Here is a 48,741-nt window from a genome sequence, read left to right as displayed (position 1 = left end):
TTGAAGAGTCTGTTCGAGCTGCCCAGCATTGAGAAGCAGGCACATTTGATTTCGTTGCTGAAGGTTCCAGCGCAAGACCCCGTTGTCGCGTCCGGGCATGCACAGCAGGAGTACATGGAGGAGTTCGACGTATGACCACCAACGAGCTGTTGGCGCTGTTGCGCGAGCACCACATACAATTGCGTGCTAATGCCGGCAACCTGAAAGTGCTGGCGCCCGCGGGGACCTTTACAGATGAGTTTAAGGCGTTAATCCGCGAGCACAAAACGGCACTCTTGAACGCCCTTGCCCGGGACACATCGGCAGAGACAAGAGAACCGGCGCCGCCTGTAAGAGCCCCGCTGTCTTTCGCGCAAAAACGCCTTTGGTTCCTGCAGCAGCTCGAAGGCGGCAGTCTCTACAACATCGGTGGCAATTTCTCAATTCGTGGCGGCCTGGATGTGAACGCGCTCGAGCAGGCGCTGAACGCAATCGTGGCGCGTCACGAAGTGCTGCGCACAGTGTACGGGGAGGAAAAGGGTGAGCCTTACCAGTGTCTGCGTGAGGATGGACAGCTGATACTGGACCGCTTCGATTTGCGCGGGGAAGAGACGCAGCGCGACTCACAATGGCAGGCGATCAGCGCCGAGTACGCGGCCCGAGCGTTCGATCTGTCGCAGGACTTGATGCTGCGCGTGGGACTTGTGCATTACACCGCGGATGAAACGCGCCTGATGATCCAGATGCATCACATCGCTTCCGACGGCTGGTCGTTGTCGATCTTCATCCGTGAACTCAACCGCTTCTACAAAGTCTTCCAGGGAGGCGGCCAGGCGACAGACGCCGGCCTGGACACACTGCCGATACAGTATGCGGACTACGCCAGGCAACAGGATAGCCGTTATCGCAGGGGCGACAGTATCGACGGCTGGGCGTTCTGGCGTGACTATCTGCGCGAACTTCCCGAGGTACATTCCCTGCCACTCGATGCACCGCGGCCAGCGCAGCAATCCTATCGTGGCAAAGCAGTGCGCAGTCGTGTGCCCAAGGAAATTGCCGAGGCTATCGTAGCCCTCAGCAGGGCACAGGGCGCGACCCTGTTCATGGCCTTGCATTCCGCGCTGAATCTGCTGCTGGTGCGCTACACAGGAGAGGAGGATATCGTCCTGGGCACGCCTACAGCCGGTCGCGACGACCAGGACCAGGAAGGTCTGATCGGCTGCTTCATCAATACCCTGGTACTACGCACCCACGTCGATGTCGATCAATCGTTCGCGCAGTTGTTGCAACAGTGCCGCCAGCAGATGCTCGATGCCTACGAGCATCAACATGTGCCATTTGAGTACCTGGTGGAGGAACTCAAGCCCAGTCGCAGCTTGCGATATAACCCGCTGTTCCAGATCATGTTCGCCCTGCACAATCAGGAGCGGTCCTCGTTCTCGTTCGGTGAGGCGCGATTCACACCGTTGTCGCAGGACTCGGGCAGCAGCAAGTTCGACCTGTCGCTGGACGCCATTGAGAGCGAGGACGGGATCGGCCTCATCTGGCGCTATGCCAGTGACATCTTCCGCGCCGAAAGTATCCAGCGGCTGGACCATTGCTTCCACGAGCTGCTTAGCGCCATTGCCGAAGACGCCCGGCGACCAATGTGCCGGCTGTCGATCGTACCGCAGGCTCAAAGAGAGCAGCTACTCGATTTTACCCCCGCAGATAAGACTGTTGCCAAACTTCCGGCCAACCTTGCAGCCGCATTTGAGCATGCAGTGGCGACCTCTCCGGACAGACCGGCACTGCTGTGCGGTAACGAATGCCAGACCTACGTAGAACTGGCCGCGGCGGTGGACCAGTTTGTCGCGGACCTGCGCACCGCGAATATCGGTCACGGCGATCGTGTGGGCGTTCATCTGGAATCGTCACCGGAGTTGATCATTGCCACGCTGGCTCTGTTCAAACTCGGTGCGGTGTACGTGCCGCTGGACCCTGGCTATCCACGCCAACGCCTCGCTTACATGCTTAACGACAGTCGCGCGCGTTTGGTTATCGCACGACGCTCGCATCTGGAGCATCTGGAGGGCATCGCCGAGCGCTTGCTGGTCTGGGGCGAACCGGTGCAGTCGAACGCGGAACAGCCCGAAAGCGGGCAAAGCGAGCCCAACGGCGCTTCACTCGCCTACATTGTCTACACCTCCGGCTCAACTGGAGACCCCAAGGGAGTGATGGTCAGTCACGACAATGTGCTCCACTACCACGCGTCGGCGCAAGGTCTTTATCGTGTGAACGGCGACGATCGAGTCCTGCAATTCTCCTCGCCCTCGTTCGATATCTTTATCGAGGAACTAACCGTGGCGTTATTCGGTGGTGCCACCCTGGTACTGCGCGACCAGAATGTGAGCGAGCAGCGTTCATTCTGGGACGAGATCGCCGCGCAAGGCATCACCGTTGCGTCGTTGCCCACCGCATACTGGCACCTGCTGTGCAGCGAACTCGGCCAACTATCCGGCCGTCCGCAGACCGAGCCACCCCTACGCCTGCTAATCACCGGTGGTGAAAAGATGGCGACGGAGGCCTTGCATCAATGGCGGCAGGTACCGGCACTCGAGCGCGTACGCGTACTCAACACCTACGGGCCCACCGAAGCCACGATTATAGCCACCGCACACGACACTACCGATCATGACGAAGATCGGGGCGAAATCCCAATCGGTATGCCGTTGCCTCACAGCCATTGTGTAATTCGCGATGCGCGTGGCGAACTGGTGCCCCCGGGAGCGATCGGCGAACTGAACATTGCCGGCCGCACCGTTGCCCAGGGCTACCTGGACAAACCCGAGCAGACTGCAGCATCGTTCGGCCAAGTTGCCGATTGCCGCGGCGATATGCACCGAAGCTACCATACTGGAGATTTGGTGCGGGTCAACTGCGACGGCGTGCTGGAGTATGTGGGTCGGCGCGATGACCAGATTAAAATTTCCGGTTACCGTGTCACCACCGGTGAGATTGAACGGCAGGTTTTGACACTGTCCAATCTGTCGATGGCGGTCGTGCTGCTGGATGGCCAGGGCAGCGAGGCGCGCCTGGTTGCGGCACTGGTCCCCGAGGCCGCGGATCCTGAGAACAAAACACTCGACACAGAAGCGCTGACCGACCGCGTGCACCGCCATTTGAAAACAGTGCTACCACATTACATGGTGCCATCCGCCTATAGGGTAATGGACACACTGCCACTGACCGGTAACGGCAAACTGTCGCGCTCGCGACTGCTTGCGCAACCTTTCCGTACGGTGTCATCGTCAACCGCGCAGCCACCCGTGACCGATACCGAGAAAGAACTTGCGGTGCTCTGGTCCAGGCGTCTTCGGGTGGAGTTGACTGCAATTGGCCGCAACACCAGTTTCTTCGAGATAGGCGGTCACTCGCTATTGGCGATTCGCCTGCTCAACGACATCGAGCTAGCCTTCGGCAAGCGCTTCAACGTCAAGCAGATCTTCGAAACACCGGCACTGGGAGAGTTCGCACAGCAGATCGAGGAACAAACTGCACACATGCCTCCCCAAATCGCATCGAACGCCTGCTCGGATGGCGTGGTACCGGCATCATTTGCACAGAAACAACTCTGGTATCTGGAGCAGGTAACCCAGACCCGGGGTAGCTACAATATCCACAGCTTGCGCCGATTCGACCGCGAGCTGGATCTGGCGTGGGCGGAAGAGTCCGTAGCGCGGATCGTACGTCGTCACAGTGCACTGCGTACGCGTTTCGAGGCACGTGATTTCGAACTGTTCCAGATCGTGGTGGACGACGTGCCGTTCAGCCTAGGTGTAGTGGATGCGTTATCGGTGCCGCAGTCACTACGCGGTACCTTTATCCGCCAGACGCTGCAAAGCAAAGCACGGCAACCGTTCGATCTGGACTCTGGTTCGCTGATTCGTATGGATGCAATCGTCGAAGAGCAGGGGACGGCGATGCTGCTCGGCATCCATCACATCGCCGCCGACGGCTGGAGCATCGACGTGTTCTGGCGTGAGTTCGACAAAGAATATGCTGCGCTGGAGGCCGGCACGTCTGCCGAGGCTCTCACCACTCCCATGCAGTATCTCGATTATTCGCTGTGGCAGCATCAGCAATTGCGGAGCGGAGCGCTCAGTACGTCGATTGCCTACTGGAAGCAGCAGCTAACGGAGCTGCCCCAAACGCACAGTCTCCCCACGGATTTTCCCCGCCCGGATCAGCAGAGTTTCGATGGCGCAAGCTATTCCTGGCCGATCAACGATGCCTGCCACGAACGTCTCAACCAGTTGGCAATCCGTTCGGGAACTTCTTTGTTCATGTTGTTCCATGCGGCTCTGTCCGCTCTACTGGCACGTCGCACCGGCAATGCCGACGTGGTGATCTCGACCCCGGCCGCCAATCGCGATCGGCCCGAGGTTGCCAACTTGATAGGCCTGCTGGCAAACCTGGTGGTTCTGCGTACGCAAGTCGTCTCCGATCTGTCGTTTTCTGATTATCTGCAGACGGTGCGACAGGTTAACCTGGAAGCCCAGGAACACCAGGAGGTACCATTCGAGTACCTGGTGGAGGCGCTCAATCCCGAGCGTAGCGCTGCATACAATCCATTGTCACAGATAATGCTGAACGTGGAGCAGGGAGCCTCCGGCTCTGCGCCACTGCTGGAGCCGCGCTTTAGTGAGGACGAGGTCGCGAAGTTCGACCTCAGCCTCGGAGTCACAGCCGACACAAAAGGACTGGTTCTTCAGCTCAACTACTGCAAGGCGTTGTTCAGTACACGCACAATCGTCAGTCTCGCTGAGCAACTCTCTACACTGCTCGAGGACCTGTCGCAACGACCCGATGTTGCGATGAGCGAGCTGAACCTGTTGAGCGAAGATGAGCGTAGTCGATTGATACAGCACGCGGGGCGTGCTTCCTTCGCCGACTCTTCGACACCTGATCGTCTGTATGTGCTGGACGAGGCCACCGGCCTTCTGCCGTATGGTTTCGAGGGCGAACTGTATGTAGGCGGCCCGCGTATCACCGCAGCTGCCAGCTCGGATGGAATAGAACCTGGGCTGCTGGTCCCCTCGATGTTGGCGAGCGACGAATTACTGTTGCGGACCGGCCATCGGGTCCGATTCAACCACGAAGGCAAGTTGGTGGCAGCACAGGAGGGCAGCAGGCACTATTGGTTGACAGAGTTGTACGGTTTGCCGTCGCGCCACGGCTTGCCGATCCTCGACAGCGGGCTTCACGATCGCAGCCGCGAGGCGGCATTACACGAATGGTTGCTGCCCACCGAAACCACCCGAATGCTGCAGACACGGGCGCAAGAACATAATGCCGATCTCAGCGTAGTGCTACAAGCGGGATTAAACCTGTTGGTGTCGCGCTACACGGGCGATGCCGATGTGGCTGTCGGTGTCGCTGGCTCGACGAAGGTGCCACCCGAGTTGGAGGCTCTGTGTGTGACGAGCGATCAGGTATTGATCGTTCGAACCCGGTGCGCAGCGGCCCAGAGTGTGGACGGCTATCTCGCACAGCTTCGCAACGCTTGTCAGGAGGCCTCGCAATACCGCGGTTTCGACCTGGACGAGATCGCCGAAAGGCTCGACACGGCGACGAGCGAACTCTTTAACCCACTGTGCCAGGTTCTGCTGACTTTCGCGAAACCAGCCGGCGAGGACACTGCAAACGGTATGGACCTCGTGCTTCATGCCGTACCTCGGTCAAACGGGCTCGAGCTGACCGTAAGTTATCGCAAAACCTTGTTCCCACGCTGGCTGATCACACAGATGGCCGCTGACCTCACTCGTATCTTCGAGCAGCTGGCCCGCGGTTCAGTCGCGCAGCTGAAGGACTTTGTGTTGTCCGGGTTCGACTCGCAGTCATCTGTTGATACACCTCAAATCGGTACCCCAGACACTGTGCCGCAGTGCCTGCATACTCTGGTCGAGCACCAGGTACAACGTACACCGGATGCCGTGGCGGTGCGCTTTGATGACACCGCGCTGAGCTATGCCGAACTCAATGAGCAGGCCAATCGGCTGTGTCACGCGCTGATCACTCGCGGGGTACAGCCGGGAGCTCTGGTCGGCGTGTGTCTACCACGCAGTCAGGCACTGGTGGTTTCCCTACTGGCCATCCTGAAGGCCGGTGCAGCCTATGTGCCGATGGATCCGGATTATCCTCCTGAGCGCCTGCGCTACATCGCTGCCGATGCACAGTTGACCTGGGTACTGGGTTCGCCCGACACGCGGACGTGCCTGGACGGCATTCAAGTTCAGGTGATCAATGTCGCCGATGTGGGGAGCTTCTCCGACCAGAGTACGGACAATCCGTCGTTATCACTGGATCCGGCCAGCCTGGCCTATCTGATCTATACCTCGGGCACGACTGGCAATCCCAAAGGTGTGATGATCGAACACCGCAGTGCGGCCGAGATGATCGCCTGGGCACACGAGACATACTCGCAGGAACAGTTATCGATTGTGTTGGCCGCGACGTCGATGTGCTTCGACCTGTCGGTGTTCGAGATGTTCGTACCGCTCACTTGTGGCGGCAGTTGTCTGCTGGTCAAGCACATCCTGGACTTGCATGAAGTAGCGACAGCACGCAGTAGCGGCGTGACCCTGATCAACACCGTACCCTCGGCAATCATGCAACTGCTGGAATCCGGCTCGGTGCCCGATTCAGTGCAAGTGGTGAACCTGGCCGGTGAGGCGTTGTTGGGGCATGTGGTGGAGCGGGTGTACTCGCAAACACGGGTGCAGGCGGTCTACAACCTGTACGGCCCCTCGGAGGACACAACGTACTCGACCTATTCGTTGTGTGCCCGCGATGCTGAGCGCGCCCCGGATATCGGCATTCCAATCCGTGGCTGCCAGGCATTCGTCATCGATCGTCAGGGGTTGGTGGCACCGCGCGGTGTGGCCGGCGAACTGTTCATCGGCGGCACCGGCCTGTCGCGTGGTTACTGGCAGCGCCCAGAGCTGACCACAGAGAAATTCGTGGCCGGTAATCGTGTTGGAGTGGCGTTGCCACGCCTGTATCGCACCGGTGACCTGGTACGTTGGAATGAGCACGGCGTACTGGAGTTTATAGGACGCCTCGACCAGCAGGTGAAAGTCAACGGTTTCCGAATCGAACTGGGTGAAATCGAGTCGGCGCTGTCTGACAGCGGGGTGGTCAAGAGTAGCGCGGTGCTGAAGCTGGAGGATGACCGAGGTTCCCGTCTGGGAGCATTCGTCGAATACCTGCCCAGCGTGGCCGGCGGTCGGACGGAACAGGAAGCCCAGGCTCGCGAATATTTACGCGCAACCCTGCCGGGTTTCATGCTGCCGCAGGAATGGATCGCGATCGAGAGCATGCCTTTGAGTGCCAATGGCAAGATCGACCGCAAGGCCGTGCGTGCCGGTTATGCCAACACACCGTCACAACCTGCCCACAACATCGAAGAGGCACGCACACTCGAAGAGCAATGGGTGGTGGATCTATGGAAGCGGTTGCTGAATGTGGAGGAGGTCGGCATCGGCGATAACTTCTTCGCCCTCGGCGGCAAGTCGCTGCTGGCCCTGCAAGCGGTCAATGCCATCAATAAACAGTTCGATTGCCAGCTGACAATGGTCGATTTATTCAAGTACCCGACCATCGGGGAACTGCTGACCAGGGCAGAGCTCTCACAACCTAACGTTATTGATTCACTGGAAGTCGAGCATTTAGACACGGGCATTACTAAGTACCTCGCTTCTTCCGCCCAAACTGGTCTGTGGCTGGTCGACCGTTTCTCTGAAGGCAGCAACCAATATCATGTCCCGTTTAGTCGTGCTACCGATGCAAGCTTCGATGCTGACGTCGCCGAGCGCGCACTGCGCTGGCTGATCGAGCGTCATGAACCCTTGCGCACCACTTTCTATAGTGATGACTACGGCGCACTGCATCAACAGGTGCGACCGATGGAAGATGTGGACTTCATGCTTGAGCGTCGTGTCTCGTCGGCAAGTGACGAACGCCAATGGCGGATTGACGTGACCGCAACGGTCGACGAACAGGCTACGAGGAACTTTGACCTGACACGCGATACCATGCTGCGCGCAGTCCACGTCGCCTGCGAAGGACACGGATGCTTGTTGCTTACCGCACATCATATCTCCATCGACGGCTGGTCAATCAATGTATTCTGGCGGGAGTACCAGGCTGCCTACGATGCTCTCGCTTCTGGCCAACAGCCAGACCTGCCACCATTACCAGTTCGTTACATCGATTACACAGCCTGGCAACAGAGATTCCTGAATAGTGCTGAAGCCGAGGCCAGTCGTACATATTGGGGCCAGCAATTGGCCGAACTTCCGCCTCGTCATGACCTACCCATTCTGGAGGAAGGCAAGCAGCACGACAGCTACGACGGAGAGAGCTACCATTGGCGCCTGTCCGCAGAGACAAGTCGGCAGCTTCAGGGGGTGGCGGTCCTGAATAACGTCAGTATTTTTATGCTGATCCATGCCAGTCTGAACTTGTTGGTATCACGCTACTCAGGTAGTCGCGATGTCGTTATCGGCACGCCGACAGCTAATCGCATGCTCGCCGAGTTTGAGCCGCTTGTAGGCCTTTTTACCAACACCCTGGTAATGCGTACTGATTGCGACGCCCGGCAAACTCTGGCCCAGTACCTGACGCAAGTGCGACAGGTCAATCTGGATGCCTTCGAGCACCAGCATATTCCGTTTGAACAGGTGGTGGAACTACTCAACCCACAGCGCAGCGAGTATTTTTCACCGTTATTCCAGATCATGTTAACGACTGATACGGGCGATGAGCAGGGCAGTGCGCACATTGAGTCAGGCTTCACCGAAGGTACTCAGGAGAAGGTTGATCTGACCTGTCATGTTTCGCCAAAGGACAGCGGGTTCGTTATCAGTATGAACTACCGCAAGGTCCTGTTCCCACGCTGGCTGATCACACAGATGGCCGCTGACCTCACTCGTATCTTCGAGCAGCTGGCCCGCGGTTCAGTCGCGCAGCTGAAGGACTTTGTGTTGTCCGGGTTCGACTCGCAGTCATCTGTTGATACACCTCAAATCGGTACCCCAGACACTGTGCCGCAGTGCCTGCATACTCTGGTCGAGCACCAGGTACAACGTACACCGGATGCCGTGGCGGTGCGCTTTGATGACACCGCGCTGAGCTATGCCGAACTCAATGAGCAGGCCAATCGGCTGTGTCACGCGCTGATCACTCGCGGGGTACAGCCGGGAGCTCTGGTCGGCGTGTGTCTACCACGCAGTCAGGCACTGGTGGTTTCCCTACTGGCCATCCTGAAGGCCGGTGCAGCCTATGTGCCGATGGATCCGGATTATCCTCCTGAGCGCCTGCGCTACATCGCTGCCGATGCACAGTTGACCTGGGTACTGGGTTCGCCCGACACGCGGACGTGCCTGGACGGCATTCAAGTTCAGGTGATCAATGTCGCCGATGTGGGGAGCTTCTCCGACCAGAGTACGGACAATCCGTCGTTATCACTGGATCCGGCCAGCCTGGCCTATCTGATCTATACCTCGGGCACGACTGGCAATCCCAAAGGTGTGATGATCGAACACCGCAGTGCGGCCGAGATGATCGCCTGGGCACACGAGACATACTCGCAGGAACAGTTATCGATTGTGTTGGCCGCGACGTCGATGTGCTTCGACCTGTCGGTGTTCGAGATGTTCGTACCGCTCACTTGTGGCGGCAGTTGTCTGCTGGTCAAGCACATCCTGGACTTGCATGAAGTAGCGACAGCACGCAGTAGCGGCGTGACCCTGATCAACACCGTACCCTCGGCAATCATGCAACTGCTGGAATCCGGCTCGGTGCCCGATTCAGTGCAAGTGGTGAACCTGGCCGGTGAGGCGTTGTTGGGGCATGTGGTGGAGCGGGTGTACTCGCAAACACGGGTGCAGGCGGTCTACAACCTGTACGGCCCCTCGGAGGACACAACGTACTCGACCTATTCGTTGTGTGCCCGCGATGCTGAGCGCGCCCCGGATATCGGCATTCCAATCCGTGGCTGCCAGGCATTCGTCATCGATCGTCAGGGGTTGGTGGCACCGCGCGGTGTGGCCGGCGAACTGTTCATCGGCGGCACCGGCCTGTCGCGTGGTTACTGGCAGCGCCCAGAGCTGACCACAGAGAAATTCGTGGCCGGTAATCGTGTTGGAGTGGCGTTGCCACGCCTGTATCGCACCGGTGACCTGGTACGTTGGAATGAGCACGGCGTACTGGAGTTTATAGGACGCCTCGACCAGCAGGTGAAAGTCAACGGTTTCCGAATCGAACTGGGTGAAATCGAGTCGGCGCTGTCTGACAGCGGGGTGGTCAAGAGTAGCGCGGTGCTGAAGCTGGAGGATGACCGAGGTTCCCGTCTGGGAGCATTCGTCGAATACCTGCCCAGCGTGGCCGGCGGTCGGACGGAACAGGAAGCCCAGGCTCGCGAATATTTACGCGCAACCCTGCCGGGTTTCATGCTGCCGCAGGAATGGATCGCGATCGAGAGCATGCCTTTGAGTGCCAATGGCAAGATCGACCGCAAGGCCGTGCGTGCCGGTTATGCCAACACACCGTCACAACCTGCCCACAACATCGAAGAGGCACGCACACTCGAAGAGCAATGGGTGGTGGATCTATGGAAGCGGTTGCTGAATGTGGAGGAGGTCGGCATCGGCGATAACTTCTTCGCCCTCGGCGGCAAGTCGCTGCTGGCCCTGCAAGCGGTCAATGCCATCAATAAACAGTTCGATTGCCAGCTGACAATGGTCGATTTATTCAAGTACCCGACCATCGGGGAACTGATGGCAAGGGCAGACATCTCCGGCTCGAGCAGCACCCATGGTGCCACCAGCAGACTGGTTCACTTGCAGCAGTCCGAGCCCAACGGTGACCGGGCGAGCACCCGTCTGTTCCTTATCCACCCTCTTGGCGGCGAAGTAATCTGCTACGGCGATCTTATCGACCGTCTCGACCGCTGTTGGGATGTGTACGGCCTACAGATGACCGAACCGCACAGTTTCACGGTCGAGGAGCTCGCGCGGCGCCACATCAAGCTATTGCGCTCCACGCAGCCAAACGGCCCGTATCATGTAGCTGGCTATTCTTTTGGCGGGACCATCGCTTACGAGATGGCCCGCCAGCTACAAGCGACTGGTGAGACCGTCGGCTCGGTGAGCCTGATCGACTCCGCGCTAACACACGAACTCTTTGGCGAAGAGGATGTTGACTTCATCGCACTTGCGGTGATGTTACAGGAACTGGGACCGGACCCGGCTATCTGGGGCGATGTAGGGTCGGTGTACCGTATCCACGGTATCAATCGTGTACTGCAGCAGGTACTGGAAGAAGGCACAACAGCTGGTGTGCTGCCACTGACCCTTAACTTGGACACTCTGCGTGAGCGCTTCAGGGTCTATCGCAGCCACTGGGATGCGAGCCGCCGCTATATGGGAATGTCTTACACAGGCCATGTTCAGTTCCTTGGCGCAACAGTGGATACCATTCCTTGGGAAAAGCGGGGATGGGACCGCCTGGCCCGTGTCGAAGTGGCGCCGCCCCTGCAGTGCGACCACTTCCAGATCCTCAGGCCACCCCAGGTGGAAACGGTGGCCGTATGGTTGATGCGTTCGGTAAACCAAATGGCGCGGCCACTGATTGAGCTCGAAGGGGGCTGAGACGGCCATGAAAAAAAACCTGTTCGAATTGCATCCAAACTGCCCCTGGTCTGTCTCCAATCGTTACATGACCAGTTTGGCAATCGACCGAGAGACAAAAAATTATGGACGGTATCTACATCCCCATTATTGGCGTACTGAGCATCGCTGCGATGTTTGTCACATTTTCCATCCTCAATTCCCGCAATCAGACCGAAGTACAACGTACATTGCGCACTGCTCTGGAGCAGGGTACACCGCTGACTGCCGAGATGGTGGCACAGATGAATACCAATCGCTCTTCGCACAGGATCGACTTGCGACGTGGCATTATCATTATCTCCATCGGTATTGCCGCAGCGGCGGCCGGACTGATCACCGGCGCGATGACAGAATTCGTCACGGTGGCCGTGTTCCCGATCTTCATGGGGTTGGGATTCCTGTTGGTATGGAAACTGGACCAGGGAGAACGCAACGTTTAGCGACGGTGCGTCGCCCGCAACATCGCGAATATTACATGCCCCTGACGACGAGCGATGACCAGAGTGCTGATGCCTACGAGCGATAACGAACTGATAGCACGCTACCTGGCCGGTGATTCAGCTGCGGCCGGGGATCTGGTCAAGCGCTACCAGTCAACTGTCCGGCAATTCCTGCGGCGATTGTCCGCTGGAGATCACGCACTCGCGGATGACATCGCCCAGGAAACATTCATCCGCATGTTAGCCGGGTTAAAAAGCTTTCGTGGCGACTCCAGCCTGGGGACTTGGCTGCACACCGTGGCGTACCGCATATTCCTGCGCCATGTGACTTCCAACTCACGACTGGAGTTCGTTGATCATGACCAGATTCCTGAGGCGATGGCGGTAGCACATACGGCGATGAACGACATTCTGGTGGAGCAGATGATGATGTATCTAAGCCTCAAGGAACGGCTGACGATCACCCTGGCATTCTCGGCCGGCATGACGCATTTCGAGATCGCCGATGTCACTGGCATGCCACTGGGCACTATCAAGTCGCATATCAACCGGGCCAGGAAAAAGCTTGCAACCCTACTGGATACTGAGGAGATGGCCCTATGACAGGACCTAGCCTGGAACAGCTGCTCAGCTATAAGCGACATCTGGAGGGCGATGCTTTCACCCGCAATGTGCTGGATGACGCGTTTCGTCGGCGCAATCTGCGCAGGTGGGTCCTGCTGGGAACCACGTTATCGGCAACAGCGACCACTATCGCCGTGAAACCCGACAAATTCACTTTTCTTTCCAATCTGCAACTGCCGCTACGAGGTGTGGGCGAAGCTGTGACCGCACTTCCCATCGGAGGGCTGATGGCTATGTTGCTGGTATCGCTCCTTGTCATGGGCATGAGCAAAACCATCAACGGTATCTAAAACAAGGAGCACATGAAAGTTATGCACAATTATCCCATTCACCTAAACAAGGTATCCAAGGTTTACGACACCAAGTTCGTCGAGACTCATGCCCTCACCGATATCAGTCTGGAGATAGCAAAAGGGGACTTCATGTCGATATCCGGCCCATCGGGCTGCGGCAAATCGACGTTGCTGTCGATCCTCGGCTTGCTGGATCGGCCAACTTCAGGCCAGTACTTTATCGACGGCGTTGATGTATCATCGCTGGACTACAACGGCAGTGCCGCCATCCGCAACGAGAAGATCGGCTTCGTGTTCCAGTCGTTCAACTTGATCGATGAGCTAGACGTATTCGACAACGTGGCTCTGCCGCTGCGCTACAGCAGCAAGTCCTTTAGCACCAATCAGGTTGAGGATCTGGTCAACACCAGCCTGGAAACCGTGGACATGCTGCATCGCAAACAGCACTTCCCCAATCAGTTGTCCGGGGGACAGCAGCAGCGCGTTGCCATCGCCCGCGCGATCGTGCACCAGCCCAGTATCCTGCTAGTCGATGAGCCCACCGGTAATCTGGATTCCAAGAGTGGTGACGCCGTGATGGAGCTGTTGAAGTCACTCAATGCCAAAGGTGCCACTATCTGCATGGTCACGCACGATCCGGAATATGCAGCCGCAGCCAAGGTCAAGCTAAAGCTGCAAGACGGTAATATCGCTCGGGATATTGCAGCATGAACCGGCTGGCCTTCATACTCCGTTACGCTGTTCACAACATCCTGCGAAAACCCCTATTGTCGGGCTCCATTGTTGCCAGCATGGGAATCAGTATCGGCGCACTACTGAGTATCCTAACGTTGTGTTACCTGTTGATAGTGGAGCCGCTCCCATACCAGCAATCGGACGAACTTTATGTAGTCACGAATCAGTTCGTTGACACGGACGGCGATGTCCAGGGCGAGGCCTACGCCTATCCGGCGCTGCTGTACCAGGACGATAAGCAGGGTGTATTCAGTAACACCGCCACGATGTACTATTCGCAGGACATCATCACTTCCTTGCCCAGCCAGCCGGCAGTCAACAGTACCTATTCCAGTCCTGGCCTGTTCAAGTTACTCGACGTCCCCATGCAGCTAGGTCGACCGTTGGACGACCGCGAAGAACTCAACCGCTTCGCTCCAAGTGCAGTTCTCAGCTATGAGGCCTGGCATGATCAGTTCAGCAGTGACCCGGACATTCTCGAGCGAAAGATCGACATCGATGGCAGGGTCTATAGTATCGTCGGCGTCACCGCCAGAACATTCCACGAGCCACAATTGTCCGAGATTGGTCGAAATACGGACATCTGGCTGCCATGGGATTTTAATCCCAGTGACGACTATCGTCGCACCAGTTGGAGCAGCATCAGTGGCGCGATCTATTGGATGGGTCGTTTGAGTGATGGCACTTCTCCCAGCCAGGCCGAGCAACTGCTTACCGGCCTGGTCGATTCACGTTGGCAGCAGGAGGTGGCCGGTAAGGCATTCTTCAATGGTTGGACCGTGCGCGCCAGGATGACTTCATTGCGCGACTTCATCACCGGCGACAGTACCCATATGGCTGTGTTGCTGCTGATCGGTGTTATTGGTCTCACCATTATCAGCTGCGTTAACATATCCTGCCTGATGATGTCGCGCGCCGCGGAGCAGCAAAAATCCATGGCCATTCAGGCTTCGGTGGGTGCACGCATGCGCCAACTGTTCGCTGGTAAACTGGCCGAAATCGGACTGCTGATCGTCGTATCCACTCTCATCGCCCTCGTCATCGCGGTGCTGGGCTTCAAGGTGCTGCAGACCAACATGGCTACTGTACTACCGCGTGTGGACGAACTAACCCTTAACGGCGTCACCGTGCTGGCAGCGGTACTGATCTGCCTGATGCTGTCTCTGATCTTAACCTGGCTCAGCACCAGTGCCGTCAACTATAACAACCTGGCCGGTATGGTGCAGAGCGGCAGTAAAGGCGGAGGCCTGCATCTGTCCAAGCGCAAACAGCAGATCTTGATTGGCACTCAGGTGGCGATCGCGTCATTCCTGATCTTCTGTAACATCACCCTATCACTGAACGCCAAGCGCATCATTGACACCGATATGGGTTTCAAGGTCGAAGGTGTGGCGCGACTCCTGTTGGATGACACCAGCCAAAGCGACCAGACCAACGAGCAGAAAGCGGCTACGCTGGAAGCGGTGCGAGTCTCACTGGCGTCGCTGCCAGGGAGCGAGGCGATCAGCCAATCGGGTTCACCTCTGGCCAGCTTCTCAAAAATGGCACTGACCAATGCTACCAACGGGAAACCCTATGTACCGCTGCGCAAGTCCATCGACCAGGACTACTTTGGGATGATTCAGCAGCGCCTGGTGTCTGGCCGCAATTTCACCGCGCAGGACATTCGTGCAGGCAGCCGCCGGATGATAATTGACGAGAACTTCGCCAAGGAACTGGGCGGGGACCCGTTACGGACACGCCTCTCCACCGGTACCGGCGAGCCCTATGAAGTAATCGGTGTGGTCACCGGCATCGCGCTCCCTAACGAGGAGGCCGGCATCCCCCGTGTCTACACGCCCATCGGGCTGGACTCCAGCTATTTCCTGCTTAAGACAGACAGCCCGATCGGTCGCGAAACCATTGTCAACCGCTTGAAGGAAACCACTGGCAACCTGATCGTCAACGAGTATGAGCCACTGCGCAACGCCTACCGCCTGGCCTTGTTCAAGCAGGTCGCCACACTATCGATTTCCGCCGCGCTCACTGTACTCATCGTATTGTTGTCGGGCCTGGGTATCTATGGAATCGTCAACAACTCGGTCCGACAGCGTCGGTTCGAGCTGGGTACGCGAATGGCCATTGGAGCCAAGAAGAACCAGTTACTGAAGCTGATCGTACGCCAGAATCTTCTGCCGATCAGCATTGGTGTATTGATACAGCTGGTACTACTGGCCACGGTATACGTTTACAAAATGGAACTGATAGCACCGTATGTCAGTACCGAACTGGTGGCCGTGTTTGCGATCAACTTGGCGATTGTGTTTGTCATCGCGGTCAATGCCTGCTACCTCCCGATGCGGGCACTGTTTTCCCAGTCACCGGCCTTCGTCTTACGCAATGAGTAGGGGAACGGAATGAACCAGAGCGACAATACCGCATTGCAGCAGCAGTATGATAACGAGGCCTTCGTACGGTCTATGCCCCAGGGCGTGGATTATGGCGAGGAAAAGCTGCCATTACATGTACATGCACATACTCCCGGACAAGCTTTGGATAAATGGATCGCGGCACACCGCAATGACGTGGACCGTGCGCTATACCAATTCGGCGCGCTGCTCTTCAGGGGCTTTGGCATCGACTCCGCCGACAAACTGAACCATGTAGCCGTGGCCCATGCAGGTGAGCTGCTGGGCTATATTGAACGCGGTGCGTCGCGGGTGCAATTGGGAGACAAAGTATATTCGTCAACCGAGTACGCTGCCGAAGAATCCATTCCCATGCACCACGAGATGTCCTATTCCCATCACTGGCCCTGCAAGCTTTACTTCTGCAGCGAGTTGGTGGCCGAGGAGGGCGGCTACACACCGTTAGCCGACGACCGCAAGGTGATACAAGCTATTCCAGAGGATATCAAGCGTCGTTTCATCGAAAAAAAAGTGATGTATGTACGCAACTACGGCTTGGGTGTCGATATGGATTGGCGAGAGGCTTTCCAGGTCGAAACCCGGGGCGAAGCAGAAGACTACCTCACCCAGAGTGGCACCAGTTTTGAGTGGCTACCGGACGACGTGCTGCGCACCCGTGCAATACGCCAGACCGTCGCTACACACCCGATTACCGGTGACACAGTATGGTTCAATCATGCTCACCTGTTCCACAGCTCCAACATGCCCGGGGACGTCCGCGAGTTCCTGGTGGAAGAGTTTGGCGAGGAAGGCATGCCGCGCAACGCCTATTACGGCGATGGCACGCCAATTGAAGACTCGGTGGTACAGACCATCCGTGGGATCTACGAAGAGCACTCCGTACGCTTTCCCTGGGAGCAGGGCGACTTATTACTCGTCGACAATTTCCTGCTTACCCACGGCCGTTCACCGTTCAAGGGACCGCGTAAGGTCTGTGTAGCGATGGCTGAACTCTACACCAACAACGACCTTTGATCTGCCAGGGACACGGATATGTTTGACTTGAACCACACCGACGAAATTCGCTTGAAAGGTTGTGAATTGAGTATCTTCGACCAGTTGCAACCCTTGCCATTAGTGGTACAACCCTCGACGGGGCAGGGCGCAGACCTACTGGCACTCGCCGTTGAGCAGAAAGCAAATATCGAACAGTTGCTGACACGACATGGCGCTATCCTGTTTCGTGGCTTTGACATCTCCACACCAGCGACATTCGACGAGTTCATCTCTCGAGTGTCGTCCGACGCACTGTTCTACAGCGAACGATCTTCACCTCGCCATGCGGTGTACAAGAATATCTACACATCCACTGACCATCCCGCGGACAAGGAGATCGTCCAACACTCGGAGCAGTCATACAACAAATCGTTCCCTCGAAAGATTTTCTTTTACTGTGAGCAGCCCTCGTCGGCAGGAGGCGCCACCCCGCTGGCCGATGCGCGCAAAATCTACCGACGCCTCCCAAGCGATATTGTCGCAACCTTCGAGTCGAAGCACTACCGTTACTCGCGTTGCTTCTGGCAGATCATGGGCACTACCTGGCAAACCGCTTTTCAGACAGAGCACAAAGAGCAGGTGGAGGATTACTGCCGCCGCAACGACATCAATGTCGAGTGGCACCAGGATGACGTACTCAAGACACATCAGATCCGCCCCACCACCGCCTACCACCCCTTGAGTGGTGAGGCTTGCTGGTTCAACCACTGTGCCTTCTTCAATGTTCTGTCACTAGATGTGGAAACGCAGGAGATCCTGCAGGAATCGTTCGAGCCGGATGAACTCCCCAACCAGACTTTCTATGGTGATGGGCAGGACATCGCACCGGAGATCATTCGGGAACTACAGCAGGCCTATGCGGCAGAGCGTACTGAATTCTCCTGGCAAAAGGGCGATGTTCTGATGATCGACAATATCCTGGTGACGCACGGTCGTCGAAGCTATCAGGGCGCGCGCTCAATTCTGTGCGGCATGAGCGATATTACACATTGGGCTGACGTCGCGGCCAAACCAGTTGATGACTTGAGTGGATGAAAGAGCCCGCAATGGATCAGAACGTCGCGCACTTTGATACCGACTACTCTCTGTGGGGCATTTTTACCCGATTCAAATGGTCAATCTTGGGTACTTTTTGTCTGGTGGTGATTGAGAACCTAATCCTCATCGCCCAACCGTACCTGATCGGTCGCACGGTCGACGGCCTTATAGCTGGCGACTATAGCAACTTGAAGGTTTACATTTGCGTAGCGCTCGCTCATGTCTGTATAACCACCACACGAATGGGCTACGACGACCGCACTTACGCACGAATTCGGGCGCGCTTGTCCATCGAGACGGTTATACATCAGCAACGCGCTAAAAGTTCGCTGTCGGAGACTTCCGAACGCACGGCCCTGTGCGACGAAATCCTCGGCTTTTTCGAGAGAGGCTTGTTTGTCATAGTCAAGTCATTTGTCGAGATTATCGGCGCAATGGCGATGCTGGCGTATTTCGACTGGCGCATCTGTCTGGCGGCATTTTTCTCCATGGTTGTGAGCCAGCTAATTTGGATCAGTACACGCTCGCGGGTGAAAGCCCTCTTCACACAGCGAAACAACCAGCGTGAAAAGAAGGTACAGGAAATCGAGTCCGGTAACCATCAGCGTATTGCCAACCACTTCAACAGCATCGCGAGGATCAAGGTGAAGCTCTCCGATTACGAGGCGTTCAGCTCTGGCGCCTTTGAACTTATGGGCGTGGCAGTGTTTTGTTTTTCCGCTCTCGTCGCAAATACGATTGACGCAGTAACTGCCGGCATGCTGATAGCCTGCTTTGGTTACGTGAAATCGCTGAATAACGCCACCACACGCCTACCCAATATCTTTCACGCTATCGTTGGCGTCAGCGAGATCGCCGGACGCCTGCAGGCGATGGCGCCCAGGGGCGCTTTACTATCCGGGTACAAGGCGTCCACGCCGACCTCCGTCACGAGCAGTAACGAAGCCCAGTGATATTCAGCAATAGGATTAAGGACATATACGATGGACGTGCAAAAGCCGAAAATCACGACACCGCTCTTGCATTCAAGAGGCAAGCTGATCGGTATTGCAGTCGGTTCCGTTGCAGTGCTGGCAGTGTCTATCGCCTTGATGTCAGGGAATGCTGTCGCGGTCAGCGAGCGGAACCTGCTGATTGACACCGTGAAGAAAGGTAGCCTGGACGTCACCGTCGAGGGCTATGGCGAACTGGTCTCAGACAAACAACAACTGCTCACATCACCATCGCAGGCCACTGTGAAGGAGATCGTGCTAAAGCCTGGCGCTGAAGTTACTGCAGATAGTGTGATCGTACGGTTAGAGGATCCCGACCTGATCAAAGCTTTCCAGACCGCGAAGCAGGAAGTCAATGAGGCCGAGTCGACCTTGCGCCAGCTGAGACTGACTTACCAACGTGAAAAACTTCGGGAGCACAGTGATTTGGCCGAACTGGCTTCGGAACTCGCCATCGCCAAGGTACAGCGTCAAGCTGAAGAGAAGCTAATCAAAAGTGGCATTGTGTCACGCATGACGTTTGAGAAGACTGTACAGAACGAGCGTCGGCTCAAGGAACGTATCGCCCTAAGCAACGCTGGCATTGAACAACTTGAGCAACTTCAGCGCGAATCCCTCGAGATCCAGGAGGACCAGGTCCGGCAGATGAAAGCCAATCTGCAACTTGCACAAGAACAGCTGAACCGCCTGACAGTGAAAGCGGGAATGAGCGGCGTGCTACAGAAGTTGTGGGTGGAAGTAGGGCAGAGTCTGTCGCCGGGCGGAGAGGTCGCATTGGTAGGTAGCGCCACGGAGCTGATCGCTTTGATCCGTGTACCGCAGGGCCAGGCACAGTCGGTGCATCTTGGCAACAGGGCCATCATCGACACCCGTCGTGAGAAGCTCAACGGGAAGGTCACACGCATCGAGCCGATTGTGGCCAACAACACAGTCGAAATCGAGATCGCGCTGCCCAGTATGGTTGGTACCAGCGCTCGGCCCAACCTCAGTGTTGATGGCACCATCATCGGAGACCGTTTGAACGAGGTGCGATACGTGCGCAGGCCTGCGGGGGTCAATGGTACCTCCAAGGCTCGGGTGTACGCTTTGGCAGCGGGATCCAACAAGGCGAATCCCAAAGAAGTGGAGTTCGGCCGCTTGGCGGGTCAGTACATCGAAGTATTGGCGGGGCTGGACGTCGGCGAGCAGCTGATTGTCTCCGACTTGTCTCAGTTGAAATTAGATGGAGAACCGCTGAATGTGGAATCGCGTTGATCTGGAGTGATGTGGGCGACTCGTTATCTTTACAGGCGCCCCATAGGTAGGGATCGAGGCCGGCCCGGCGAAAGAACCGGTACATATTGGGCCACTCGCAAAGTCAGGTAACAGCAAGCGGCCCAATATATCTGCAGACAATGTCCTGCCACAAGCTCACTATGTCCAATACTGTTTAGTATTTGATGTTTTATCTTGAGACCTGTAGCATGGACTCAAAGCAGAAAATCCGGACTTCAGGTATAACTTATGGCTATCCCCAAACCCATTCCGCTGTATCCAACCTATGCCGAGCTCAAGGACTTTACCTTCAGCAACTATCCAGATCTCCGGGACTTCCTGGAATCCGGCGAATTCTGGTGGCTGTCGCACTGGCACTGGGGCCAGGAGTTCCTGAACTACACCGGGCGCAACAAGTCCGAGCACACCTATACGCGCTTTCGCAATGAAACTGAGCGGTTCCTGCTGTGGCTGTTCCTGTTCAAAGGCACGCCGATGGAACGGCTGCGCAAGGCTGACATCCTCGAGTACGCGGATTTCTGCTGGCAGCCGCCGGTTTCCTGGATCTGCCTGGTCAATTGCGACCGGTTCCAGTTCAATAACGGTTATCAGGTGCCCAACAAGGCCTGGGCGCCATACAAGCTCAAGCTGCCTAAAAACAGTGGCTCCGGTGACACGGAGCCGGACAAGAAAAAGTACAGGCCGTCACAGCAGACTCTGACGGCAACCTTCACCGGAATCATTGCTTTCTACAAATACCTGATGAATGAGGAGTACCTCTATGGGAACCCGGCGCAGATTGCCAAGGCGGATTGCCGGCATTTCATTCGCGATGCTCAGGTCAAGGAAGTCCGCCGCCTGACCGGGGATCAGTGGCAATACGTTTTTAAAGTGGCGCTGGATATGGCCGCGGAGGATCCAGTCCACGAGCGCAGTCTGTTTATAATCTGTGCACTGAAAACACTGTTCCTTCGTATATCCGAACTATCGGAACGCAGGAACTGGACACCGGTCATGAGTCATTTCTGGCAAGATTCAGACGGCAACTGGTGGCTCAAGGTTTTCGGGAAAGGGCGCAAGCTGCGGGATATAACCGTTCCTCCCAGCTTTATCGATTACCTCAAGCGCTACCGCACATACCGGGGCCTGAGTCCCCTCCCCTCCGTGGGTGAAAACCAGCCTGTCGTCGAGAAGATTCGCGGCCAGGGGGGGATGACGTCGCGGCAACTTGCCCGTATCGTCCAGCAGGTTTTCGACCGGGCCTACGACACGATGCGACTGGCAGAGGGTGAAGACAACGCACGCAAGCTGAAGGAGGCTTCCACCCACTGGCTGAGACATACCGGCGCCAGCATGGAAGTGGAACGGGGCCGTGCCCTGAAGGATCTTTCCGAGGATCTGGGACATTCGAGTATGGCCACTACCGATACCGTATACGTACAGACAGAGAATCGCGTACGTGCACAGAGTGGCAAGGGCCGGGAAGTCAATTGATTATCTCCTCCGATCCCAGCCCCCTACTCCAGCGTCTCAAAGAATCAGTAGCGTGGCCGGGCCGTACCTTGAGCAATTCATTGCCAGAGACCAACTTCAACGCTGGAACAGATTTATCCGGCTCATTATCCATCCGGCTTCCTTCCGGTATGGCTAAACCCGGGCTGGCCGGCCGAGCGAGTCACAGGATGCTCCTTGAAATACTCCACTGCACGCCTGATATCGTCAAACAAGAGAGAGGCCATGTCCCGGCTTACACCGTGGCGGATCATGATTCGTTGGATGACACAATCCTGGCGGTTGGCAGGGAGTGGATAGGAAGCTATTTGCCAACCACGGATCCTTAGCCGATCGGAGAGATCATAGAGGTTGAAGTCCCAGTCGCCCTCTTTCATCGTATAACTGATCGCCGGAAGCCCACCGTGGCCATTGTAAAAGAGCTCAAATGGTCCCAGCTCAGAGATATTCCTGCCCAACCATTGGGCTGTATCTGCGCAGTATTGCTGGACCTTTTTATACCCCTCGAATCCAAGCCGCATAAAATTGTAGTACTGTGCAACAATCTCACCCCCGGGGCGACTGAAGTTCAGGGCGAAGGTGGGCATGTCGCCACCGAGATAGTCGACCCGGAAGACCAGGTCTTCCGGCAACTCTGCCACATCGCGCCAGACAACCCAGCCCACGCCGAGGGGCGCGAGACCGTATTTGTGGCCCGAAGTATTGATCGACTTGACCCTGGGAATACGGAAATCCCATTTCAGGTCCGGCTGTACAAACGGCGCGACGAAACCGCCGCTGGCCGCGTCCACATGGATGGGTATATCGAGTCCTCGCGCCTCCTGAAGTTTGTCGAGTGCGTCGGCGATGGCTTCCACCGGTTCATAGACACAGGTAAAGGTCACGCCGAGTGTAGCGACAACGCCGATGGTATTCTCGTCGGCATATTCCGAGATCTTGTCCGGGTTCATGCAGACTTCGTCATCATCCAATGGTACTTCCCGCAACTCAACGTCAAAATACCGGGCAAATTTGTGCCAGCAGACCTGTACCGGGCCGCAGATCAGGTTGGGCCTGACATTATCATTGCCGTTTTCCTCGCGCCTCTTGCGCCAGCGCCATTTCAGGGCCAGTCCGCCCAGCATGGCGGCTTCCGACGAGCCGGTGGTGGAACAACCGACGGTGTCCCCCGCTTCAGGTGAGTTCCAGAGTGCGGCAATCATGTGCACGCAGCGGGCCTCAATCTCCGCGGTCTGGGGGTATTCGTCCTTGTCGATCATGTTTTTGTCCAGGCAGTCGGACATCAACTGATGGACTTCGTCCTCTACCCAGGTGGTACAGAATGTGGCCAGATTCTGTCGTGAATTGCCGTCCATGAAAAGTTCGTCCCGTACAAGTTGGTAGCTGGCCCGGGCGGACGACCCGTATTGGGGAAAGACATAGCGCGGCAGGCATTCGGCGGATACATTGCTGGCAAAAATATCCGTGTCTACGCCCCGGCCGGGTTGCCGGAGGCTTTTTTTCCTGTGAAGAGGCATATTGTCAACCGTCAGGTATTGACCCAGAAATATCCGGATCAGGCGGACATGAAAGTAAAGGGGGGCGCTTCTGTAAATAACTTTCCTACATTACCCACCAGACCTTTCTGTGACAGGTCCAGTTTCTGGGGCTTGCTCAAATCCATCTTATCCAGGGAAACCCAGACGATATCGGGGCTGAATGAAGACTCAAACGCATAGATGCGTCTCTGCAGGTCTATCAGTGTTCGCCAGATGGTCATGGATATGTGTGGTCGTGCAGGATCGGCAACACCGAAAGGTTGTGCGGCGTTGCGCATGACACTCAGAAGTGCCGCATAGGCACGCTCCGGTGAGTCGGCGGCGGGAAGCCTTTCCAGATAATAGCTCGCACGAACGAAACGGTCTGCGGCTTCCGTCGTACCGGGTAGGGGCTTCTGCCCACCAAACCCCTGATACTGCGCCAGGTGTGTTAGCTGCTCATCAAAGGGCGGGGAATTGGTCATTACCGTGTAGTCGCGGCTATGATGCACCTTCACCGCACCATCGATATATTCGATGATTGCGGAATCTCCCGTTGCATCGTCCAGCGCCAGGTGGACCGTAGACCAGCGCCCCGAGACTGGATCCGATTGAGGACGTACCTGGAAAGGGTGATCCCCGATGCTGGCAACACACTCGGCAACCGTGGAAAACTGGTCGAGAAAATACTGTGCCCAAAGAGATATCGAAACCCCGGGCACAGAGGTATCCCTGTCTCCAAACTCCGATTCGGCCAGCCAGAGAATATGTGCGGCCAGCCCCTTCTCGTTCAGCCCGTCTACCGTCGCCAGGTCATAGGCTGTGGCCACCAGACTGGCAAATCTGGAGTTCCAGCTCAGCGGATTTGGATCCTTTTCGATGCCCTTGCGTTGCGCCCCGGCGGGGAGTATCCAGAGGTTGGTTCCCAGGCTTTGTGCCCAGTCCATATTGCGGCCGGCAATAATTCCCTGCCCACTATTCAGCCATAGTGTCCGCGTGCACATAGAGTTTTGATCCTTAAAAAATACAGATGACCGGCTTTCTGGAGGTGGGAGTGAAGTTTTCTCCCACCTCTCCGTCAGGTTCGCCAAGCAACGAACACGTCACTATCTGCTCGAAGATGCCTGGACAGTTGACATATCAATCGTCATCATTTCCATACTTCTTCTTCCATTCATCACGATGTTCGGCCTTGAACTTCTCAAGCTTGGCTTTTTGCTCTTCGCTGAGCATCTCCTTGAATTTCTTCTGGTACTTGTGGGCCATCTCCATTCTCTGGACCTGGATCTTGCCCCACTCTGCGCCAAGGCTGTCCAGCTTGGATCTGTCTGCGCCGGATTCCAGCGCTTCCTTGATCTGCTTGTGCAGCTTCTTGCTGTCTTCCTTCAGTTCCTTCCGCTCACCTCGAACCGCCTCACGGTGCTTCTTCAGCTCCTCTCTCTGTTCCTTACTCAGCGCCAGCTTCTCTTCCAGGGTCATCCAGAATTTTTCGAATCTTTCGGAGTGATCGTGTTTCTGGTAGTTGATAGCGGCCGCATCGGCCTGCCCAGGGAGCGCCACCAAGGCGCCTGACAGGCTTAAACAACCAACAAGATATTTCCACGAATTCATAAGAACCTCTGCATCATAGACACTGTTGGTCCCGTTATCCTAGTTAGTGGATTCTGACGTCTCAAGCCGCCGCATATATCTATTTTGAGTGATGGAATCTCTGTCTATGCCATTACGTCAGAATCTGTAGCTGAAGCCGATGGCCGGGCCGCGCAGGGCGGCATCGAATTCATACTCCGATGTGCTGTAGTCTATCTTGACATGCCGGTACCCCAGCATGATGGCCGTACAGTCGTTCATTTCGTAGCCCACGAAAGCCGCCAGATCGACGGTCCGGTCGGAGCGGGCACCGGTCAATGCCATCCCCTCGATATACAAGCGCGGAGTCAGGTCGAGATGCCCGCGAACCCCGAACTGCGCGTCGTGCCAGCTGTCGTCTTCCGAGACCTGCAGGTCTGCAATGGGCGTGTTCACCCTGAGCTTCGTCTCCAGGGACCAGTAGCGGTATCCCGCCAGAACGTCAACAAACCCCGCTGATGACTGCAGCACCCGATAGGTGGCCGTCAGCAGCGCAGTGTACGTCTCGTTATCCACATCGAGATCGACAGGAAATGGTAGAGGCAGGTTCTTGAACGCGCCGTCATCGGTCAGGTCGATATAGAAACCATCCAGCAAAATGCTGAAGCGATCTCGCCGTGCCTCAAACGCGCCCATAAACCCGGCGTCGAGATCGGACCAGAGATCACTGAAACTCTCGTCGACCTCTACAGAGTAAGGCTTGTGGGAGATATCGCCGTCCAGTGCAATACCCCACAGGTAGGGAGCCACATAGAATTCCCACGCGCGCCCATCGGCCTGCACTGGCTTCGCATCGGCTGTCTTCGCACCGAAACAGAACCCAGTCAACAGCACAACGAGATTGGCAACCAGATAGCGGTAAGGGGCATGGTATTTCATCCTGATACTCCATGGCGTGCATAAGACTTTTCAAATAGCCCGCCAAATATAGTCGATATTCAGGAAATGAAGTTTGCCGGCCCGCCCCGACGTTGCAGAACACGCCCCAGGGAGATGGGAAACGCTATTTAAACAGCTTCGGAAAGGTCCGTGGCTGCGAGCGCAGGTACTGGTTCGGTACAGATACAGACGCCCCCAGGTGTGCGGCCGCATGCCAGGGCCAGCGGGGATCGTAGAGAATCCCGCGGGCCAAGGCGACAAGGTCTGCATCTCCGGTCCCGACGATAGCCTCGGCCTGTTCGTAATCGGTAATCAGCCCTACTGCAATCACCGGTATAGATACTGCCTGTTTCACACCGCGAGCCAGGGGCACCTGGTAGCTGGGCCCCACAGGTATGCTCTGTGCCGGATCCAGGCCACCGCTGGATACATGGATCGCCGCACAGCCACGCGCTTCGAGCGCACGGGAAAAGGCGATGGTCTGCTCCAGGTCCCAGCCCCCATCCACCCAGTCTGTGCCCGAAACCCGCACGCTTACCGGTCGATCCGCCGGGAAGGCATCGCGCACCGCATCCATGATTTCCAGCGGGAAGCGCATGCGGTTCTCGAGACTGCCGCCGTACTCGTCATCCCGCTGGTTGGAAAGCGGGGACAGGAACTGGTGCAGCAGGTAGCCGTGTGCGGCGTGAATCTGGATCGCATCAATACCGAGCCGTGCCGAGCGGCTGGCGGATTCTGCAAACGCATCGCGCACTGCGATCATCGCGGATCGATCCATCGCTTCCGGAGGCCGTTCGTCCGGCAGATAGGCTTTGGCCGAGGGCGCTACCGTCTGCCAACCATTCGGATCGCCGGGGGCGATCTGGGCACCGCCGCACCAGGGTACCTCCGTAGAGGCTTTGCGACCCGCGTGGGCCAGCTGGATCGCAATCGGCATGTCCGACCACTGCCGGATCGCTTGCAGGGTACGGCCCATGGCCGCTTCGGTGGCATCGTCCCACAGGCCGACATCCGCATGGCTGATCCGCCCCTCCGGAACCACCGCGGTGGCCTCGATAGTCAGCAGCGCGGCACCGGACGCGGCCAGTTGCCCCAGGTGCATCAGATGCCAATCGGTCATACAGCCATCGACGGCGGAGTACTGGCACATGGGGGCGATCACGATGCGGTTGGCCAGTTCCAACGATCCAACCGACAAGGGCTCAAAGAGTTTCGGGGTGTGCATCAGTTCGTACTACTCGCAAGAAGTGTTCCGAAAGAGAATAGCAACGACGTGCTTGTCATGTCTGCGCCGCTCGCACTTTTTCCTTGATTGCATCGTGCGCCGCTTCCTGCTCACGCAACAGTTTCCGGCGCAGCACCGCCGCCTCAAAACGCTCTTTTTCCACGGCATTGCCGGGTTCCAGCGAAGGTACCGACACCGGCCTGCCATTGTCGTCCAGCGCCACCATCGTAAAGTAACAGCTGTTGGCATGCCGGACCTCCCTTGTGTGAATGTTTTCGGCAACCACGCGTATCCCGACTTCCATGGAAGTATTGCCGGTGTAGTTCACCGAGGCCAGGAAAGTCACCAGCTCCCCGACATTGATCGGCTGCCGGAATACCACCCTGTCCACCGACAGGGTGACCACATAGCGTCCGGCGTAGCGGCTGGCACAGGCGTAGGCGACTTTGTCCAGGTAAGAGAGCAGCTCTCCACCGTGTACTTTGCCGGTAAAGTTGACCATATCCGGCGTCATCAGGACGCTCATGCTCAATTGGTGGTCACGGGTTTCTTGCATAGGGCACTTCCTCAAAAAATAACAGTCCAGCACCTGCTGTCCGGGGGTTGTGTGGATTCGGTCTGCAAGATTGATACCCGATACCCCTTCAGCCGGTATTACAACTTGTCCGAGAGCTCGCGGATCTCCCGGTTGAGAATACGGTCGTTGTCCGAATAGTTGACCGGGATATCGATCAGGTGCACGCCCCCTTCATTGCTGCACTTTTCGATCAGCGGCTGGAGTTCCGAGGTGGCGGCAACGCGATGGCCCCGGGCGCCGTAGGATTCGGCATAGGCGACAAAGTCCGGGTTGCCGAAATCCAGGCCGAAATCGTGGAATTCCATCTGTTTCTGCTTCCAGCGGATCATGCCGTATCCGTCGTCCCGCACCAGCAGGATCACCAGGTCCAGTTTCAGGCGCACCGCGGTTTCCAGTTCCTGCGAGTTCATCATGAAACCGCCATCACCGCAGATTGCCATCACCCTGCGCTGCGGAAACACCAGCTTGGCCGCCATGGCCGATGGAAGCCCGGCGCCCATGGTGGCCAGGGCGTTGTCCAGCAGTACTGAATTGGGGGAGTGTGCGGGATAGTTGCGGGCAAACCAGATCTTGTACATGCCGTTATCGAGGGCGAGGATGCCATCCTCCGGCATCACGTCCCGCACTTCCTTGACCAGGCGTTGCGGGTGCAGCGGAAAACTGTCGTCACCACAGCCCTGGTGAATATGCTGCTGCAGTGCGTCGCGGATCCGGTGTGCATCGGCAAAGCTCCAGTGCCGCTGCGGTTCCAGCCGCTCCTTGAGTTGCCACAGGCTGTTGGCGATATCCCCCACCACTTCGATCTGTGGGAAATAGACCGGGTCCACCTGGGCGGAATTGAAGTTGATATGTACCACCTCGGCGCCGCCGGGGCGCATGAAGAACGGCGGCTTTTCCACCACATCGTGGCCCACGTTGATGATCAGGTCCGCCTGGTCGATGGCGCGGTGCACAAAATCGTGGTCGGACAGCGCGGTGTTGCCGATAAAATGCGGCCCGGACTCGTCGATCACACCCTTGCCCATCTGTGTGGTGACTGCCGGAATGCCCAGTTTCTCGACGAATTCACGCAGCATCTTGGCGGTCAGCTTGCGGTTGCCGCCGGCGCCGATCAGCAACAGGGGCTTTCGCGCGGCGGTAATGGCCTCCGCCGCCTGGTGAATCGCCTTCTCTTCCGCGATGGGCCGGCGGGTATAGCTGGGTTCGAGCACAGGCATGGTGGAGTGCTCGCGGGCGATATCCTCCGGCAACTCCAGGTGGGCGGCGCCCGGCCGCTCTTCCTGCGACTGGCGAAAGGCCTCGCGCACGTGAGCCGGGACATTGTCGCCGCTGATGATGGTGCGGGTGAACTTGGTCAACGGCTGCATCATGTCGACGATATCGATGATCTGGAACTGGCCCTGCTTGGAACTCTTGATCGGCTTCTGGCCAGTGACCATGACCATCGGCATGGCGCCCAGCTGGGCGTAGGCCGCCGCCGTTACCAGGTTGGTGGCGCCGGGGCCGAGGGTCGACAGGCAGACGCCGGCTCTGCCGGTCAGGCGGCCGTAGGTAGCGGCCATAAATCCGGCCGCCTGCTCGTGCCGCGTTACCACCAGGTTGATATTGGACCCGCGCAGGGATTCCAACAGGTCCAGGTTCTCTTCCCCCGGAATTGCGAATACGTGCTCCACCCCTTCCGCTTCCAGTGCGCGAACAAACAGATCAGACGCCTTCATGGTGTCCTCCATTAGTAGTAGTGCTTCCGGTCATTCCGCTGTTTACAGGTATATCATTGCCGCGGCGCGGATGCGAACAGGAGAGCGGCAGGACGGGGCTCGGCAGCGGCGATCGGGATCCCCCCACAGCGCCATTCAACAGTGGGGTCTCCAACACCGAAAAGATATGATGTATCATACTTCTCTGGTGTTCGATTTATATGGAGTTACCCGATGCCCGTCGACAAGAAGCGGCCTTGCCGCTACCTGCTGCCAGCCGGCGTCATCCCCCTGCTGGCCGCCGCGGCCGAAGTCCCGGCCCGGGAGCTGGGGGCCGAACAGATGGAAGAGATCACGGTCGTCTCGCAGCGGCAACCGTACCGCGGCGATGTGCCGCTGGAGTCGCTGCCGCAGTCGGTGCAGACACTGTCCGGCGACCTGTTGGCCGGACAGGGCATCACCGACCTGCAATCGGCGCTGGACCTGGCCGGCAGCGTGGCGCGGCAGAATGACTTGGGCGGACTGCAGACCACTTTTGCGATCCGCGGCTTTGCCGGCGACGAAAGTATGCCCAGCGGCTATCTGGTCAACGGCTTCAGTGCCGGGCGGGGCTTCAGTGGCCGGCGGGATGTTTCCAATATCGAACGCATCGAGATCATGAAGGGTCCGGGTTCGGCGCTGTACGGGCGCAGCGAGCCGGGCGGCACCATCAACCTGGTCACCAAAAAGCCGCAGTTTGACACCGAGGGTTACCTGCAGGCATCGGCCGGAAGCTACGACAGCAAGCGACTGGAGGGCGACTATACCGGGGCACTGGGCGACAACCTGGCCTTCCGGGTCAACGGTGCCTTCGAGGATTCCGACAGCTATCGCAACACCCAACCGCGCAAGTACGCCCTGACCCCTTCCCTGTTGTTCAACCTGTCCGAGCGCACCTCGCTGACCTATGAACTGGAGCTGGCGAAACAGCAGGCGCTGTTCGATCGCGGCATCGTCGCGATCGAGGGCGATCCGGATGTGCTGCCGGTCACCCGCTTTCTCGGCGACCCGCAAAACGGCCCCTCGGAAATACGTGCGACCGGTCACCAGCTGGTGATCCAGCACGAACTGCACAACGGCTGGATGCTGCTCGCCGGGCTCGGCTACCGGGACTCGTCCCTGGAAAGTTACTCCGCCGATGCGGAACTTTCCGATGGCCGACAGCTGCTGCTGACCGACGGATCCACGCTGAGTCGGCAGCGCCGTTCCCGGGACTATACCGCCGAGGATCTGTCGGGCCGGCTGGAGCTGACCGGGACCTTCGACACCGGCCCCCTCAACCACCACCTGCTGCTGGGTACCGACGCCTACGAATTCGAGCTGGACTTTGCCCTGGGCCGCTGGCGCGTCGACTATGGCTCCATGGACCCGACCTACGCCATCGATATCTTCAACCCGGCGTACGAGGGGGTACGCCCGCAACCGGCGCCGCAGATCGACCAGTTACAGGTGCAGCGCACCCGCGGCCTCTATGTGCAGGACCAGATCGACCTGACCGAGCAGTGGAAGGTGTTGCTGGGTGTACGCTTCGACGACTTCGACCAGAGCATCGACGACCATCTGAGCGGTGTGCGCAGCACCATGTCACAGACCGCCACCAGCCCCCGCGCCGGGCTGGTCTACGAGGCGACGCCGGCGCTGTCGCTCTACGCGAGTTTCTCCGAGGGATTCCGTCCCAATACCGGCTCCGACTACTACGGTACGGCCTTTGACCCGGAGGAGAGCAGCTCCCGTGAAGCGGGTATCAAGGTATCGAGCGAGGACGGCCGCACGACCGGTACCCTCGCCTTCTTCCGCGCGGAGAAATCCAATGTGCTCACCGCCGACCCCGCCAATCCCGGCTTTTCCGCCGCGCTGGGCCGGGCACAGAGCCGCGGCGTGGAAATCGATCTGGCCGCGGAGCTCGCCCGCGAATTACAGCTGGTATTATCCTATGCCTACACAGAGGCGGAGACCAGCAACGATGTGGTCAACCTGGACTGGGGCATGGAAATTCCGGCCGGTAGCCGCCTGATCAATATTCCCGAACACAGCGGCAGCCTGTCGCTCTCGCGGAATTTCACCCTCGCCGGTGCACCGGCTTCCGTGGGCCTGGGTATCCAGTACGTGGACGAGCGCCTCGGTGAAACCATTGATCCGGACTATATCTTACCAGCCTATACGCTGGTGAATCTGTCCGGTTCTTACTCGCCCACGGCAGAGCTGGAACTGTTTGCCCATGTCGACAACCTGTTTGACGAGCGCCACTACGTGAGCTCCTATCACAAGCTGTGGACCATGCCGGGCGCGCCCCGGATCTATAACCTCGGTATCCGCTACAACCTGTAGGCCCCAAGGAGTCACAACCCCATGGCAGTTGTATCCATGCCTCCTGAATCCGCGGGCGACGCAACCGCAATCACGGGCAAATCCCGTATCGCCTCCATCGATATCATGCGCGGCCTGGTGATTGTGCTGATGCTGATCGACCATGTGCGGGAACGCTTCTACCTGCATATGCAGGTGTCCGACCCGATGGATGTGGCCAGCACCTCGCCGGCGCTTTTCTTTACCCGCCTGTCGGCACATCTGTGTGCCCCGACATTTGTATTCCTGACCGGTCTGTCCGCGTGGCTGTACGCACACCCGAGCCGTGGCGGCGTACGCTCGCCGGGTGCCTTCCTGTTCAAGCGCGGCCTGTTCCTGGTATTGCTGGAAGTGACGCTGGTCAACTTCTCCTGGGCCGGCAGCTTCGGAACCTTCTGGCTGCAGGTGATCTGGGTGATCGGGCTGAGCATGATCGCCCTGTCGCTGCTGGTAAAACTGCCGCGCTGGCTGATCGGCGCTATCGGCTTCGCCATCGTGTTTGGCCACAACCTGCTGACACCAATCACCTTTCAGCCCGGCGAGTTCGGTTACGGTCTCTGGACCATACTGCACGACCGCGGTTTCCTGCTGGACACAGAGGCGCTGCGCATCAAGATCAGCTATCCGCTGCTGCCGTGGATAGGTGTGATTGCGCTGGGCTATTTCTCTGGCCCGCTTTACGCGCGCACCATGGATTCGTTTGCGCGCCGCAAAACGCTGATTGCGCTGGGGCTGGGCTGCCTGGCGCTGCTGCTGCTTTTGCGCGGCTTCAATCTCTACGGGGAGGCCCTGCCCTGGGTTTCCGGAGAAACGGCGCTGCAGACCGCAATGTCTTTGCTCAATTTCACCAAGTACCCGCCGTCGCTGGATTTCCTGCTGCTCACCCTGGGCGTTGCCTTTCTCCTGCTGGCCTGGTTTGAAAACCGCAAAAATGCCGTACTGGACGCACTGGAAGTGTTCGGCTCGGCGCCGATGTTCTTCTACATCCTGCACCTCTATGTGCTGTTGATCACCTACCGCATCATTCTCACTGTCGCAGGCCCCAATCACGGCGACCTGTTCGGTGTCGACCATATCTGGTGGATCTGGATTATCTCTGCCGTACTTACGGTGGCCCTCTACTTCCCCACCAGGGCGTTCGCACGATTCAAACACCGTACGAATTTGTGGTGGGTCAAATACTTCTGATTACCAGGCCATCTATCAGGAGGGGGGGATTTCGGGGAATCGTTCAACGGCTGTTTTATTTTGTATGGATACGTTATATCGTTTCAACCAAATCAACTTTCTGGAACTTTTCGCGAAGGGAAAATGAATGAAAAAAATCCGCAAGCTGATACTCACCACTGCGCCGGTTGTATCCGGTGTACTTTTTACCCACGCCGCTGTTCTTGCTCAAGAGCAAAGCGAAGATTCCGGGCCGGAAGATGAAACATCGAAGCTGGAGCATATCCAGGTCTCGGGGCAATCGTATCGCGGACTGGATGACGACTCGCCGTTGCCGGTGACGGTTCTCGCCGGCGATGAACTGGTCCAACGGCGCCAGGGCACCCTGGGTGAAACCCTGAATGCCCTACCAGGTGTTCATCTTGACAATTTCGGGGCGGGGGCATCGCGCCCTGTCATTCGCGGGCAGACAGTACCTCGCATTGAAGTCCTGACGGACGGCGCGAACGTCTTTGACGCGTCCTCTGTCTCACCGGACCACACCATTGTTACCGATCCATTGCTGCTCGATGCGATCGAAGTTTTAAGGGGGCCGGCGGCCACCCGCTACGGCGGCAGTGCTCTCAACGGTGCGATCAACCTGATCGACAGCAAAATACCGCGCGCGTTGCCGAAAGATGGAATCACCGGTGCGGCGGAAGTGCGCCTTGGATCTGGCGATGAAGAACAGACCGCCGTTGGGCGGGTAACCGCCGGGCTAGGCTCTTTCGCTTTCCACGCCGAAGGTTCCAGCCGATCCAGTGAGGACTACAAGGTTCCCGGTGAATTCGGCGCGGATGAACTCCAGGATTCCTTTGCCGACAGTTCAAATTTCAGCCTGGGTACCTCATGGATCACGGACAGGGGATATGTCGGCGCGGCCTATACACGGCAGGATGCCGAACACGGCCTGCCAGGGCACAGCCACGTGAATGGTGTGTGCCATACTCACGGGCTCGATCTGCATTGCGAGGCCCACGGCAGCTATGAAGACCCATTCGGCTCGTCGGACGATCACACAGCCTATATCGACCTGCGCAGCGAACGTGTCGACATCCGCGCGGACTACAGCGACCTGCTGCCCGGGTTCGACCATGTACGGTTCCGCGGCTCCTATACCGACTATGTGCATGACGAGATCGACGGCCCCAGCCGGTTCTCCCGTTATACCAACGAAGTATGGGACGGGCGCCTCGAACTGACCCACAAGCCGCTGCTGGGATTCACCGGTACGTTCGGCGTCCAGTACACCGACGGCACCTTTGGCGGCATCAATGTCAGTGACCTGCACGAACCGTTCCCCGACAACGCCTATGGCCTGGACGGGGTTGCCGATTATGTCACCGAAAATACCGCTGTCTTCCTGAGTGAACGACGCTCTTTTGGATCAGTCGATCTCGAGTTCGCCGCGCGCAAGGATTGGCGCGAGATCAGCGTGACCCCGCCTCCCTTCCGCGCCACCCTGTCACCCGAATATGAGGCGCTCTTCACCGAGTGGTACGGAGCAGAATGGCGGCAGGTACTTGAGGAGGATTACGTCGGAAGTTTCCGCGAAAGAAATCCCGGTGCGAAACACAATCCTTTCTCCGCCTCGCTGGGCGCTACCTGGAATATCACCGATGGTTACGCGACGGTGCTCTCCCTCGGCCATACGGAGCGCGCGCCTGGTGTTCGGGAACTCTACGCTCGCGGCAATAATCTCGCGACCAACAGCTACGAACTGGGACTTGCATCCAGCAACCCAATTCTCGAAGAGGATGGCATTTCCGCGGAGAGTGTTCTTGAAACTGCCGACTCAATCGATCTTACGTTCCGTAAAACAGGTGGTTCGCTCGAGTTCGAGGTTGGCCTGTTTTACCAGGACATTGAAGACTATATCTTCGCACGGCTGATCGAGATCGAAACAGAGACCGGCACACCGCACAATTTCCTTATCTATACACCAGCCGACGCCTCGTTCACCGGTATCGATGGGCAGGTCAGCTACCGCTTCTCACCGGAATCCCGTATCACCCTCTTCGGCGACTATGTCGATACCGACTTGAAAAGCGAGGACGACAACCTCCCCCGCATTCCGCCGGGGCGACTTGGCGTGCGCTATGACTGGACTTCGGGTCCGCTGTCGGCGAACGTGGAGTACTACCGCACATCGAGCCAGGACCATATAGCGTCGTACGAGACTCCCACCGATGGCTACAACATGGTCAACATGACGGTGAGTTACGGATTCAACAACGAGGCAACAGAACTCTACCTGCGCGGTGTCAACCTGACGGACGAACCGGCATTGATGCACACGTCCTTCGTCAAGGAGCAGTCACCGCTCAGGGGGCGGAACCTGGTGTTGGGCCTGAGACATCAGTTCTGAAGTAAAAACATTTCAACAGGCCCCTTTCACGCTGTCTCCCAAAGACCTATCGCCGCCCATGCCGGGCGGCATAGGTCCCTATTCCCCGGGTTCTGCCAACTGTCGGCCAAAGTCACGGTGAATATCCCTGGTGGATCTGGGTTATCTCCGTGCTGCGGACAGTGGTACCCTACTACCAAGCCCTCGGCCCATTTCAAGCACAAATCGGGAGCAGCAATGAAGCCTTCCAGCACATTCCTCCAGCGGGTGGGCATCCGCCACCCCATTATCCAGGCGCCGATGGCCGGCGTATCCACACCCCGCCTCGCGGCCGCTGTCTCCAATGCGGGTGGGCTGGGCTCCCTGGGGATTGGCGCCAGCAGCCCCGACCAGACCCGGCAGATGATCGGGGAGACCCGCGCCCTCACGTCACAGCCATTCAACATCAATGTGTTCTGCCATGCGCCGGCACAGCGGGACCCAGCCCGGGAGGCGGCCTGGCTCCGGTATCTGGCGCCGCTGTTTGCCGAAGTCGGGCTGGAAACGCCCTCCTCCCTGGAGGAAATTTACCCGACATTTCTCCAGGATACTGAAACGCTCGAAATACTGCTCGAACTGCGCCCACCGGTTGTCAGTTTCCATTTCGGCCTGCCGTCGGCCGACGTTATCACGGCCCTGCACAACGCCGGCATCTACACCCTGGCCACAGCGACCAGTCTGCAGGAGGCCAGGTTAATCGAACGGGCGGGCGTCAATGCGATCGTGGCACAGGGTGTCGAAGCCGGCGGGCACCGCGGCATCTTCGATCCGGATGCGACCGACGAGTACCTGACCACCCAGGTGTTGGTCCGCTGCCTGGTGCAGGAAACGCAACTGCCGATCATTGCCGCGGGCGGCATCATGGACGGCTACGGCATTCGCGCCGCGCTGGATCTCGGTGCGGCGGCCGCCCAGCTGGGCACCGCATTCATACTGTGCCCGGAATCTTCGGCCAATGCCGGCTATCGCGAGAGCCTGAAGAGTGAACGCGCCGCTGTTACCCGCCTGACATCCACGCTGTCGGGACGTCCAGCGCGCGGTATGCTGAACCGCCTGATCGCTTACGGCGAAGCAGACGGCAGCCCACCACCAGCGGACTATCCACTGGCCTACGACGCGGCCAAACAGCTCAATGCAGCGGCCGGCAAACTGGGCAACGGCGAATTTGCCGCGCAGTGGGCCGGCCAGGGGGCGCCCCTCGCCCGGGAACTGCCGGCTGCGGAGCTGATGACGCGGTTGCTGCAGGAATGCCACAGCGAGGGCCCACCTGAATGAAAGGTGATTAGCCTCAGGCGACACTAAAATCGCGGCATGGATGGCAGGCGGAGTGGTCTATGCCGAGTCGCTACAGAGCTGCTGGCCCATTTATCAGCACGCTGTTTACCGCAACGGCAATATTTCTCTTCCTTCTCAGCGCCTGCGGCAAACAGCAGGATCCCGACAGCGCCAAACGCAGTATTGTTCCATTTACCAACTACGTCGAGACCGGTGACCTCCAGGACATCCGGAAACACGATGTTATCCGCTTCGTCAATCTGTCCGGTCCGGTTGAGGACCTGCTGCCGCGCGACAGTATCGTCACGCTCGGGAATGTCGACCTGGCCAACAAGCTGGCGGCAAGACTGAAACTGGAACCCAAGTGGATCCAGGCGGCGTCGCCCCGGGAAGCCATCGAGCTGGTGCGGGCAGGCAAAGCCGATGTGGTGGCCCACTATATTACCGATACCAAAGGCCGACGCGAGCTGGTGGACTTTACCGTTCCCCTGATGCAGACCAGTCACAGGCTGGTCACCACCAGTAAAGGCCCGGATATCAGCGATCCGGCGAAGCTTCGCAACGTGGAGCTGCTGGTCCAGACCGGTTCAACCTATGAGGCTACGGCCCAACAGCTCGTCCAGCAATATCCGGAAGCAAACCTGACCATTCTGGAAGTCCAGCACTACGACGATCGCGACGCCCTCATCGACATGATGAACGAAAAAACCAACAGGGTTGCGATCCTGGATGGCCATATCGCCGAGGACCTGCACACCTACCGCAAAGACATCCGTATTGGCGCCAGCGTCTCCAAGGAGGAGAACATCGCCTGGGCCGTACGCAAGGACTCGGAGCGACTGCTCGCAACCATCAATAACTTCCTGACCCGAAACCTGGTCCAGGTACCGGAGAACCGGATTGCCGACTGGAAGAAAATCAAGAAATCCGGTGTTATACGCTTCCTGACCTACAACCGCCCCTCGGTCTATTATGTCTGGAAGGGAGTGTTGATGGGTTTTGATTACGACCTGGCCAAAGCCTTTGCCGATAAACACAAGCTGCAGTTACAGGTCATCGTTGTGCCCTACGACGAAACCCTGATCGACTGGCTCAAGGCCGGGCGCGGCGATTTTGCCGGCGCGGTCAAGAATATTACCCAGGAGCGTAAAGACCGGGGCATCGTTTTCACAACCTCTTATCGCGAGACACCGGAACAGGTCGTGAGCAACAGGCGCGACCCCGTGATCAAGAAGGTCCAGGACCTTGCCGGGCGCACACTGACCATACGCGCCTTTTCCCCATTTATCGCCACCGCGCGTGTGATCGAGAAAAGCGGCATTGATGTCGAGGTGGAAATTGCGCCTCCGGATCAGTCCATCGCGGAGATTATCAGCATGATTGCCGACGGGGACCTGGACGCGACAATCGTTGACCGTGATGACGTGCTGATGGCTGCCTCGGTACAACCCGAACTGCTGCCGGGTACACTGGTCAGCGACCCGCGCCCCCAGGGCTGGATGCTGATGCCCCAGAACTGGGAGCTGCTGAAAAAACTCAACGCGTTTCTCAAACAGTACCGCAAGACCAAACAGTACCAGCAGAAAATTGCCGCCTACTTCGAGCCCAACAAGCGCTTTACCCAGCGGGTCGCAGCGCGAATCATTCCCGGAAAGGACCTCTCCCCCTACGACCTGCTGGTGAAGGGTTCATCGCTGGACTACGGTTTCGACTGGCGTCTGGTCGTCGCGCAGATGTGGCATGAGAGCAATTTCAATCCCGATGCGGTGTCGCCGGTCGGTGCCCAGGGCCTGATGCAGGTGATGCCGGTAACCGCGGAAGAGATGGGTTTCCCCCCGCCATTGTTCGAGCCGGAGCGCAATATCCCGGCCGGCGTCAAATACCTGAACTGGGTGCGCGACCGCTTCGAGCCAACACTGCCGGCGGTCGACAGGCTGTGGTTTACCCTCGCCTCCTACAACGCCGGTTACGGCCACCTGCTGGACGCGCGCAGGCTCGCGGTAGAGCTGGGGCTGGACCCGGATGTCTGGTTCGGCAATGTCGAGGTGGCGATGCTCAAGCTGTCCGAGCCGAAGTATTACAAAAATGCCCGCTATGGCTATGTGCGCGGCGCCGAGCCGGTGCAGTATGTGCGCAAGATCAGCGACCTGTACAAGGCCTATACCGAGGTGGCCAGTGGCGATATCAGCGTCCGCCCGCCAATGAGGAAAAAGATCCCGGAGGAAACTGCCGACTCGAACAAGGACGGAGCCGAAACTTCAACCAGCGAGGAATAGTGGGCCCTGCGCAAAGTCCTGTAACAGTTCGCTGCGCCCTTTTCCGGCCCGATGTGTTTTACGTTCACACCTGCAAACCGCGATCCAGCGACTGGCGATAGGCACCGAATGCCGGCACCGTTGCCACCACCAGTGTAGCGGCGAGTATCCCCGCGACCAGCGCCAGCGTCTGCCCGGCCAGGGGCGGTCCACCCAGGTAAATACCGTAGCCTTCCCCCAGTAGCGGTTCGGCAAACCACAGGCCGGCTGACAACGCCACAAAAGCGATGGCCGCACCCGACAGCACCACCAGCAACGCCTCCATCTGCACCAACAGGAACAGCTGCATCGGCCCGGCACCGACAGTGCGCAGCAACGCGATTTCCCGCCGGCGCTCGCGCATGGACGTGAGCAACATGATGCACAGACCCAACAGCGATGCCAGCACCACCATCGCCGAAATCAGCAGTAGTATCTTCTCCAGCACGCCCAGCATCTGCCACAGTTGCGACAGCGCGACGCCGGGCAGTATCGCCAATAGCGGCTCGCCGCGGTACTCATTGATCTGTCGCTGCAACTGGAAAGTGGTTACCGGGGAATCCAGACCCAGCATAAACGCAGTAATGCTGTCGGGCGCCAGCTCCGCCTGGCCTCCCCCATCGCTGTGGATCGCCTCCATACCTTCCAGGCTGATATAGAGTGCCCGGTCCACCGGCGTACCGGTTGGCTCCAGTATCCCGGTGACGGTAAAGGGGTGTTTGTCGTGATGTTGGAAACTGGTACTGCCGAGACCGTGGGCCAATACCAGGGAATCACCCGGCTGGTAGCCCAGCTGCCGCGCTACCTCCGCGCCGAGCACAGCATCGTGAATATCCGCAAAGGGCCGGCCACGGGACAAAGCCAGTGGCCGGTTCCCGCCGTAGCGATAATGATGGAAGAAATCCTGCGAAGTACCCATGACCCGGTAGCCCTTGTGGGAGTCCCCCAATGAGATTGGAATGCTCCAGGCCACTTGCGGCTGATCCGCAATATCGCGATAGGACTGCCAGGAAATATTGTTGCTGGGATTGCCGATGCGGAACACGTTGTACAGCAGCAGGTTCAGCTGTCCGGTGCGCGCGCCGACGATCAGATCGACACCGGATACGGTGCGATTGAAGCTGTCCTTTGCATGGCTGCGGATCTGCTCCACGCCGAACAGCACGAACAGGCTGACCGCTACGGAAACGACGGCCAGCAGCACGCTGCCCCTGCGGTGCATCAGGCTGCGCCAGGCCAGTTTAAGAAACATCCACATCCTCCTGCTTCCAGGCCCGGTTCAGTTCGCGCATGTCTGTCAGCAACGGGAAGTGCCGCGCCAAGGCCATATCGTGGCTGACAAAAACCAGCGTATTGTCAGCGGCGCCGTAGCTGTCCATGAGCAACTGCACAAAGGCATTGCGGGCATCGGGATCGAGTGCCGAGGTGGGCTCGTCCACCAGCAACAGCCGCGGCCGGTTGATCAGCGCGCGGGCGATGGCAACCCGCTGCTGCTGTCCGACACTCAGCGCGTCCGCACGCCGCTGCAGGATGCCTTCGCGCAACCGTAACTGCGCCATCAGTTGCACTGCACGACTGTGGACATCGCCACCCGAACCGCTGAAGTGCGCCGCCAGGCGCAGATTATCCAGCACACTCAGGTAGGGAATCAGGTTGAACTGCTGGAACACCACGCCGATATGCCGCGCGCGAAAGCGGTCCCGACGCCGGCCGCCCAGTGCCGCCAGCGATTGCCCCAGCACTTCGAGTCGCGATTCTGGTGCTACAAGCATGCCTGCCAGCAGGTTCAGCAATGTGGATTTGCCGGAACCCGATGGCCCGCGCAGGAAAAGCCGGCCACCCCGCGGTACCGACCAGCGGGGAATATCCAATACCTTGGGGCCGCGTTTGTAAGCGAATCGGAGTTGTTCCACGGCAATAGCGTTCGCCGCGAGCTGCGCTGCCGGTGCATTCATCTGCCACCTCGTCGGGGATTTTTCGGATACGCCATTGATGATATAACGTATCTCAAATGTACCAGTCCCGAGATGTGATGCCTATGCCTTCTACCTCATTTCCCCGCGCATTGCTCCTTGTCGCCGCTCTCGTCGGCGCTTGTGCCGAATCGGACGAAAATACCGAACCGGACAAAGTTGCCGCGCCGCCACCCGAAACCACTTCCCCTTCGCCACAGGAACCCGAGACTGCGGAGGTCGTTTACCGGGACGTGGCCTGGGAGGACCTGATTCCCGGGGAGGACCTGGACGCACTGCTCAACCCGCCGGAGTACCTGGACACCATCGCCGAGGGATCCGCGGGAGACCGTATCCCCGGGGAACTGGAGAGTCCCGAACGCACTGGCGCGGAGAGCCGCTACCAGCAGGCGCTGACCTCCACCCGTATCAAGCCGGAATACGACCGCCAATCGGTCCGCATTCCAGGATTCGTGGTGCCGCTGGCGTTCGACGAGGAGCAGACCATCACCCGCTTTCTGCTGGTGCCCTACTTCGGTGCCTGCATCCACCTGCCGCCACCGCCGCCCAACCAGGTGATCTATGCCGATTTTCCGCAGGGGTTTCAGGTGGAGTTTCTGTACGACCCTTTTCATGTGGAAGGACAGTTGCGCACCCTGCCCAAAGATACCGAGCAGGGGACGGCGGCTTATACCATGGAGGTGAAACGGATTTATCCGTATGAAGAGTGATGGGAGGGCCTGCGGCCCGCCTGCCGAGTTGGGGCTTGGCGCTCCCGGCTACAACCCCATCTCCCGCACCAGGTAACCGGCGCCGTCGATATTTTCCATCACCCACAGTATGTAGGCGATATCCACATGGATGGCCCGGGTGCTGTCGGTGAAATCCCAGTCCGCATTGATGCTGTCGTAGGTGCCGTCGAACACCAGCCCCACCAGTTCGCCGCGACCGTTCATCGTTGGCGATCCGGAATTGCCGCCAGTGATATCCACCGTGCTGAGGAAATTCACCGGCACCGAGTCGAGCTGCTTGTCGTAGTAGCGGCCATAGTCCTTCTTGTCGATGGCGGTGAGCAGCGCTTTCGGCGCATCGAAGGGCTCCTTGCCGGTGTACTTGGCCACGATGCCGCGCAGTGTAGTGAAGGGCACAAAGCGGTCCTTGCCGTCGTTGCCGTCCGCGGCCTCAGTGATGGTGCCGGCGGGCGGTGTATAGCCTTTAACCACACCGAAAGTCACGCGCAGGGAGCTGTTGGCATCCGGGTAGACCGGCTTGCCGCGGGAGCGGTTGTAGTCGATCAGCAGCGCCATATATTCGGGCCGCAGCCGGGCAAAGCGCCCTTCCATGGCCTTGTCCCGCTCTTCCCGCGCGAGCATATCGTCGTACATGGCCACGGCAAGCTGGATAAACGGATCCTTGCTGTTGGCGAAATCCTCCGGTTTCCTGCCGATCCAGGCCAGGCGCGCATCGGTGTCGGTCAAGCCGGTATCGGCATACATCCTGTCGAGCGTTGTCTCCAGATCGCCGTCGCCAATCTTCAGGTATTCGTCAAAGCTGGCGATGCGCTGTTTCTCCGGCAGCGCCTGGTAACGCTGCAGGAAATAGAGCCAGATCTGCTTGTCCACCGTCGGGTAGAAGCTGCGCTCGATACGCTTCATGCTCTCGGTGAAACGGGTCAGGTCCCGCTCCTGATAACCCGGTTCGCGCTCGGCGTCGGGCTTCTCGTTCTCTTTTGCCAGCCGGTAAAGCTGGCGCGCGGCGTCCAGCATCGCGGAGCGATCCATATAGTCGAGCGCCAGGTCCCGTTCGCGGGTGGATGCCTTTTCCTCCACCAGCGCGTCCAATTCATCGAGGGTGGACTGGTATTTCGCCCGGCGGGTTTTGTCCGATTCCACCCAGGCCTGCAGGTCTTTTTCCAGTTTGCGCTTGCGCTGCAGCAGGTCGCTGCGCTGGTAACCCTCCATCATGCCGGTGAAGTTCTTGGCGTAGTTGTTCAGGCCCGCCACCAAGCTGGCGTACTTCAGTTCCGCATCCTTGTTGTCCTCGGTGGCCGCGGCGATAGTCTCGGACCACTCCGCCAGCACCTTCTGCATGGTCGGGTAGTACCAGTCGAAATTGCTCTCCACTTCCTGCGCAGTGCGGTAGCGGTTGGTGCTGCCGGGATAGCCGGCCACCATGACGAAATCGCCCTTCTCGGGCCCCTTCGCCGCTACCGGCAGGTAGTGTTTGGGTTTGTAGGGCACATTGTCTTTGGCGTAGTCCGCGGGCTTGCCGTCCTTGCCGACGTAGGCGCGGTAGAAGGCGTAGTCACCGGTATGGCGCGGCCACATCCAGTTATCGATATCGCCACCGAACTTGCCGATGGACGATGCCGGCGCATGCACCAGGCGCACATCGCGGATTTCCAGCTGCTTGACCAGGTAATAGTCGAGGCCGCCGTAATAGCTGTACACCTCGCAGCGGTGGCCCGGGTCCTTCTCGCACTCCGCCACCAGCGATTTCTGCGCATCTTCGATGGCCGCAAAGCGCGCGGCGCCGTCCATATCGTCCGAGAGTTTACTGTTGACCCTGTCGGTCACCTCCTCCATGGACACGGTGACGTACACCCGCGAGCCCGGGGCAGCCGGCAGCTCCTCCGACAGGTCTCCGGCGAGAAAGCCGTTTGCCAGCAGGTCCCGATCCTCGGTGGAGTTGTAGGAGATGGAGCCGTAGGCGCAGTGGTGATTGGTGATCACCAGGCCCTTCGGGGACACGAAAGACGCGGAACAACCGCCCAGGCTGATCACCGCATTCATCGGGAAGTCGGTGAGCTTGGTCATGCTCGCCGGGTCCAGCTCCAGGCCCAGGTCGCGCAGCTTGTCCGACAACTCCGGCAACTGGTGCGGCTGCCACATGCCCTCGGTGGAAACCGGTTTGTCCGCCGCTGCGGCCGGGGTACCGCCGGCGAGCAAGGCTGCGGCTACTGCAGCCAGGGCAATGGGATATCTTATTCTCATAGTGACTCCGGTCTTTTCCATGTTCGACAGATTCTACAGAAATAACTGCTACCAGCGCGGGCAGGCAGCGCTCCAGAACGAAATGATACTTTATATCAATAATACATGACAGCGCCCCTGCAGTGAGGTCCCGGATCGGGGATTGACTTATGGACCGATTGGTTCATAATACCTTTCATACCGCCTCTACCGACGAAGTCACGCTATGGCACGACCACAGGAATTCAACACCGCCGAGGCCCTGCGCCAGGCCATGGATACATTCTGGCAAAAGGGTTATGAAGCCACTTCCATGGCCGATCTGTTGAAAGCCATGGGGCTCAGCAAGAGTAGCCTCTACGCTGCATTCGGCGGCAAGCGGGAGTTGTTCCTGGCTGCTTTCGACGCCTACCGCGAGGAGCGCGGGCGGGAGATGCAGCAGATACTGGCGCAGGGACCGGCCCGCGACGCCATCGAGCAGTTTTTCCGCAAGATCATCGCCGATGCCGGCGACGGCGGTGCGCCCTCGCGCGGCTGCATGAGCATCAACCAGGCGGTGGAGCTGGCTCCCCGGGACCCGGAGGTGCGCTCGCGCATTTCCCGGGATTTCGCCGGCATGGAGGCCCTGTTCACGCAGGCAATTGCACGCGGCCAGATGGACGGTTCCATCGGCAACAGTGATGAAGCGCGCAACCTGGCCCGGCTGCTGGTACTGGCCTTCCCCGGCCTGCAGGTCATGGTGCGCGCCGACGGCGACCGGGAGCAGCTCAACCAGACCCTGAACCTGTTGCTGTCCACGCTCGACTGAGAGCGAAACCACAGCATTTTCTTGCCCATTCTGGACCAAAAGGTCCCAAACAAAGTGCAACCACCCAGGAGATGCCAACCATGAAACTGCAACAGATCCGCAATGCCACCGTCATCATCGACTACGCCGGCAAGCGCTTCCTCGTCGATCCGATGCTGTCGCCCAAGGGAGCCTTCCCGGCCTTTCCCGGTACCGTCAACGATCACCTGTCCAATCCGCTGGTGGAGTTGCCCATTCCGATGGAAGAGGTAGTGGATGTCGACGCAGTAATCGTGACCCATACCCACGAGGACCACTGGGACGAAACCGCCACTCGGCAGATTCCGAAAAACAAACCGCTGTTCGCACAGAACGAACGGGATGCGGAGGCGATCCGCGCCGCGGGGTTTACCGACGTACGCCTGCTCGGCGACGATGTTGAATTCGAGGGCGTCACCCTCACCAAGACCGCCGGCCAGCACGGCAGCGATGCCATCATGGCCTCCCCCGCCGGCGAACTGCTGGGCGAGGTCTGCGGCGTGGTGTTCAGGCACCCGCGGGAGAAAACCGCCTATCTGGCCGGCGACACCGTCTGGAACCAACACGTCGCGGACAGCCTGGCGCAGTACCAGCCGGGTATCGCCATCCTGAATGCCGGTGACGCCCGCATACCGAATCTCGGATCCATCATCATGGGCAAGGAGGATGTCTATGCGGTACACAAGGCCGCCCCACAGGCCACGCTGATTGCAACGCATATGGAGTCGGTCAACCACGCCACCCTGTCCCGCGCCGAGCTGCGCGCTTTTGCTGCCGAGAAAGGGATGGCGGAACAGTTGCTGGTGCCGGAGGACGGCGAAACCTGCGTACTCTGAATCCGTTCGATCAATTTGTCATCCCGAATCAGGTTCGGGATGACAACAGAATCATTCTCCTGCAGGCGGGCTCCCGCCGATGGCTTCACTGAAATAGTCCAACAACATACGCACCTTGGGCGAAAGATGGCGGTTTTGGGGATAGATGCCCCAGATACCGTCGTCCTCCTCCCGGTAATGCTCCAACAGGGAAATCAGCCGGCCGGATCCCAGGTGTTCATCCACGTAGTAATCCGGCAACTGCACGATGCCGATCCCCTTCAACGCCGCATCCACCAGAGCCCTGCCGCTGTTGCAGCGGATACTGCCGCTGACCTTGATGTTCCTGGAGCGGCCCTGCTCGCGAAAACGCCAGTAATCCAGGGTCCCCGGCAGGCAGTTGTGCTGCCCGAGCTCCGACAGGCTGTGCGGCTCGCCGCGGGACGACAGGTATTCCGGGGAGGCGCAGACGTACAGCGTGCGGGAGCCGAGCCGCCGCGCCATCATGCTGGAATCGTCGAGTTTGCCCAGGCGCACAGCGAGGTCGTAGCCCTCCGCCACCAGATCCAGCTTCTGGTTCGTCAGCTGCAACTCCACCTGCAGCTCCGGGTAGCGCAGTGCGAAATTGTTGACCAGTGGCGCCAGGGTGCTCTCGCCGTAGGTCACCGGAGCCGTCAGCCGCAATCTGCCGCGGGGAACCTGCTGCAGATCGGTGACGGCGCGCTCCGCTTCCGCCAGCCCATCCAGCACCTGGCGGCAGTGCTGGTAGTAGATCTGGCCCGCCTCGGTCACCGAGACCTTGCGGGTGGTGCGATACAGCAACCTGGTCGACAGCCTCGATTCCAGCGCACTGACCTGCCGGCTGACCTGGGCCGTGGAGATCCCCAGTCTGCCCGCCGCGGCGGTAAAACCGCCGGATTCAGCCACGGCCACAAACTCACTGACCCCTTCCCAGTTCTGCATACCCTGCCCCCGGCCCCAATTGTTACGACACAGAAAAGATGAATTTCAGAAACAACTGATTATATTCCATCTGGAAACAGATAGACTCACCTCCGTATCGCGGCAGAGCGCCGCCCAGTCAATAAGGAGTTGCACCATGACCGACACCATCAAAGCCAGGGCCGCCGTGGCCTGGGGCCCGGGACAGCCGCTGTCCATTGAAGAGGTCGATGTAATGCCGCCGCAGGCGGGCGAAGTGCGGATCCGGGTGATCGCATCCGGGGTCTGCCACACCGACGCCTTCACCCTGTCCGGCGATGATCCGGAGGGTAATTTCCCGGCGATTCTCGGCCACGAGGGCGGCGGAATCGTCGAATCCGTGGGCGAAGGTGTGACCAGCGTTGCCGTTGGCGACCACGTAATCCCGCTCTACACACCCGAGTGCGGCGAGTGCAAGTTCTGCAAATCCGGCAAGACCAACCTGTGCGGCAAGATCCGCGATACCCAGGGCAAGGGCCTGATGCCGGACGGCACCAGCCGCTTCTCCAAAGATGGCGAGCCGATCTTCCACTATATGGGCTGCTCCACCTTCTCCGAATATACGGTGCTGCCGGAAATTTCCCTGGCCAAGGTCGACAAGGCCGCGCCGCTGGAGGAGGTCTGCCTGCTGGGCTGCGGCGTCACCACCGGCATGGGTGCGGTCATGAACACCGCCAAGGTGGAGGAAGGCGATACCGTCGCCATCTTCGGCCTGGGTGGTATCGGCCTGTCGGCGGTGATTGGCGCGGCCATGGCCAAGGCCGGGCGCATCATTGCCATCGATATCAACGAGAGCAAGTTCGACCTGGCCCGCCAGTTGGGCGCCACCGACTGCGTCAACCCGAAGGACTACGACAAGCCGATCCAGGAAGTGATCGTCGAGCTGACCGACGGCGGCGTGGACTACTCCTTCGAGTGCATCGGCAATGTGGACGTGATGCGCTCGGCGCTGGAGTGCTGTCACAAGGGCTGGGGTGAATCCGTGATTATCGGTGTGGCCGGTGCCGGCCAGGAGATCTCCACCCGCCCCTTCCAGCTGGTGACCGGCCGCGTCTGGAAAGGTACCGCCTTCGGTGGCGTCAAGGGCCGCTCCGAACTGCCGGACTATGTCGAGCGCTATCTCGCGGGCGAATTCAAGCTGAACGACTTCATCACCCATACCATGGGCCTGGATGCGATCAATGATGCCTTTAACCTGATGCACCGCGGCGAGAGCATCCGCTCCGTGATCCATTTCGACCAGTAAGCGGGGCGCGCCATGACGATCGAAAACCTGAACAGCAACAAAAGCTTCGGCGGTTGGCACAAGCAGTACCGTCACCACTCCGAAGTGCTCAACTGCGAGATGCGCTTCGCCATCTACCTGCCGCCCCAGGCGGCGGGCGGCCAGAAGGTGCCGGTGCTCTACTGGCTGTCCGGCCTGACCTGCACCGACGAGAACTTTATGCAGAAGGCCGGCGCCCAACAGGTTGCCGCCGAACTGGGCATGGCACTGGTAGCGCCGGACACCAGCCCCCGCGGCGAAACGGTGGCGGACGACGAGAACTACGACCTGGGCCAGGGTGCCGGCTTTTACGTCAATGCCACGCGCGATCCGTGGAGCCGCCACTACCGCATGTACGACTATGTCGTAGACGAGTTGCCGCAACTGGTGGAATCGCTGTTTCCGGTCACCAGTGTACGTTCGATCGCCGGCCACTCGATGGGCGGCCACGGCGCGCTGGTGCTGGCACTGCGCAACCCGGTGCGCTACCGCTCGGTGTCCGCGTTCAGCCCCATCGCCAATCCGGTGAACTGCCCCTGGGGCAAAAAGGCCTTCGCGGCCTACCTGGGGGAAGATACCCCGGAGTGGTCGCGGTACGACGCCAGCCTGCTGATGCGGGACGCAGATGACAAAGTACCGGCGCTGGTGGATCAGGGGGAAGCGGACAACTTCCTCAGCGAGCAGTTGAAACCGGAAGCGTTGGAAGCGGCGGCCGCCACCAGCGACTATCCGCTGCAGTTGCGCCGCCGCGAGGGCTACGACCACAGCTACTACTTTATCGCCAGCTTTATCGGCGAGCACCTGCGCTTTCACGCCCGACACCTCAATCTTTAGCAC

At 58.7% G+C, this 48,741-nt stretch carries 32 protein-coding genes; 21 read left to right on the top strand and 11 right to left on the bottom strand.

Annotation, left to right across the window (positions count from 1 at the left end):
• Window positions 1-131 precede the first annotated feature (131 nt).
• The 11 genes from MWN76_RS20305 to MWN76_RS20255 all read left to right on the top strand — a co-directional run bounded on the left by MWN76_RS20305 (window position 132) and on the right by MWN76_RS20255 (window position 22,006).
• Window positions 132-11,672, top strand: a complete 11,541-nt coding sequence (locus tag MWN76_RS20305) for a non-ribosomal peptide synthetase (RefSeq protein WP_250464919.1) — start codon at window positions 132-134, stop codon at window positions 11,670-11,672.
• Window positions 11,673-11,776: 104 nt separating this feature from the next.
• Entirely contained in the window at window positions 11,777-12,133 is a 357-nt protein-coding gene (locus MWN76_RS20300; RefSeq protein ID WP_250464917.1) for a DUF6249 domain-containing protein, read from the top strand.
• Between the two features lie 54 nt (window positions 12,134-12,187).
• Window positions 12,188-12,736 carry an RNA polymerase sigma factor gene (locus MWN76_RS20295; RefSeq protein WP_250464915.1) on the top strand — a complete coding sequence of 183 codons (549 nt, stop codon included), beginning with the start codon at window positions 12,188-12,190 and terminating at the stop codon, window positions 12,734-12,736.
• Window positions 12,733-13,047, top strand: coding sequence for a hypothetical protein (locus tag MWN76_RS20290; RefSeq protein ID WP_250464914.1), 315 nt, complete (start codon window positions 12,733-12,735; stop codon window positions 13,045-13,047). Before MWN76_RS20295 ends, MWN76_RS20290 begins: the two co-directional genes overlap by 4 nt.
• Before the next feature lie 21 nt (window positions 13,048-13,068).
• Window positions 13,069-13,761 (top strand): ABC transporter ATP-binding protein, encoded by a 693-nt coding sequence (locus MWN76_RS20285; RefSeq protein ID WP_250464912.1) that lies wholly within the window; start codon window positions 13,069-13,071, stop codon window positions 13,759-13,761.
• Window positions 13,758-16,172, top strand: a complete 2,415-nt coding sequence (locus MWN76_RS20280; RefSeq protein WP_250464910.1) for an ABC transporter permease — start codon at window positions 13,758-13,760, stop codon at window positions 16,170-16,172. Before MWN76_RS20285 ends, MWN76_RS20280 begins: the two co-directional genes overlap by 4 nt.
• Window positions 16,173-16,181: 9 nt before the next feature.
• Entirely contained in the window at window positions 16,182-17,207 is a 1,026-nt protein-coding gene (locus MWN76_RS20275) for a TauD/TfdA family dioxygenase (protein WP_250464908.1), read from the top strand.
• A gap of 18 nt (window positions 17,208-17,225) precedes the next feature.
• Entirely contained in the window at window positions 17,226-18,263 is a 1,038-nt protein-coding gene (locus MWN76_RS20270) for a TauD/TfdA family dioxygenase (RefSeq protein ID WP_250464906.1), read from the top strand.
• An 11-nt stretch (window positions 18,264-18,274) separates the two neighbouring features.
• On the top strand, window positions 18,275-19,219 hold the full coding sequence (locus MWN76_RS20265) for an ABC transporter six-transmembrane domain-containing protein (RefSeq protein WP_250464905.1): 945 nt from the start codon (window positions 18,275-18,277) through the stop codon (window positions 19,217-19,219).
• A gap of 30 nt (window positions 19,220-19,249) precedes the next feature.
• Window positions 19,250-20,512, top strand: a complete 1,263-nt coding sequence (locus MWN76_RS20260) for an efflux RND transporter periplasmic adaptor subunit (protein WP_250464904.1) — start codon at window positions 19,250-19,252, stop codon at window positions 20,510-20,512.
• A 249-nt stretch (window positions 20,513-20,761) separates the two neighbouring features.
• The gene (locus MWN76_RS20255; protein ID WP_250464902.1) at window positions 20,762-22,006 is read left to right on the top strand and encodes a tyrosine-type recombinase/integrase; all 1,245 of its coding nucleotides are present in this window, start codon (window positions 20,762-20,764) and stop codon (window positions 22,004-22,006) included.
• A 125-nt stretch (window positions 22,007-22,131) separates the two neighbouring features.
• Here the strand turns inward: MWN76_RS20255 and gad are convergent, their stop codons facing one another.
• From gad to MWN76_RS20220, 7 genes are all read right to left on the bottom strand, one after another.
• Window positions 22,132-23,541, bottom strand: coding sequence for a glutamate decarboxylase (gad, locus tag MWN76_RS20250; protein WP_250464901.1), 1,410 nt, complete (start codon window positions 23,539-23,541; stop codon window positions 22,132-22,134).
• 38 nt (window positions 23,542-23,579) lie between these two features.
• Window positions 23,580-24,632 (bottom strand): linear amide C-N hydrolase, encoded by a 1,053-nt coding sequence (locus tag MWN76_RS20245; protein WP_250464899.1) that lies wholly within the window; start codon window positions 24,630-24,632, stop codon window positions 23,580-23,582.
• A gap of 49 nt (window positions 24,633-24,681) precedes the next feature.
• Window positions 24,682-25,152, bottom strand: a complete 471-nt coding sequence (locus MWN76_RS20240; protein WP_250464897.1) for a Spy/CpxP family protein refolding chaperone — start codon at window positions 25,150-25,152, stop codon at window positions 24,682-24,684.
• Between the two features lie 117 nt (window positions 25,153-25,269).
• The gene (locus tag MWN76_RS20235) at window positions 25,270-26,049 is read right to left on the bottom strand and encodes a hypothetical protein (RefSeq protein WP_250464895.1); all 780 of its coding nucleotides are present in this window, start codon (window positions 26,047-26,049) and stop codon (window positions 25,270-25,272) included.
• Between the two features lie 124 nt (window positions 26,050-26,173).
• A complete protein-coding gene (locus MWN76_RS20230; RefSeq protein WP_250464893.1) occupies window positions 26,174-27,274 on the bottom strand; it encodes an NADH:flavin oxidoreductase/NADH oxidase in 1,101 nt (366 codons plus the stop codon).
• A 55-nt stretch (window positions 27,275-27,329) separates the two neighbouring features.
• The gene (locus MWN76_RS20225) at window positions 27,330-27,830 is read right to left on the bottom strand and encodes an acyl-CoA thioesterase (RefSeq protein WP_250464891.1); all 501 of its coding nucleotides are present in this window, start codon (window positions 27,828-27,830) and stop codon (window positions 27,330-27,332) included.
• A gap of 98 nt (window positions 27,831-27,928) precedes the next feature.
• Entirely contained in the window at window positions 27,929-29,569 is a 1,641-nt protein-coding gene (locus tag MWN76_RS20220) for an acetolactate synthase large subunit (protein ID WP_250464889.1), read from the bottom strand.
• A gap of 213 nt (window positions 29,570-29,782) precedes the next feature.
• Between MWN76_RS20220 and MWN76_RS20215 the strand changes: the two genes are divergently transcribed.
• The 5 genes from MWN76_RS20215 to MWN76_RS20195 all read left to right on the top strand — a co-directional run bounded on the left by MWN76_RS20215 (window position 29,783) and on the right by MWN76_RS20195 (window position 39,076).
• The gene (locus MWN76_RS20215; RefSeq protein WP_250464887.1) at window positions 29,783-31,915 is read left to right on the top strand and encodes a TonB-dependent siderophore receptor; all 2,133 of its coding nucleotides are present in this window, start codon (window positions 29,783-29,785) and stop codon (window positions 31,913-31,915) included.
• A gap of 21 nt (window positions 31,916-31,936) precedes the next feature.
• Window positions 31,937-33,121 carry an acetyltransferase domain-containing protein gene (locus MWN76_RS20210; RefSeq protein WP_250464885.1) on the top strand — a complete coding sequence of 395 codons (1,185 nt, stop codon included), beginning with the start codon at window positions 31,937-31,939 and terminating at the stop codon, window positions 33,119-33,121.
• 127 nt (window positions 33,122-33,248) lie between these two features.
• On the top strand, window positions 33,249-35,507 hold the full coding sequence (locus MWN76_RS20205; protein ID WP_250464883.1) for a TonB-dependent receptor domain-containing protein: 2,259 nt from the start codon (window positions 33,249-33,251) through the stop codon (window positions 35,505-35,507).
• Window positions 35,508-35,723: 216 nt separating this feature from the next.
• On the top strand, window positions 35,724-36,800 hold the full coding sequence (locus MWN76_RS20200) for an NAD(P)H-dependent flavin oxidoreductase (protein ID WP_250464881.1): 1,077 nt from the start codon (window positions 35,724-35,726) through the stop codon (window positions 36,798-36,800).
• A 59-nt stretch (window positions 36,801-36,859) separates the two neighbouring features.
• Window positions 36,860-39,076, top strand: a complete 2,217-nt coding sequence (locus MWN76_RS20195) for a transporter substrate-binding domain-containing protein (protein ID WP_250464879.1) — start codon at window positions 36,860-36,862, stop codon at window positions 39,074-39,076.
• 64 nt (window positions 39,077-39,140) lie between these two features.
• Here the strand turns inward: MWN76_RS20195 and MWN76_RS20190 are convergent, their stop codons facing one another.
• Together MWN76_RS20190 and MWN76_RS20185 are read right to left on the bottom strand one after the other, a co-directional pair.
• Window positions 39,141-40,346 (bottom strand): ABC transporter permease, encoded by a 1,206-nt coding sequence (locus tag MWN76_RS20190; protein WP_250464877.1) that lies wholly within the window; start codon window positions 40,344-40,346, stop codon window positions 39,141-39,143.
• Window positions 40,336-41,049 carry an ATP-binding cassette domain-containing protein gene (locus MWN76_RS20185; protein ID WP_250464875.1) on the bottom strand — a complete coding sequence of 238 codons (714 nt, stop codon included), beginning with the start codon at window positions 41,047-41,049 and terminating at the stop codon, window positions 40,336-40,338. Before MWN76_RS20185 ends, MWN76_RS20190 begins: the two co-directional genes overlap by 11 nt.
• A gap of 83 nt (window positions 41,050-41,132) precedes the next feature.
• On the opposite strand from MWN76_RS20185, the gene MWN76_RS20180 reads away from it, so the two are divergent.
• Window positions 41,133-41,777: a DUF3299 domain-containing protein gene (locus tag MWN76_RS20180; protein ID WP_250464873.1), complete on the top strand. Its 645-nt coding sequence runs from the start codon at window positions 41,133-41,135 to the stop codon at window positions 41,775-41,777.
• Window positions 41,778-41,825: 48 nt separating this feature from the next.
• Here MWN76_RS20180 and MWN76_RS20175 read toward each other — a convergent pair whose 3' ends face one another.
• Entirely contained in the window at window positions 41,826-44,039 is a 2,214-nt protein-coding gene (locus MWN76_RS20175; RefSeq protein ID WP_250464871.1) for a S46 family peptidase, read from the bottom strand.
• 205 nt (window positions 44,040-44,244) lie between these two features.
• Between MWN76_RS20175 and MWN76_RS20170 the strand changes: the two genes are divergently transcribed.
• A complete protein-coding gene (locus MWN76_RS20170) occupies window positions 44,245-44,826 on the top strand; it encodes a TetR/AcrR family transcriptional regulator (RefSeq protein WP_250464870.1) in 582 nt (193 codons plus the stop codon).
• Between the two features lie 80 nt (window positions 44,827-44,906).
• A complete protein-coding gene (locus tag MWN76_RS20165; protein ID WP_250464868.1) occupies window positions 44,907-45,680 on the top strand; it encodes an MBL fold metallo-hydrolase in 774 nt (257 codons plus the stop codon).
• A gap of 51 nt (window positions 45,681-45,731) precedes the next feature.
• Here the strand turns inward: MWN76_RS20165 and MWN76_RS20160 are convergent, their stop codons facing one another.
• The gene (locus tag MWN76_RS20160; RefSeq protein ID WP_250464866.1) at window positions 45,732-46,622 is read right to left on the bottom strand and encodes a LysR family transcriptional regulator; all 891 of its coding nucleotides are present in this window, start codon (window positions 46,620-46,622) and stop codon (window positions 45,732-45,734) included.
• A 136-nt stretch (window positions 46,623-46,758) separates the two neighbouring features.
• Here MWN76_RS20160 and MWN76_RS20155 point away from each other — a divergent pair, with 136 nt between their 5' ends.
• Window positions 46,759-47,886, top strand: a complete 1,128-nt coding sequence (locus MWN76_RS20155) for an S-(hydroxymethyl)glutathione dehydrogenase/class III alcohol dehydrogenase (RefSeq protein ID WP_250464864.1) — start codon at window positions 46,759-46,761, stop codon at window positions 47,884-47,886.
• A 12-nt stretch (window positions 47,887-47,898) separates the two neighbouring features.
• The gene (fghA, locus tag MWN76_RS20150) at window positions 47,899-48,738 is read left to right on the top strand and encodes an S-formylglutathione hydrolase (protein ID WP_284500777.1); all 840 of its coding nucleotides are present in this window, start codon (window positions 47,899-47,901) and stop codon (window positions 48,736-48,738) included.
• Window positions 48,739-48,741 lie beyond the last annotated feature (3 nt).

Source organism: Microbulbifer litoralis (assembly GCF_023634065.1).
GTDB classification, from domain to species: domain Bacteria; phylum Pseudomonadota; class Gammaproteobacteria; order Pseudomonadales; family Cellvibrionaceae; genus Microbulbifer; species Microbulbifer litoralis.
The sequence above is the reverse complement of the archived record's forward strand: the minus strand, read 5'-3'. Positions and strand labels throughout refer to the sequence as shown.

What these genes read in the sequence shown, in the direction of transcription:
- MWN76_RS20295 (WP_250464915.1), top strand. Translation starts at nt 12,188, where the DNA reads ATGACCAGAGTGCTGATGCCTACGAGCGATAACGAACTGATAGCACGC.
- MWN76_RS20275 (WP_250464908.1), top strand. Translation starts at nt 16,182, where the DNA reads ATGAACCAGAGCGACAATACCGCATTGCAGCAGCAGTATGATAACGAG.
- MWN76_RS20155 (WP_250464864.1), top strand. Translation starts at nt 46,759, where the DNA reads ATGACCGACACCATCAAAGCCAGGGCCGCCGTGGCCTGGGGCCCGGGA.
- MWN76_RS20260 (WP_250464904.1), top strand. Translation starts at nt 19,250, where the DNA reads ATGGACGTGCAAAAGCCGAAAATCACGACACCGCTCTTGCATTCAAGA.
- MWN76_RS20305 (WP_250464919.1), top strand. Translation starts at nt 132, where the DNA reads ATGACCACCAACGAGCTGTTGGCGCTGTTGCGCGAGCACCACATACAA.
- MWN76_RS20185 (WP_250464875.1), bottom strand. Translation starts at nt 41,049, where the DNA reads ATGAATGCACCGGCAGCGCAGCTCGCGGCGAACGCTATTGCCGTGGAA.
- MWN76_RS20255 (WP_250464902.1), top strand. Translation starts at nt 20,762, where the DNA reads ATGGCTATCCCCAAACCCATTCCGCTGTATCCAACCTATGCCGAGCTC.
- MWN76_RS20300 (WP_250464917.1), top strand. Translation starts at nt 11,777, where the DNA reads ATGGACGGTATCTACATCCCCATTATTGGCGTACTGAGCATCGCTGCG.
- MWN76_RS20175 (WP_250464871.1), bottom strand. Translation starts at nt 44,039, where the DNA reads ATGAGAATAAGATATCCCATTGCCCTGGCTGCAGTAGCCGCAGCCTTG.
- MWN76_RS20180 (WP_250464873.1), top strand. Translation starts at nt 41,133, where the DNA reads ATGCCTTCTACCTCATTTCCCCGCGCATTGCTCCTTGTCGCCGCTCTC.
- MWN76_RS20210 (WP_250464885.1), top strand. Translation starts at nt 31,937, where the DNA reads ATGGCAGTTGTATCCATGCCTCCTGAATCCGCGGGCGACGCAACCGCA.
- MWN76_RS20235 (WP_250464895.1), bottom strand. Translation starts at nt 26,049, where the DNA reads ATGAAATACCATGCCCCTTACCGCTATCTGGTTGCCAATCTCGTTGTG.
- MWN76_RS20285 (WP_250464912.1), top strand. Translation starts at nt 13,069, where the DNA reads ATGCACAATTATCCCATTCACCTAAACAAGGTATCCAAGGTTTACGAC.
- MWN76_RS20290 (WP_250464914.1), top strand. Translation starts at nt 12,733, where the DNA reads ATGACAGGACCTAGCCTGGAACAGCTGCTCAGCTATAAGCGACATCTG.
- MWN76_RS20230 (WP_250464893.1), bottom strand. Translation starts at nt 27,274, where the DNA reads ATGCACACCCCGAAACTCTTTGAGCCCTTGTCGGTTGGATCGTTGGAA.
- MWN76_RS20240 (WP_250464897.1), bottom strand. Translation starts at nt 25,152, where the DNA reads ATGAATTCGTGGAAATATCTTGTTGGTTGTTTAAGCCTGTCAGGCGCC.
- MWN76_RS20200 (WP_250464881.1), top strand. Translation starts at nt 35,724, where the DNA reads ATGAAGCCTTCCAGCACATTCCTCCAGCGGGTGGGCATCCGCCACCCC.
- MWN76_RS20265 (WP_250464905.1), top strand. Translation starts at nt 18,275, where the DNA reads ATGGATCAGAACGTCGCGCACTTTGATACCGACTACTCTCTGTGGGGC.
- MWN76_RS20195 (WP_250464879.1), top strand. Translation starts at nt 36,860, where the DNA reads ATGCCGAGTCGCTACAGAGCTGCTGGCCCATTTATCAGCACGCTGTTT.
- gad (WP_250464901.1), bottom strand. Translation starts at nt 23,541, where the DNA reads ATGCCTCTTCACAGGAAAAAAAGCCTCCGGCAACCCGGCCGGGGCGTA.
- MWN76_RS20205 (WP_250464883.1), top strand. Translation starts at nt 33,249, where the DNA reads ATGAAAAAAATCCGCAAGCTGATACTCACCACTGCGCCGGTTGTATCC.
- MWN76_RS20270 (WP_250464906.1), top strand. Translation starts at nt 17,226, where the DNA reads ATGTTTGACTTGAACCACACCGACGAAATTCGCTTGAAAGGTTGTGAA.
- MWN76_RS20280 (WP_250464910.1), top strand. Translation starts at nt 13,758, where the DNA reads ATGAACCGGCTGGCCTTCATACTCCGTTACGCTGTTCACAACATCCTG.
- fghA (WP_284500777.1), top strand. Translation starts at nt 47,899, where the DNA reads ATGACGATCGAAAACCTGAACAGCAACAAAAGCTTCGGCGGTTGGCAC.
- MWN76_RS20215 (WP_250464887.1), top strand. Translation starts at nt 29,783, where the DNA reads ATGCCCGTCGACAAGAAGCGGCCTTGCCGCTACCTGCTGCCAGCCGGC.
- MWN76_RS20190 (WP_250464877.1), bottom strand. Translation starts at nt 40,346, where the DNA reads ATGTTTCTTAAACTGGCCTGGCGCAGCCTGATGCACCGCAGGGGCAGC.
- MWN76_RS20160 (WP_250464866.1), bottom strand. Translation starts at nt 46,622, where the DNA reads ATGCAGAACTGGGAAGGGGTCAGTGAGTTTGTGGCCGTGGCTGAATCC.
- MWN76_RS20165 (WP_250464868.1), top strand. Translation starts at nt 44,907, where the DNA reads ATGAAACTGCAACAGATCCGCAATGCCACCGTCATCATCGACTACGCC.
- MWN76_RS20220 (WP_250464889.1), bottom strand. Translation starts at nt 29,569, where the DNA reads ATGAAGGCGTCTGATCTGTTTGTTCGCGCACTGGAAGCGGAAGGGGTG.
- MWN76_RS20170 (WP_250464870.1), top strand. Translation starts at nt 44,245, where the DNA reads ATGGCACGACCACAGGAATTCAACACCGCCGAGGCCCTGCGCCAGGCC.
- MWN76_RS20225 (WP_250464891.1), bottom strand. Translation starts at nt 27,830, where the DNA reads ATGCAAGAAACCCGTGACCACCAATTGAGCATGAGCGTCCTGATGACG.